The 56,604-nt window shown below is 74.1% G+C and carries 56 protein-coding genes (2 of these 56 only partly in view); 30 read left to right on the top strand and 26 right to left on the bottom strand.

What is annotated here, in order from left to right:
- From PT931_RS18960 to PT931_RS18945, 4 genes are all read left to right on the top strand, one after another.
- On the top strand, positions 1-228 hold the final stretch of the coding sequence (locus tag PT931_RS18960) for an HAD family hydrolase (RefSeq protein ID WP_456247060.1). The gene continues 534 nt to the left of window position 1, outside the view; 228 of the gene's 762 nt are visible here — the last part of the coding sequence; its start codon lies beyond the left edge, outside the window; the stop codon is at positions 226-228.
- A complete protein-coding gene (locus tag PT931_RS18955) occupies positions 225-2,585 on the top strand; it encodes a glycoside hydrolase family 65 protein (RefSeq protein ID WP_456247059.1) in 2,361 nt (786 codons plus the stop codon). The genes PT931_RS18960 and PT931_RS18955 overlap by 4 nt, the downstream gene beginning before the upstream one ends.
- 204 nt (positions 2,586-2,789) lie before the next feature.
- Positions 2,790-3,062, top strand: coding sequence for a hypothetical protein (locus tag PT931_RS18950; RefSeq protein WP_456247058.1), 273 nt, complete (start codon positions 2,790-2,792; stop codon positions 3,060-3,062).
- 173 nt (positions 3,063-3,235) lie between these two features.
- Positions 3,236-4,468, top strand: coding sequence for a cytochrome P450 (locus PT931_RS18945; protein WP_456247057.1), 1,233 nt, complete (start codon positions 3,236-3,238; stop codon positions 4,466-4,468).
- A 94-nt stretch (positions 4,469-4,562) separates the two neighbouring features.
- On the opposite strand, the gene PT931_RS18940 is transcribed toward PT931_RS18945, so the two are convergent.
- Together PT931_RS18940 and PT931_RS18935 are read right to left on the bottom strand one after the other, a co-directional pair.
- A complete protein-coding gene (locus PT931_RS18940) occupies positions 4,563-5,072 on the bottom strand; it encodes a GNAT family N-acetyltransferase (RefSeq protein WP_456247056.1) in 510 nt (169 codons plus the stop codon).
- 68 nt (positions 5,073-5,140) lie between these two features.
- Entirely contained in the window at positions 5,141-6,358 is a 1,218-nt protein-coding gene (locus PT931_RS18935; protein ID WP_456247055.1) for an ROK family protein, read from the bottom strand.
- A 76-nt stretch (positions 6,359-6,434) separates the two neighbouring features.
- Here PT931_RS18935 and xylA point away from each other — a divergent pair, with 76 nt between their 5' ends.
- From xylA to PT931_RS18905, 6 genes are all read left to right on the top strand, one after another.
- Positions 6,435-7,634, top strand: a complete 1,200-nt coding sequence (xylA, locus tag PT931_RS18930; RefSeq protein ID WP_456247054.1) for a xylose isomerase — start codon at positions 6,435-6,437, stop codon at positions 7,632-7,634.
- Positions 7,631-9,193 (top strand): xylulokinase, encoded by a 1,563-nt coding sequence (locus PT931_RS18925; protein ID WP_456247053.1) that lies wholly within the window; start codon positions 7,631-7,633, stop codon positions 9,191-9,193. Before xylA ends, PT931_RS18925 begins: the two co-directional genes overlap by 4 nt.
- A 385-nt stretch (positions 9,194-9,578) precedes the next feature.
- Positions 9,579-9,851, top strand: coding sequence for a GlsB/YeaQ/YmgE family stress response membrane protein (locus PT931_RS18920; protein WP_456247052.1), 273 nt, complete (start codon positions 9,579-9,581; stop codon positions 9,849-9,851).
- Between the two features lie 408 nt (positions 9,852-10,259).
- Positions 10,260-10,460, top strand: a complete 201-nt coding sequence (locus PT931_RS18915) for a cold-shock protein (protein WP_456247051.1) — start codon at positions 10,260-10,262, stop codon at positions 10,458-10,460.
- 409 nt (positions 10,461-10,869) lie between these two features.
- A complete protein-coding gene (locus PT931_RS18910; protein WP_456247050.1) occupies positions 10,870-11,229 on the top strand; it encodes a PRC-barrel domain containing protein in 360 nt (119 codons plus the stop codon).
- A 63-nt stretch (positions 11,230-11,292) separates the two neighbouring features.
- Positions 11,293-11,628 (top strand): hypothetical protein, encoded by a 336-nt coding sequence (locus tag PT931_RS18905; RefSeq protein WP_456247049.1) that lies wholly within the window; start codon positions 11,293-11,295, stop codon positions 11,626-11,628.
- A gap of 369 nt (positions 11,629-11,997) precedes the next feature.
- Here the strand turns inward: PT931_RS18905 and PT931_RS18900 are convergent, their stop codons facing one another.
- Complete coding sequence (locus PT931_RS18900) at positions 11,998-13,479, bottom strand: hypothetical protein (protein ID WP_456247048.1); 1,482 nt, start codon at positions 13,477-13,479, stop codon at positions 11,998-12,000.
- 230 nt (positions 13,480-13,709) lie between these two features.
- Here PT931_RS18900 and PT931_RS18895 point away from each other — a divergent pair, with 230 nt between their 5' ends.
- The 5 genes from PT931_RS18895 to PT931_RS18875 all read left to right on the top strand — a co-directional run bounded on the left by PT931_RS18895 (position 13,710) and on the right by PT931_RS18875 (position 19,605).
- Positions 13,710-14,672, top strand: coding sequence for an alpha/beta hydrolase (locus PT931_RS18895; RefSeq protein WP_456247047.1), 963 nt, complete (start codon positions 13,710-13,712; stop codon positions 14,670-14,672).
- A gap of 215 nt (positions 14,673-14,887) precedes the next feature.
- Complete coding sequence (locus PT931_RS18890) at positions 14,888-16,042, top strand: acyltransferase family protein (protein WP_456247118.1); 1,155 nt, start codon at positions 14,888-14,890, stop codon at positions 16,040-16,042.
- Between the two features lie 10 nt (positions 16,043-16,052).
- Complete coding sequence (locus tag PT931_RS18885) at positions 16,053-17,366, top strand: sensor histidine kinase (RefSeq protein ID WP_456247046.1); 1,314 nt, start codon at positions 16,053-16,055, stop codon at positions 17,364-17,366.
- Entirely contained in the window at positions 17,363-18,034 is a 672-nt protein-coding gene (locus PT931_RS18880; protein WP_456247045.1) for a response regulator, read from the top strand. The genes PT931_RS18885 and PT931_RS18880 overlap by 4 nt, the downstream gene beginning before the upstream one ends.
- Positions 18,035-18,210: 176 nt before the next feature.
- Entirely contained in the window at positions 18,211-19,605 is a 1,395-nt protein-coding gene (locus tag PT931_RS18875; RefSeq protein WP_456247044.1) for a diguanylate cyclase domain-containing protein, read from the top strand.
- Here PT931_RS18875 and PT931_RS18870 read toward each other — a convergent pair.
- Both PT931_RS18870 and asnB read right to left on the bottom strand, forming a co-directional pair.
- A complete protein-coding gene (locus PT931_RS18870) occupies positions 19,602-19,904 on the bottom strand; it encodes a hypothetical protein (RefSeq protein WP_456247043.1) in 303 nt (100 codons plus the stop codon). The genes PT931_RS18875 and PT931_RS18870 overlap by 4 nt on opposite strands.
- 137 nt (positions 19,905-20,041) lie before the next feature.
- Positions 20,042-21,841: an asparagine synthase (glutamine-hydrolyzing) gene (asnB, locus tag PT931_RS18865; RefSeq protein WP_456247042.1), complete on the bottom strand. Its 1,800-nt coding sequence runs from the start codon at positions 21,839-21,841 to the stop codon at positions 20,042-20,044.
- Between the two features lie 76 nt (positions 21,842-21,917).
- Between asnB and PT931_RS18860 the strand changes: the two genes are divergently transcribed.
- Entirely contained in the window at positions 21,918-23,210 is a 1,293-nt protein-coding gene (locus PT931_RS18860) for a beta-ketoacyl [acyl carrier protein] synthase domain-containing protein (RefSeq protein WP_456247041.1), read from the top strand.
- Positions 23,211-23,214: 4 nt separating this feature from the next.
- Here the strand turns inward: PT931_RS18860 and PT931_RS18855 are convergent, their stop codons facing one another.
- Positions 23,215-24,093, bottom strand: a complete 879-nt coding sequence (locus PT931_RS18855; RefSeq protein ID WP_456247040.1) for an NmrA/HSCARG family protein — start codon at positions 24,091-24,093, stop codon at positions 23,215-23,217.
- Positions 24,094-24,145: 52 nt separating this feature from the next.
- Between PT931_RS18855 and PT931_RS18850 the strand changes: the two genes are divergently transcribed.
- Entirely contained in the window at positions 24,146-24,694 is a 549-nt protein-coding gene (locus PT931_RS18850) for a MarR family winged helix-turn-helix transcriptional regulator (protein WP_456247039.1), read from the top strand.
- Positions 24,695-24,843: 149 nt separating this feature from the next.
- Positions 24,844-25,218, top strand: coding sequence for a hypothetical protein (locus PT931_RS18845; protein ID WP_456247038.1), 375 nt, complete (start codon positions 24,844-24,846; stop codon positions 25,216-25,218).
- 95 nt (positions 25,219-25,313) lie between these two features.
- Here the strand turns inward: PT931_RS18845 and PT931_RS18840 are convergent, their stop codons facing one another.
- The 5 genes from PT931_RS18840 to PT931_RS18820 form a co-directional block, all read right to left on the bottom strand.
- Positions 25,314-25,820 carry an AMIN-like domain-containing (lipo)protein gene (locus PT931_RS18840; protein ID WP_456247037.1) on the bottom strand — a complete coding sequence of 169 codons (507 nt, stop codon included), beginning with the start codon at positions 25,818-25,820 and terminating at the stop codon, positions 25,314-25,316.
- A 160-nt stretch (positions 25,821-25,980) separates the two neighbouring features.
- Complete coding sequence (locus PT931_RS18835; protein ID WP_456247036.1) at positions 25,981-26,694, bottom strand: ABC transporter permease; 714 nt, start codon at positions 26,692-26,694, stop codon at positions 25,981-25,983.
- Positions 26,695-26,704: 10 nt separating this feature from the next.
- On the bottom strand, positions 26,705-27,625 hold the full coding sequence (locus PT931_RS18830) for an ABC transporter ATP-binding protein (protein ID WP_456247035.1): 921 nt from the start codon (positions 27,623-27,625) through the stop codon (positions 26,705-26,707).
- Entirely contained in the window at positions 27,622-28,491 is an 870-nt protein-coding gene (locus PT931_RS18825; protein WP_456247034.1) for an ABC transporter permease subunit, read from the bottom strand. The genes PT931_RS18830 and PT931_RS18825 overlap by 4 nt, the downstream gene beginning before the upstream one ends.
- Positions 28,484-29,419 carry an ABC transporter ATP-binding protein gene (locus tag PT931_RS18820; protein WP_456247033.1) on the bottom strand — a complete coding sequence of 312 codons (936 nt, stop codon included), beginning with the start codon at positions 29,417-29,419 and terminating at the stop codon, positions 28,484-28,486. Before PT931_RS18820 ends, PT931_RS18825 begins: the two co-directional genes overlap by 8 nt.
- 131 nt (positions 29,420-29,550) lie before the next feature.
- Between PT931_RS18820 and PT931_RS18815 the strand changes: the two genes are divergently transcribed.
- Positions 29,551-30,558: an alpha/beta hydrolase gene (locus PT931_RS18815; protein WP_456247032.1), complete on the top strand. Its 1,008-nt coding sequence runs from the start codon at positions 29,551-29,553 to the stop codon at positions 30,556-30,558.
- Positions 30,559-30,699: 141 nt separating this feature from the next.
- Complete coding sequence (locus tag PT931_RS18810) at positions 30,700-31,620, top strand: hypothetical protein (protein WP_456247031.1); 921 nt, start codon at positions 30,700-30,702, stop codon at positions 31,618-31,620.
- 108 nt (positions 31,621-31,728) lie between these two features.
- Here the strand turns inward: PT931_RS18810 and PT931_RS18805 are convergent, their stop codons facing one another.
- The 4 genes from PT931_RS18805 to PT931_RS18790 form a co-directional block, all read right to left on the bottom strand.
- Positions 31,729-34,713: a BTAD domain-containing putative transcriptional regulator gene (locus PT931_RS18805; RefSeq protein WP_456247030.1), complete on the bottom strand. Its 2,985-nt coding sequence runs from the start codon at positions 34,711-34,713 to the stop codon at positions 31,729-31,731.
- Between the two features lie 75 nt (positions 34,714-34,788).
- On the bottom strand, positions 34,789-35,157 hold the full coding sequence (locus tag PT931_RS18800; protein WP_456247029.1) for a DUF4259 domain-containing protein: 369 nt from the start codon (positions 35,155-35,157) through the stop codon (positions 34,789-34,791).
- Between the two features lie 59 nt (positions 35,158-35,216).
- Positions 35,217-36,911, bottom strand: coding sequence for an Hsp70 family protein (locus tag PT931_RS18795; protein WP_456247028.1), 1,695 nt, complete (start codon positions 36,909-36,911; stop codon positions 35,217-35,219).
- Positions 36,912-36,972: 61 nt separating this feature from the next.
- Positions 36,973-37,917, bottom strand: a complete 945-nt coding sequence (locus PT931_RS18790; protein WP_456247027.1) for a sporulation protein — start codon at positions 37,915-37,917, stop codon at positions 36,973-36,975.
- A gap of 75 nt (positions 37,918-37,992) precedes the next feature.
- On the opposite strand from PT931_RS18790, the gene PT931_RS18785 reads away from it, so the two are divergent.
- The 4 genes from PT931_RS18785 (at position 37,993) to PT931_RS18770 (ending at position 40,808) form a co-directional block, all read left to right on the top strand.
- On the top strand, positions 37,993-38,391 hold the full coding sequence (locus PT931_RS18785; RefSeq protein ID WP_456247026.1) for a MerR family transcriptional regulator: 399 nt from the start codon (positions 37,993-37,995) through the stop codon (positions 38,389-38,391).
- A 27-nt stretch (positions 38,392-38,418) separates the two neighbouring features.
- Positions 38,419-39,096, top strand: a complete 678-nt coding sequence (locus PT931_RS18780; RefSeq protein WP_456247025.1) for a GNAT family N-acetyltransferase — start codon at positions 38,419-38,421, stop codon at positions 39,094-39,096.
- 102 nt (positions 39,097-39,198) lie between these two features.
- Positions 39,199-40,305, top strand: a complete 1,107-nt coding sequence (locus PT931_RS18775; RefSeq protein WP_456247024.1) for a DNA glycosylase AlkZ-like family protein — start codon at positions 39,199-39,201, stop codon at positions 40,303-40,305.
- A 71-nt stretch (positions 40,306-40,376) separates the two neighbouring features.
- Complete coding sequence (locus PT931_RS18770) at positions 40,377-40,808, top strand: N-acetyltransferase family protein (RefSeq protein WP_456247023.1); 432 nt, start codon at positions 40,377-40,379, stop codon at positions 40,806-40,808.
- A gap of 225 nt (positions 40,809-41,033) precedes the next feature.
- Here the strand turns inward: PT931_RS18770 and PT931_RS18765 are convergent, their stop codons facing one another.
- From PT931_RS18765 to mptB, 4 genes are all read right to left on the bottom strand, one after another.
- The gene (locus tag PT931_RS18765; protein WP_456247022.1) at positions 41,034-41,498 is read right to left on the bottom strand and encodes a TM2 domain-containing protein; all 465 of its coding nucleotides are present in this window, start codon (positions 41,496-41,498) and stop codon (positions 41,034-41,036) included.
- Between the two features lie 95 nt (positions 41,499-41,593).
- The gene (locus PT931_RS18760; protein ID WP_456247021.1) at positions 41,594-42,739 is read right to left on the bottom strand and encodes a hypothetical protein; all 1,146 of its coding nucleotides are present in this window, start codon (positions 42,737-42,739) and stop codon (positions 41,594-41,596) included.
- A gap of 338 nt (positions 42,740-43,077) precedes the next feature.
- Complete coding sequence (locus tag PT931_RS18755; protein ID WP_456247020.1) at positions 43,078-44,211, bottom strand: glycosyltransferase family 87 protein; 1,134 nt, start codon at positions 44,209-44,211, stop codon at positions 43,078-43,080.
- Positions 44,205-45,638, bottom strand: coding sequence for a polyprenol phosphomannose-dependent alpha 1,6 mannosyltransferase MptB (gene mptB / locus PT931_RS18750; RefSeq protein WP_456247019.1), 1,434 nt, complete (start codon positions 45,636-45,638; stop codon positions 44,205-44,207). The genes PT931_RS18755 and mptB overlap by 7 nt, the downstream gene beginning before the upstream one ends.
- A 153-nt stretch (positions 45,639-45,791) precedes the next feature.
- On the opposite strand from mptB, the gene PT931_RS18745 reads away from it, so the two are divergent.
- From PT931_RS18745 to PT931_RS18730, 4 genes are all read left to right on the top strand, one after another.
- Complete coding sequence (locus tag PT931_RS18745) at positions 45,792-46,943, top strand: glycosyltransferase family 4 protein (RefSeq protein WP_456247018.1); 1,152 nt, start codon at positions 45,792-45,794, stop codon at positions 46,941-46,943.
- A complete protein-coding gene (locus tag PT931_RS18740) occupies positions 46,940-48,022 on the top strand; it encodes a glycosyltransferase (protein WP_456247017.1) in 1,083 nt (360 codons plus the stop codon). Before PT931_RS18745 ends, PT931_RS18740 begins: the two co-directional genes overlap by 4 nt.
- A gap of 63 nt (positions 48,023-48,085) precedes the next feature.
- Positions 48,086-48,814 (top strand): nucleoside deaminase, encoded by a 729-nt coding sequence (locus PT931_RS18735; RefSeq protein WP_456247016.1) that lies wholly within the window; start codon positions 48,086-48,088, stop codon positions 48,812-48,814.
- A complete protein-coding gene (locus PT931_RS18730; RefSeq protein WP_456247015.1) occupies positions 48,814-49,020 on the top strand; it encodes a response regulator transcription factor in 207 nt (68 codons plus the stop codon). Before PT931_RS18735 ends, PT931_RS18730 begins: the two co-directional genes overlap by 1 nt.
- Here the strand turns inward: PT931_RS18730 and PT931_RS18725 are convergent.
- Positions 49,017-49,331 carry a hypothetical protein gene (locus tag PT931_RS18725; protein WP_456247014.1) on the bottom strand — a complete coding sequence of 105 codons (315 nt, stop codon included), beginning with the start codon at positions 49,329-49,331 and terminating at the stop codon, positions 49,017-49,019. The genes PT931_RS18730 and PT931_RS18725 overlap by 4 nt on opposite strands.
- A gap of 206 nt (positions 49,332-49,537) precedes the next feature.
- Between PT931_RS18725 and PT931_RS18720 the strand changes: the two genes are divergently transcribed.
- Positions 49,538-50,344, top strand: coding sequence for a DinB family protein (locus tag PT931_RS18720; protein WP_456247013.1), 807 nt, complete (start codon positions 49,538-49,540; stop codon positions 50,342-50,344).
- A 73-nt stretch (positions 50,345-50,417) separates the two neighbouring features.
- On the opposite strand, the gene PT931_RS18715 is transcribed toward PT931_RS18720, so the two are convergent.
- The gene (locus PT931_RS18715; protein WP_456247012.1) at positions 50,418-51,308 is read right to left on the bottom strand and encodes an RNA polymerase sigma-70 factor; all 891 of its coding nucleotides are present in this window, start codon (positions 51,306-51,308) and stop codon (positions 50,418-50,420) included.
- A gap of 173 nt (positions 51,309-51,481) precedes the next feature.
- Here PT931_RS18715 and PT931_RS18710 point away from each other — a divergent pair, with 173 nt between their 5' ends.
- On the top strand, positions 51,482-51,967 hold the full coding sequence (locus PT931_RS18710; RefSeq protein WP_456247011.1) for a carboxymuconolactone decarboxylase family protein: 486 nt from the start codon (positions 51,482-51,484) through the stop codon (positions 51,965-51,967).
- Between the two features lie 202 nt (positions 51,968-52,169).
- Here PT931_RS18710 and PT931_RS18705 read toward each other — a convergent pair whose 3' ends face one another.
- The 5 genes from PT931_RS18705 to PT931_RS18685 all read right to left on the bottom strand — a co-directional run.
- Positions 52,170-52,790, bottom strand: a complete 621-nt coding sequence (locus PT931_RS18705) for an L-threonylcarbamoyladenylate synthase (protein WP_456247010.1) — start codon at positions 52,788-52,790, stop codon at positions 52,170-52,172.
- A gap of 47 nt (positions 52,791-52,837) precedes the next feature.
- On the bottom strand, positions 52,838-54,418 hold the full coding sequence (locus tag PT931_RS18700; RefSeq protein WP_456247009.1) for a hypothetical protein: 1,581 nt from the start codon (positions 54,416-54,418) through the stop codon (positions 52,838-52,840).
- 52 nt (positions 54,419-54,470) lie between these two features.
- The gene (locus tag PT931_RS18695; protein WP_456247008.1) at positions 54,471-55,841 is read right to left on the bottom strand and encodes a hypothetical protein; all 1,371 of its coding nucleotides are present in this window, start codon (positions 55,839-55,841) and stop codon (positions 54,471-54,473) included.
- Positions 55,838-56,347: a SigE family RNA polymerase sigma factor gene (locus PT931_RS18690; RefSeq protein ID WP_456247007.1), complete on the bottom strand. Its 510-nt coding sequence runs from the start codon at positions 56,345-56,347 to the stop codon at positions 55,838-55,840. Before PT931_RS18690 ends, PT931_RS18695 begins: the two co-directional genes overlap by 4 nt.
- A gap of 67 nt (positions 56,348-56,414) precedes the next feature.
- Positions 56,415-56,604 carry the 3' portion of an ABC transporter ATP-binding protein gene (locus PT931_RS18685; RefSeq protein ID WP_456247006.1) on the bottom strand. Its footprint extends 608 nt past the window's final position, so the window shows 190 of its 798 coding nt (coding positions 609-798); its start codon lies beyond the right edge, outside the window; it ends in the stop codon at positions 56,415-56,417.

The following is a 56,604-nucleotide window of genomic DNA, read 5'->3' as shown; positions in this document are numbered from 1 at the left end:
CTGGCCGGCAAGCCCGCGCCGGACACGTACCTGGAGGGCGCGCGGGAGCTGGGCGTGGCCCCGGACGCGGCGGCCGTGTTCGAGGACGCCCTCGCCGGGGTCCGGGCGGGCCGGGCCGGCGCGTTCGGCTGGGTCGTCGGGGTGGACCGGGTCGGGCAGGCCGCCGACCTGCGCGCCGCCGGGGCCGACACCGTCGTGACCGACCTCGCCGGGCTGCTGCCGTCATGATCGAGCAACCCGGCTACCAGGTCGAACCGTGGCGGCTGCGCGAGACGGGCCTGGACCTGAACGTCCTCGCCCAGTCCGAGTCCGTGTTCGCCCTGGCCAACGGGCACATCGGCTGGCGGGCGAACCTGGAGGAGGGCGAGCCGCACGCGCTGCCCGGCAGCTACCTCAACGGCGTGCACGAGTCCCGGCCGCTGCCGTACGCGGAGGCCGGCTACGGCTACCCCGAGGCGGGCGACACCGTCCTCAACGTCACCAACGGCAAGCTGATCCGGCTGCTCGTCGACGACGAACCCTTCGACATCCGGTACGGCGAACTGCGCGACCACGAACGCTGCCTCGACTTCCGGGCCGGCACCCTGACCAGGACCGCCGAGTGGACGTCGCCCGCCGGCCGCACCGTCCGGGTCCGCGCGACCCGGGTGGTCTCGTTCACCCAGCGCGCCGTGGCGGCCGTCCGCTACGAGGTCGAGGCGCTCGGCGGGCCGGCCCGGATCGTCGTGCAGTCCGAACTGGTCGCCAACGAGGAGATGCCCGCCGCCGTGGCCGACCCCCGGGCCGCCGCCGTGCTGCGCGACCCGCTGCGGCCGGAGGAGCACACCCACGACGGCGCGCGGGCGGTCCTGGCACACCGGACCCGCAACACGGAACTGCTCGTCGTCGCGGGCATGGACCACGTGGTCGAGGAGCCGGCCGACCTGGCGACCAGCACCGACAGCCGCCCCGATCTGGGCCGGTGGACCGCGACCGCCCTGCTCCAGCCGGGGGAGCGCCTGACGTTCACCAAGTTCGTCGCGTACGGCTGGTCCCGGGTCCGGTCGCTGCCCGGGGTCCGGGGCCAGGTGGAGGCGGCGCTGGTGGCGGCCACCCGGATCGGCTGGGACCGGATGCTGGCCGAGCAGCGCGGGTACCTCGACGACTTCTGGGAGCGGGCCGACGTCGAGGTGCACGGGGACGACGAGATCCAGCAGGCCGTGCGGTTCGCGCTGTTCCACCTCCTACAGGCCGGCGCGCGCGGGGAGGGCCGGGCCATCGCGGCCAAGGGCCTGACCGGTCCCGGCTACGACGGGCACGCCTTCTGGGACACCGAGATGTTCGTGCTGCCCGTCCTCGACTACGCGGTGCCGCACGCCGCCCGGCACGCCCTGCAGTGGCGGCACGACACCCTGCACCTGGCCGAGGAACGCGCCGCCCAGCTCGGCCTGCGCGGCGCGGTGTTCCCGTGGCGCACCATCGCCGGCCGGGAGTGCTCCGCGTACTGGCCCGCCGGCACCGCCGCCTTCCACCTGGGCGCCGACATCGCCGCCGCCGTGATCCGGTACTGCGACGTGACCGGCGACCGGGAGTTCGCGCACGGCGCCGGGTTCGACCTGCTGGTGGCCACCGCCCGGATGTGGCGCTCGCTGGGCTGCCACGACGCGCGCGGCCGGTTCCGGATCGACGGGGTGACCGGCCCGGACGAGTACAGCGCGGTGGCCGACAACAACGTGTACACCAACCTGATGGCCCGGCAGAACCTGCTCGCCGCCGCCGACGGTGTCGTCGACCACCCGTCGCGCGCCGCCGAACTGGGCGTGGACGCGGCGGAGGCCGACGCCTGGCGCGCGGCGGCCGAGACGATGACCGTGCCGTACGACGAGGCGCTGGGCGTGCACCCGCAGTCCGACGGCTTCACCGGGCACCAGGCGTTCGACTTCGCCGCGTTCAGCACGGAGCGCTACCCGTTGCTGCTGCACGTGCCGTACTTCGACCTGTACCGCAAACAGGTCGTCAAACAGGCCGATCTGGTACTGGCCATGCAGCTGTTCCCCGCGGAGTTCACCGCCGCCCAGAAGGCCCGCAACTTCGCCTACTACGAGGCCCTGACCGTGCGCGACTCCTCCCTGTCGGCGTGCACCCAGGCCGTGCTGGCCGCCGAGACCGGCCACCTGGACCTCGCCTACGACTACCTGGGCGAGGCCGCGCTGATGGACCTCGACGACCTGGAGCACAACACCCGCGACGGCCTGCACATGGCGTCCCTGGCCGGCAGTTGGATCGCGCTGGTCGCCGGGTTCGGCGGGCTCCGCCAGGTCGGCCCCGTCCCGAGCTTCGCGCCCCGGCTGCCCGCCGCCCTGACCCGCCTGGCGTTCACGATCTCGCTGGGGAAGCGCCGGCTGCACGTCGACATCGGACCCGACGCGGCGACGTACACCCTGCGCGCCGGGGAGTCCGTGGAACTGCGCCACCACGGCGAGACCGTGGACCTGCGCGCGGGGGAGCCGCGAACCCTGCCCGTACCGGGGATCCCGACGCCGGAGCCGGTGCGTCAGCCCGCTGGCCGCACCCCGGCCGCCCGGCACGCCCGGAGTGACGTGTAGGAGGTTTGTCCTATTGGCGACATGGCTGGGTGGACATTCTCGTATAGGTGCTATCGGCATTTAAGTGCTTCGTTGCACATTTATTGTCGAGTACACGAAGAATGGCTTTTTTCCATAAAGGATCCCGATACGTCATGGCTGTGTAAAGCTGTTTCGGTAACACCCACCTGTTATTCCAACGTGATCGTGGAAGGTGTAACTGTCATGAAGCGGTGGATCAGCAAGGGTATCGGCGTCGCGATGTTGTCAGCGGCCATTGTGGGCGCTGGCGCGGTCCCGGCCCACGCGGCGGACCACAGCCCGGAGGCGGGCGTGTGGCAGATCTCGATCGGCAACCACGGCGTCGGCAACGGCAACCAGTTCTACTTCGTCGTGCAGGCGCCGATCAACGTGTGCGGGATCGGCGTGGGCATCCTCGGCCTGGGCCTCGGCGCGGGCGCGTGCAGCAACGGAGCCTGGAACAACGTCGACTTCTAGGACGGCCGGCGGGCGGGTCTCACAAGAGGCTCACCTTCCGGGGTTCCGCCACACGGGCATCCCGCGCGTGGACGGATCCGGATAACCTGGAACTCGCTCCGGCGGAATGTCGGAAACGAGAGCCCCGGTGCGCTCAGGCGCACCGGGGCTCCCTCTTCACATGGGGGTCCACTATGGACATTGACGACGCGGTACGGGAACTCCTCTCACCGGCCGGCTGCGACAACCCTTTTCCCCTGTACGCCGCCCTGCACGCGCACGGCCCCGTCGTCGCGGTCGGCCCCGACGCGCACCCGTGGGCCCGCGCGCTCGTGCACGGCCACGCGGCCGTCAACGAGGTGCTCCGCGACCCCCGGTTCCGCAACTCCGACGCGGCCCGGCTCGACCGGCTCCAGGCCGGCTGGCGCGACCACGACCTGCTCACGACCCTGACCGGCTCGATGATGTTCGCCAACGGTCCGGAGCACACCCGGTTCCGCAAGCTCTTCCAGTCGGTGTTCACCCCCCGGCGGGTCGCCGAACTCGGACCGGCGATCGCCGACCTGGTCGACACCGTCTGCGACCGGATGGCCAAGAACGCCGCCGACGGTGCCCCATTGGACTTCATGACCGAGTTCGCCTACCGGGTACCGGCCGGCGTCGTCGGCCGGCTGTTCGGCATCCCGGAACGGCACTGGGACTGGATCCCGCCCCGCGCCAACCTGATCAACGACGCGCTCAGCCCGCGCGGCCACGACCCGCTGGTCTTCTCCGCCGCCAACACCGCGGCCCGCGAACTCGTCGGCTACTACCTGGACCTCATCGAACAGCTCCGGAACGCACCCGACGGCGGGATCATCAGCGGCATCCTCGAACAGGGCGCCGCCGGTGGCCACGACGTCACCGACCTCGAACTCGCCCACAACCTGGTGGTCACCTACAACGCGGCGTTCGCCACCACCACGCCGATGATCGCGCACGGGCTGGTCCAGCTCCTGGCCCGCCCCGCGCACGCCGCCCGGCTCCGCGAGGATCCGGCCACCGCGCCGGCGTACGTGGAGGAGATCCTGCGGTTCGTCAGCCCCGTGCAGTTCGTCAGCAGGTGCGTGGCCGAGGACACGGAGTTCCACGGGGTGACGGTGCCCGCCGGGTACACGGCGCTGGTGCTGCTGGGCGCCGCGAACCGGGACCCGGCGCGGTTCGCCGACCCGGACGTGTTCGACCCCGACCGGCCCGACAACCACCCGATCAGCTTCGGGGTCGGCCCGCACTACTGCCTGGGCGCGGCGCTGGCGCGCAGCGAGGGGGTGCTCGCGCTGCCCCGGCTCCTGCGGCGGTTCCCGGACCTCGCGATCGGACCGGACCCGGTGCTCGACAACTCCCTCCTGATCCCCAGCTACCGCTCGCTACCGGTCACGCTGGGCTGACCCGGGGCGGGCCGTGGGGACGGGCCGCCCCGCGACGGCGACCTGTGCGCCGGGCGCGGTCCGGATGTCGCCGGGCCGTAGGCGGCGCGGTCGCCTACTCGACCGGGCCGCCCGTCCCGCCGGGTACCAGCTGCCGCGCGTAGCCGATCCCGGGACGGCCGTCCACGACCAGCTCACCCGTGGGGACGAACCCGTTGCGGGCCAGGACGGACCGGGAGCCCGCGTTGTCGAGCGTGGTGACGGCCCGCAGCTCCGTCAGCCCGTACCCGGCGGCGGCCAGGGCGCACACCTCGCGGACGGCCGTCGTGGCCAGCCCCCGCCCGGCGGCCCGTTCGGCGATCCGGTAGCCGAGCTCGGCCGCGCCGTCGGCGATGTCGACCAGGTTGACCCGGCCCAGGACGGCGCCCGACCCGTCCACCAGCACGTGGAAGGCGATCAGCCCGGTGGCCTGCTCGGCGAGGAGCGCGGCGTGCCGGTCGTCGAACCGGGCGAAGTACCCGTCGCCCCGGTCGGGGACCGACGCGGCGAAGTACGCCCGGTTCTCGCGCTCGAAGGCGAGCAGTGCGGGGGCGTGGTCGGGGCGGAGCCGCTCGAGTTGGATCATGGGCGCACCGTACCCATCGAATGATCTTCGGATCTGCGATTTTCCGCCCGCCCGGGATTCGGTGCCGGTCAGGCCGGGTCGAGCAGCGGGATGCGGCCCGCGTCGACCAGGTCGAGGACCCGGGCCGCGCCGCCGAGCGCCGCCGCGCTGTGCCCGAGTGTGGAGGCGGTCAGCACCGCCCCGCCCGCGTCGGGCGCGACCACCCCCGACCCGAGTTCCGTGCGGGCGGCGGGGAGCAGCCAGGGGGCGAGGGGCACGTAGTACCCGCCGAGCACGACGATCTCGGGGTTGAGGAGGTTCGCCAGCACCGACAGGCCGAGGCCCAGCCGGGTGCCGGCCAGCTCCAGGGCCGCCAGGACCTGCCGGTCACCCGCCCCGGCCCGGGTCACCAGGTCGGCCACGGCCGTCGTGAGGTGCTCCGGCGTCGGCGGCGGCCCGTCGCCCGCGGCCCCGATCAGCGCCGCCAGTCCCACCACGGACTCCAGGCAACCGCGCCGCCCGCACCCGCACCGGGGACCGTCCGGCACCACCGGCACGTGGCCGATCTCCCCCGAGTAGCCCCGGAAGCCGCGCAGCGGCCTGCCCCCGGCGATGATGCCCGCGCCGATGCCGACCTCGCCCGTCAGGTACACCAGGTCCGGGGTGCCGGCGTGCGGCCCGTAGCGGTGCTCGGCGGCCACGCCCAGGTTCGCGTCGTTGTCGACCAGCACGTCGACCGTGCCGCCGAGCGCCCGGTGCAGGTCGGCGCGCAGGTCCACGTCGCGCCAGCCGAGGTTCGGCGCGAGGTGCACGACGCCGGCAGCGTCGATCAGCCCCGGCACCCCGACCGTCACGCCCAGGACCCGCCGCCCGTCGGCGGTCATCCGCGCGATCACCCGCCGGGCCAGCGCGGCCAGCGCGGCCGTGCCCCGGGCCGGCCCGCCGGTGCCGTCGAAGGTCCGGCGCCAGGACAGCAGCCGGTGGCCGCCCACGTCGACCGCGACGGCCGCCAGGTAGTCGGCGTTGATCTCCATCCCGACCGCCGCGTACGGGCTGCCGTCGACGACCAGCATCGTCGCCGGCCGGCCGATCCGGTTCTCCGTCACCCCGGTCTCGCGGAGCAGCCTGCGGTCGAGCAGATCGGTGACGAGACTGGAGACGGTGGCCTTGTTCAGCCCGGTCGCGGCGGCGATGTCGGCCCGGGAACAGGGGGAGTGCGCGCGCACGAACCGCAGGACCACCACCAGGTTGGTCGTCCGGACATCGGCGACGTCGGCCGGCCGGGGCACGGACTGGTGGGTGATCACGGGCCCACTCTAGCGGCCGTTGACACCGGCGCGCGCCCGACTTAAGTTGGGAGTCTAAACTAATTCGGAGGTCGTCATGGCACTGGAACCGACACCGGGGGACAAGTTCTCGTTCGGCCTGTGGACCGTCGGCTGGCAGGCCCGCGACCCGTTCGGCGACGCCACCCGCCCGGCCCTCGACCCCGTCGAGTCCGTGCACCGCCTCGCCGACCTCGGCGCCTACGGGATCACGTTCCACGACGACGACCTCATCCCGTTCGGCTGCTCCGACGGAGACCGCTTCGGGCACATCGCCCGGTTCCGCAAGGCCCTCGACGAGACCGGCCTCGTCGTGCCGATGGCCACCACGAACCTGTTCACCCACCCGGTGTTCAAGGACGGCGCGCTGACCAGCAACGACCGGAGCGTCCGGCGGTACGCGCTCCGCAAGGTCATGCGCAACCTCGACCTCGCCGCCGAACTGGGCGCGCACACCTACGTGTTCTGGGGCGGCCGGGAGGGCTCGGAGACCGACGCGGCCAAGGACGTCGGGGCGGCCCTCGACCGGTACCGCGAGGCCCTCGACACCCTCGCCGCCTACACCGTCGAACGCGGCTACGACATGCGGTTCGCCCTGGAACCCAAGCCCAACGAGCCGCGCGGCGACATCCTGCTGCCCACCATCGGGCACGCCCTGGCCTTCGCGTCGACCCTGGAACACCACGCGATGGTCGGCGTGAACCCGGAGGTCGGCCACGAGCAGATGGCCGGGCTGAACTTCGTGCACGGCGTGGCGCAGGCCCTCTGGCAGGGGAAACTGTTCCACATCGACCTCAACGGGCAGCGGGGGATCCGGTTCGACCAGGACCTGGTGTTCGGGCACGGGGACGTGCTGAGCGCGTTCTTCCTGGTGGATCTGCTGGAGCACGGGGGGCTGGGCGGGGTGGCCGCGCCCGGCCCGGTCTACGACGGCCCCCGGCACTTCGACTACAAGCCGGGCCGCACGGAGGACACCGCCGGCGTCTGGGCCTCCGCCGCCGCCAACATGCGCACCTACCTCCTGCTCCGCGAACGCGCCCGCGCCTTCCGGGCCGACCCGGAGGTCCGCGCCGCCCTCGCCGCCAGCCGCGTCCCCGAACTGGCCGTCCCCACCCTCGACCCCGGCGAGACCCATGCCGACCTGCTCGCCGACCGCACCGCCTGGGAGGACTTCGACCCCGACAAGACCGCACTCGCGGGGTACGCCTACACCCAGCTCGAACAACTCGCCGTCGAACACCTGCTCGGCGCGCGATGACCCTCGTCGCCGGGGTCGACTCCTCCACCCAGTCCTGCAAGGTCCTCGTCGTGGACGCCGACACGGGGGCGGTGGTCCGGTCGGGCCGGGCGCCGCACCCGGACGGCACCGAGGTGCACCCGGACGCCTGGTGGGCGGCCCTGGACCGGGCGGTCCGCGCCGCCGGCGGCCTCGACGACTGCGCGGCGGTGGCCGTCGCCGCGCAGCAGCACGGCATGGTGTGCCTGGACGACTCCGGCGACGTCGTCCGCCCGGCGCTGCTGTGGAACGACACCCGGTCCGCCGGCGCCGCCCGCGACCTGGTGGCCGAACTCGGCGGACCGGCCGCCTGGGCCGACGCCGTCGGCAGTGTGCCGGTCGCCTCGTTCACCGTCACGAAACTCCGCTGGCTCGCCGAACACGAACCTCTCGCGGCCCGGCGCACCGCGGCCGTCTGCCTGCCGCACGACTGGCTCACCTGGCGGCTCGGCGGCCGGGCGGAGCTCACCACGGACCGGGGCGACGCGAGCGGTACCGGGTACTACGCCGCGGCCACCGGCGGCTACCGGCCCGACCTCGCGGCCCTGGCTCTGGGGCATGCCCCGGGGCTGCCCCGGGTGCTGGGGCCGGCGGAGTCCCCGGGATGCACCGGATCCGGGGGGCGGCACGGTTCCGGCGGCCCGGGCGGTTCCGGGGCCACGGGCGGTTCCGGCGGCCCGGGTGGCTTCGAGGCGCGGCGCGGTTCCGGCGGCCAGGGTGGCTCAGGTGGCCCCCGGGCGCGGCGCGGTTCCGGCGGCCCGCTCGATTCCGGGCCGCCCCCTCCCGGACTCCTGCTCCGTCCGGGGATCCCGCTCGGCCCCGGCACAGGCGACAACGCGGCGGCGGCCCTCGGCCTGGGCGCCCGCCCCGGCGACGTCATCGTCTCCATCGGCACGTCCGGCACCGCGTTCGCCGTCTCCGACACCCCCACCGCCGACCCGACCGGGGCCGTCGCCGGATTCGCCGACGCCACCGGCCGGCACCTGCCCCTGGTCTGCACCCTCAACGCCGCCCGGGTCCTGGACGCCGCCGGCACCCTCCTCGGCGTCGACCACGCCACACTCTCCGACCTGGCGCTGTCCGCCCCGCCCGGGGCCGGCGGCCTGGTCCTCGTCCCGTACCTCGAAGGCGAACGCACCCCCGACCGCCCGCACGCCACCGGCACCGTGCACGGCCTGACCCTGGCCACCGCCACCCCGGCGCACCTGGCCCGCGCCGCCATCGAGGGCATGTTGTGCGGACTGGCCGACGCGCTCGACGCCCTGGTCGCGTGCGGGGTCCGCGTGGACCGGGTACTGCTGACCGGCGGCGGGGCGGCCTCGGAGGCGGTACGCCGGATCGCCCCCGCCGTCCTCGGCCGGCCGGTGATCGTGCCGACCCCGGGGGAGTACGTGGCGGTCGGCGCGGCCCGGCAGGCGGCATGGACCCTGTCCGGGGCCCCGACCGCACCGTCCTGGCCGGACCACGGCTCCCGACGCTACGAGGCGGACGCCACCGCGGACGTCCGGCACCGGTACGCGGAGGTCCGCGACCTCGGGTAGTCCGCCGGTCCGGCCCCGGACGCGGGCGACGTGCGGAGGCCCACGCGCACGGCCCCCGAGGATCCCGGCCCCAGACGCCGCGCGGAGTCACAGGTGCGCGGGGGCCGTGCACTCGAACCGCCTGCGGGGACCTCGACCACACATCCGGGTGACGGGCGAAGTCGACGTCGCGCGGACGTCCGCGGACGTGGGTGGCCCGCGCGGATTCCCGGCTCCGGCGGCGCGGGCGCTGAAGGCCAGGCTGGATGCCCGACGCAGGTGGCGCGGAGGGCGGGGCCGGGTCCGGCCCGTTTGAGCGGCAACCCGGACGGGTACCGGGGCCCCGGGCCTCCGAACGCCGCACCGGCGAAGGGCCCCCTGTGCTCCGTGTCGGAAAGGCGGACCCGTGACCCTGGCCGCAGTCCTGTCCGCACTGCTCGTCGGCATCGTCGTCGGGGTGGTGGAGCGCCTGGCGCTGCCGGGCCACCGGTACGTCCCGACCTGGGTCACCATGCTGATCGGGGCCCTCGCGGCGGTGATCGGAACGGTGATCGTCCGGGGCCTGGGCCTCGCGGAGACCCGGGGCGTGGCGACCGTGGAGGTCGTCGTCCAGCTGGTGCTCGCCGCCGGCTGCGTCGCCCTCGCGGTGGCGGTCTCCAGCAGACGCGCCGGCCGCTGACAACCCTGCGGAGCCGGTCCAAGGTCGTCGGAGCCGGAGCCGGAGCCGGAGCCGGAGCCGGAGCCCGAGCCCGAGCCCGAGCCGCGTTCGCGATGCGCGCCCTGCGGACGTCGCTCGCCACCCACGGCGAGGCGGCAGCCGCCGGCGGATACGCCGGGCGTCAACGCCCGTTCGGATACCGGGCCCAGTCGCCTGATGCCAAGCCACAGTCGCTACCGAGCCTCCGGGCCGGCCGGAACGTGCCTACCGAGCGGAGTGCGCCTACCGAGGCCGGCGGGCCGGCCGGAGTGCGCCTACCGAGGCCGGCGGGCCGGGCCTACTCGCCAGTTTCGACACTCTCCGTCACTATTCCATGGCACAGTGTTCCGGGAGCCCCGTGCCGTGCGGGGGAGAGTGCCAGGGGGCGCCATGACGACCGGGACGGTGCGTTGGTTCAACGCCGAACGGGGCTTCGGTTTCATCCGCCCCGACGAGGGGCCGGACGTGTTCGCCTACTCCACGGCGATCACCGACGAGGATCTGCCGACCCTGCGCGAGGACCAGCGGGTGGAGTTCCGGGTCGTGCGCGGCCCGACGGGCCTCCTCGCCGACCGGGTCCGACTCCTCTGACCGGGCTCTCCCGGGTCTGACCCGCGCCCCGCACGTCCGGCCGGCACCCGCACAGCGCCCTCCGAAACCCGATGATCAAGCCCAAACCACTCATCCGAGTACGCCCGGCACCGCACGGCACGGCCCGCCCCGGCCCGCCCCGGCACGGCGCGGCCCGCCCCGCCCCGGCACGGCGCGGCGTGGCACGGCGCGGCGCGGCGTGGCACGGCGCGGCCCTGTCCAGGTCGCGGGAGGGGGCGACGACCCGGCGGCCCCAGGGCGCGGTTCTGGAGGTCGCGGGCGCGGGAGGAGGAGGTCCCGGGGCGGGACGAGGGCGTCCCGGGAGCGGGAACCCGGCGGCGCGGGTGTGAGAACCGGTCGGGCCGGGTAGCTGATGAGGGCACCGGACAGCCTAGGAGGCGCAACGCACATGACGAACCCATCAGTGAACGCCTGGAACTACGGTCCCGACTCCGGCTATCCCGGCTCGCAGGCCACCCTGGTCGGCTACCACGTGGAGGCCACCGACGGCTCCATCGGCAAGATCGACGAGGCCACCACGGAGGCCGACTCCAGCTTCATCGTCGTGGACACCGGCCCCTGGATCTTCGGCCACCGCGTCCTCCTCCCGGCCGGCATCATCGAGCGCGTCGACCCGACGGACGAGAAGGTCTACGTCAGCCGCAGCCGCGACGAGATCAAGGCCGCCCCCGACTACGACCCGACCCACCGCGACCACCCCGAGTACCGCCACAACACCACCCGGCACTACTACGGCGAGGGCCGCTAGGCCCGTCGCCGGGTCCCGGATGGCGAGGGCCGCGAGCCGGCCCCCGAAGTGGAGGAGAGCACCATGACCACCGACAACGCGCTGGACCTGACCACACTCGCCGGTTACGAGGCCCTCGGCCGGGACGCCAAACTCGGCCAGGTGAGCACCCGCACCGGATCCGTGGGCCCGGACCTGCTGGTAGTCGACATGGAAGTGGAGGCGGCGGGCTCGGAGGTCGCCTTCCCGCGCACCGCGATCCTCGACGTCGACGACGAGGCCGGCACCGTGTCGCTGGACGCGACGAGCGGCTCGGTGCGCGACCTGCCCGGGTACGACGCGCTCCGCCCGCAGGACGTCCCCGCCGTCGTGGTGACGGGCCCGTTCGACGGGATGGATCCCCGCCGGGGCAGCGCCTGACCGACGGCCGGTCGGCCCTACCAAGCCCGCCTCCAAGCCCGCCTCGGCCGAGCAGGGATCCCGCCGAGCCCGCCCCGGTCAAGCCCGCGCCGATCAAGCAGCCCAGGTCAATCCCGGTCCGGTCAAGCCGGGTCCTGCCAAGCCCGCCTCGGCCAAGCAGGGTCCGGCCACGCCCGGTCCGGCCAAGCCCGCCTCGGCCAACATGCCCGCCTCGGCCAAGCAGGGTCCGGCCACGCCCACCCTGATCAAGCCCGGTCCGATCAAGCCCGGTCTGGCCACCGCCCGCGCGTCACGGCCCGCGCGTTTCAGACCGCGCGCCGCTGCCCGGGCTGACCGCAGGTCCACCGGACCACGTCACTATTCACCACGTCACTTCTCGCGGAGTCTGCGCGACACCTCCTCCGCGACCCGTCGTTGCAGGTCCGCCAGCTCCTCGTTGGTGAGCGTCCTCGGGTCGCCGACCGGCGGGGGCGCCTGCGCGGCGGGCTTCGTGCCGCACCGGATGGGCCGGCCGTCGGCGGTCTTCAGACAGGTGGCCTCGGGACCCTGGAGCTGGCCGTTGCCCACCACCCGGTACCGCAGGGCCTGCTCGCTGCCCGTCGTCGCCACCCAGCTGTCGCCGCCCGTCGGGATGACCTCGAACACGGTGTCCTGGTTGTAGCAGCACACGTCGGGGTAGTCGGCCTTGATCCGCGCGATGATGGCCTGGGGTGAGGCCCAGGTGGGGTCCAGCCGGTACACCGTCATGGGGGCCAGGCCCGGTCCGGAGTGCTGGGCGGGCACCGAGGACACGGCGACGACGGAGCTGGCCGAGCCGGGCGGGGTCAGCGGGGTCACGTACACCGGGCCGCTGTGGTCGGCGCGGTTGAGGGTGAACTCCGAGGCGTTGTCGTCGTTGGCCCCGTCGTCGGAGGCGTCCCAGCCGGCCCGTTCGAACCACCAGTCCGCGAAGCCGTGCAGGCCGTGGGTGGCCTCGCGCTGGCGTTTGGCGAGACTGATCGGGTACGTCGGCCCGGGGATGCCCTTCGTGTCCGTGGTGACCGTGACGGTGCCGGTCCGTCCGTCGTACACCGCGACGCCGGCCGGGCGTTCGGTGACGACGAGGATGCCGACCTGCCGTTTGAGGGGGACGACGACCTTGGGGACGTCGCCGTCGCAGTACACGTAGGCGTCGGAGTCCTCGAAGGTGACCCAGCGCTGGTGTCCGGAGATCAGCCGGCCGAGATTGTGGCCGAACGCGCCGCCGATCCGCGCGTCGGCCGCCGGGTCGAACCGGCACTTCTGCGCGTCGTGGCCCCGGCCCTCGACGGCGATCACCTGGGTGACGCCCACCTCGTACCCCGCGAGCCAGCCGCGCCGCTCCACGAGGGTGGCGAACCGGTTGACGTCCGGCAGGTAGGTCACGTCGGAGATGTCGCCGGGCACGTCCCCGAGGGTGGGGCCGGCCTGAGCCTTGCCGACCAGGTACGGAGCGCGGGGCTCCAGGTCCGGCAGGCGGGTGCCGGTGACGACGGTGGCCGAGGCCGCGTACGTCCGGTCCTGGTCGTAGTCGGTGTGCGTGATCCACCAGGCGGCCACGCCGAGCCCGACGAGCAGGCCGAGCAGGCCGACGGTGCGGACCGCGCCGGGGCGGCCGGCCTCCGAACGGCGGGCGGCGACGGAGCGCACGAGCCAGGCGGGCAGCCCGGCGCACGCCGCGACCACCAGCGCGGCGGCCAGGAACGGCACGAACTTGCGCACCTCCCAGACCACGAGGGTCGAGTAGTAGGTGCTCAGCCAGCAGACGAGGGCGACGAGGAGCGCGGACGGGATCCCCAGCCAGAGCAGGGGCGGGGCGGGACGGGAGGCCACAGCGGTCCTTTCTGGACGAAGGTGTCTCTTCGAGTATGCCGAGGGGCCGGCCGCCCCGACAGGGGGCCAGTTTCGCGGCGACCGCGCGGACGCGTACCCGGAAAAGGGGTCTGAGACCCGTAGTACTTCTGAGCTACGCCACAGGTGAGCTCCGCGGTGGGACGCGGACCACGGGTCATGATCCATAGCTTCGTTCCGGAACACTCCGGTACGGAAGGACCTACCCACCCATGGCGTCCCGCCCCCTGCGCGTCCTGCTCGCCGCGCTCGTCACCGCCGCCGTCGCGGTGCCCACCTCGGCCGCCGCGAGCCCGTCCGCCGTCCCCGCGCCGACCCCGACCGCCCTCGCCCCGGTGCCGGCGGCGACCCGCGACGCCCTGCAGGCCCGCTACGCCGCCACCCGCGCGGACATCCTCGCCGCCGCCGTCATGGCGGAGCAGCACGGGGACCGGCGGCGCGCCACCTCGCTGCGGGCCCTGGCCGACCCGGCGCGGCAGCTGCTGTCCTTCGACGGACGCGACGGCGGCCGCTCGGTCGAGGTGTTCGGCGACCTGGCCGGCGCGGAGCGGATCGCGGTCCTGGTCCCGGGCTCCGACACCACCCTCGACCTGTACGGCCGGTTCCGGGGCGGCGCGACCCGGCTCGCCGCGGAACTGGGCGAGGGGTCCGCCGTCGTCGCCTGGCTCGGCTACCGCACCCCGGCGACGGTCAGCCTCCAGGCGGTGACCACCGACCGGGCGGACGCGGCGGCCCCCGACCTGCGCGCCTTCGTCCAGGAGCTGGCGGCGGCCCGACCCGGCGCGACGATCTCCCTGCTCTGCCACTCCTACGGCTCCGTCGTCTGCGCCCGGGCCGCGGCGGACCTGCCGGTCGAGGACATCGTCCTGTACGGCAGCCCCGGCACCGGCTTCCCCGACGCCGCCGCCCTGCGGACCCCGGCCACGATCTGGGCGGGCCGGGGCTCCGACGACTGGATCGACCGGGTGCCGCACCTCGCGATCGGACTGCCGTTCGTGACCGTCGGGTTCGGCGCCGACCCGGTCTCCCCGGCCTTCGGGGCCCGGATCTTCGACGCGGGCGACGCCGGCCACAGCGGGTATCTGCGCGCGGGCTCGGTGTCGCTGCGCGCAATGGCCCGGATCGTCGCGGGCGGTTCCATGAGCCCGGGGCTGCCGGCGGGAGCGGCCCGATGACCTCGACCGCCCGGATCCGCCGGCACCCGGATGCGCCGGCAACCCCAGCTTCGGCAGCACCAGCACCAGCACCAGCCCGACCAGCACCAGCCCGACCAGCGCCGGCATGCCCAGCACAGGCACGCCGCGCCCCGGCAGCACCGCCCCCGGCAGGCCCAGCCCCGGCCCGATCTGCCCTGGCAGGAACAGCCCCGGCCCGCCCCACACCGGCAGGCATATCCCAGACCGGACCACCGCCCTCCGGAGGTCGCGGCTGGCGCGCCCTCGCCCGCCGGATCGACGCCGCCACCCCACCCACCCGCGACCGCGCCACCGACGCCCTCCGGGCCCTCGCCATCCTCGGCGTCGTCCTCGGCCACTGGCTGGTCACGGCCCTGGTCACCGACAGCGGCACCGTGCACGCCTCCAGCCCCCTGTGGCACATGCCCCAGCTGGCCCCCGCCTCGTGGCTGTTCCAGACCCTGGCCGTGTTCTTCCTGGTCGGCGGCCACGTCGGCTCCCGCAGCCTCGCCGCGGCCCGGGCCCGGGGCACCACCTACCACCGCTGGCTCGGCGTCCGGATGGCGCGCCTGTTCCGCCCGGTGGCCGCCGTGCTGGCCGTCTGGGCCGTGGTGGTCGTGGTGCTCCTCGGCTCCGGGGTCGACCAGAAGTCCGTGTACGCCCTGGGCAAGCTGGTGCTCTCGCCCCTCTGGTTCCTGCTGGTCCTCGCCGGCCTGACCGCGCTCACCCCGCTGGTCGCCCGGCTGCACCCGGCCTGGCCGCTGGCCGTCGTGGCCGGAGTGGACCTGGTCCGGTTCGGCCTCGACGGGCCCGCCTGGCTCGGCTGGGCCAACGTGGCGGCCGCCTGGCTGGTCCCGTACTGCCTGGGCGCCGCCTGGGCCCGGGGTCTGCCACGGGCCACCGGCAGGGAACTGCTGTTCGGCGGGGCGGCGGCCACCGCGGCACTCGTGCTGTGGGCCGGCTACCCGGCGGCCATGGTCGGCGTGCCCGGCGCGGAGATCTCGAACCTGCACCCGCCGACCCTGGCGGCCGTCACGTTCGGCCTCGCCCAGTGCGGCGCGGCCCTCCTGCTCCTCGGACCCCTCCGACGGGTACTGCGCCGCCCCGCCGCCTGGGCCGCCGTCGCGCTGGTCAACCTGTCCGCGATGACGATCTTCCTCTGGCACCAGACGGCCATGATCGCGGTCACCGCCACCGGCCTGTTGACGGGCGCGGCGCTGCCCGGCCTGCACACTGTTCCCGACGGCCCCGGCTGGGTGTTCGCCCGGCTGGCCTGGCTGCCCGTGTTCGCCGCGGTGCTGGTCGTGTGCTGGGCGGCGTTCCGTACCCAGGAGAGGGGTGCCCGTGGCCCCGCCTCCGGCCGAGCCTAGGGTGGATCTTGTGACGTGGGGGGTGCGACGACTGGTGGCGGCCGCGCTGACCCCGTTCCGTGCCCTGCGCGAGGACCTGTGGACCACGGCCCTCGACCCGCTCCCACGGAGGGCCGGCACCCGGTTCCTGGCCCGGCTGCCGCACGTCCTCGTCGTCCTGTTCGGGGTGGGCGCCCTCATCGGCGAGGCCCTGGAGATCGCCTCCCATCGGGCGGGGCGCGAGATGGACACGGGCATGGCGCTCGCCGGGGGCATGGCCATCGCCCTCATGGTCGCGATGTTCCGGCCGGTCCTCGCCTGGTGGGCGGTGACCCTGCTGATGGTCGTCGGTGCCCGGTACATGGAGGCGTCCGCCGGGGTGGTCTCCTTCCCGATCCCGTTCCCGGGCGGCTCGGCGAACCCGCCGTTCCCGTGGACCTACGCGGGCCTCGTCACGCACGCCGGGGTGATGTTCCTGCTGGCGTTGCGGGTCCGCCTCCGGGCCGCGATCACGGCGCTGGTGATCAGCGTGCTGGCCGGGCAGGCGTGCGTCACCTTCGGCCTCGGCGGGCACAAGACCGACGTCGGGCTGGCCGCCGTGGTCCTGGGCACGGCCGTCCTGGTCGGCACGGCGCTGCGCGGCCGGCGGGTGGCCCGCGCCGAACTCGTCGCGCAGGCCGAACTCACCGCCGGGGAACGCGCCCGGCGCACCCTGCTGGAGGAACGCGGCCGGATCGCCCGCGAACTGCACGACGTCGTCGCCCACCACATGTCCGTCATCTCCATCCAGGCCCAGGTCGCCCCGCACCTGGTCGAGAACCCGTCGGACGAGCTGCGCGCCAACCTCGCCGGCATCCGGGAGAACGCCGTGGCGGCCCTCAACGAACTGCGCCGCGTGCTGGGGGTGCTGCGCTCGGAGGACACGCCCGCCGAGGACGCCCCGCAGCCCGACCTCGCCCGGCTCGACGAGCTCCTCGACAACGTCCGCACCGCCGGGCTCACGGTCACCGCCGCCACCACCGGCGAGCCGCGCCCGTTGCCGCCGGGCGTGGAGCTGTCGGCGTACCGGATCGTGCAGGAGGCGCTCAGCAACGTCCTCCGGCACGCCCCCGGAGCGACCGCCCACGTGCTCGTCTACCACGATCCCTCGGGGCTGATCGTCCGCGTCACCAACACCCCGCCGGCCCGGCCCGGACCGCCGCCGGACGGCGAGAGCCACGGGCTGCTCGGGATGCGGGAACGCACCGCGATGCTGGGCGGCGAGCTCGCCACCGGACCGACCCCCGACGGCGGTTACCAGGTGACCGCGAACCTGCCCACGACTGCCCCCGAGGACGCCCCGTGACGACCATCCGCGTGCTGATCGCCGACGACCAGATGATGGTCCGCCAGGGCTTCACGGTCCTCCTCAACGCGGAACCCGGCATCGAGGTCGTCGGCCAGGCCGTGGACGGGCTCGACGCCGTCGCCCAGGTCGCCGAACTCGCCCCGGACGTCGTCCTGATGGACATCCGGATGCCCGTGCTCGGCGGCATCGAGGCCACCCGCCGGATCACCGCGCCCGCCGACTCGACGGTCAAGGTCCTCGTGCTGACGACCTTCGACCTCGACGAGTACGTGTACGAGGCGCTGCGCGCGGGCGCCTCCGGGTTCCTCCTCAAGGACGCCTCCGCCGCCGAACTCGCCCAGGCCGTCCGGGTCGTGGCCGCCGGGGACGCCCTGCTCGCGCCGAACATCACCAAGCGCCTGATCGCCGAGTTCTCCCGGATCGCGGGCGCGCCGCGGGTCCCGCTCAAGGACCGGGTCGGCGACCTCACCGAACGCGAGACGGAGGTGCTGTCGTTGATCGCGCAGGGCCTGTCGAACGCGGAGATCGCCGCGAGCCTGGTGGTGGCGGAGCAGACCGTGAAGACGCACGTCAGCCGGATCCTCGTCAAGCTCGGGCTGCGGGACCGGACCCAGGCGGCGGTGTTCGCGTACGAGACGGGCCTGGTCCGCCCCACCGGCTACTGACCGACCGGCCCCCGGCCACCGTCACCGGCGCGCCCGGTCGCCGTCCGGGGGAGTCGCCGGCCGTTTCGCCGAATCCCCCTCCCGCCCGGTGACGGACGGTTAGGCTCCGTACCCGTGGAGGCACTGCTGACGGGCAGCCGGCCGACGGTGGACGACCGCGCCCCGGACGGCTAGACGTGCGGCGGGCGTACCTGCTGGTGTCCGTCGGCCTGATCGCCGCGTACCCCCTGCTGCCCCGCGACGGCCGGACCGCCGCGCTCCTCCTCGTGACCTGCTCCGCGATCCTGCCGGTCACGGTCGGCCTGCTGCGGGCCCGTCCCGTCGACCGCCGGCCGTGGCGGCTGCTGCTCGCGGCGCTCGTGGTGCTCAACCTCGGCAACCTGACCCGGCAGCTCACCGACGAGGTCCTCGCCGGCCGGGTGTTCGACGCGGTCGGCAACGCGCTGATGCTGGCCGCCGCCGTCGCCGTGGTGATCCGGCGCGGCCGCAACGACGTCGGCGGCATGATCGACACGATCATCGTGTCCGCGACGCTCGGCGGCCTGCTGTGGGACGTGGTGCTGCTGCCCCGGATCGCCGGTCGGCACCCGGCGGCGGAGGCCTCGACGTTCGCGACCGTGTTCATCCTCGCCGGGGTACTCGGCGCCCTGGTCCGGCTGCTCCAGACGGCCGGCGAACCGATCCCCGCGCTGTGGATGCTGGTGGCGGCCCTGGGCCTGTCCCTCACCGGCAACGTCGTCCTGGAGCTGCACGACACCGGCTGGGTCGCGGTCGGCGCGGAGCTGATGTTCATGGCCGCGTACGTCGCCCTCGGGCTCTTCGGCCTCGACGGTTCCGCGCACCGGCTGGCCCGGCTCGGCCAGGCCCCCGACGACACGCTCACCCCGGGCCGGCTGGCGTTCCTCGGCGGAGCGCTGGCCGCGTTGCCCCTGGTCGGCGGCGGCCGGCAACTGCTGGGCGAGCCGGTGGACGGCCTGCTGCTCGTCGCGGGCGCGGCGTCGATCACCCCGCTGGTGATGTGGCGGATCGGCCGGCTGTCCGCCCAGCGGGCCCGGGCCGAACAGGCGTTGCGCTACCAGGCCGCCCACGACCCCCTGACCGGCCTGCCGAACCGCCGCGAGTTCGTCGCCCAGCTCCGGGCCGAACTGCGCCGGCCCGGCGGCTGCGTGGTGCTGTTCTGCGACCTCGACGGTTTCAAGGACGTCAACGACCGGCTCGGCCACCCGATCGGGGACCGGCTGCTCGTGGAGGTCGCCCGCCGGCTGGGCTCGTGCGTGCGGGCCGGCGACCTGGTCAGCCGGTTCGGCGGCGACGAGTTCCTCGTGCTGTTCCGCGACGCCGGCCGGGCGGACGTGGAACGGCTCAGCGCGCGGATCGTCCGGGCCCTGGCGGCGCCGGTGGACCTGGGCGTGGAGCACGTACCGGTCCGGGCGAGCATCGGCGCGGTGATCCGGACGGGTGCCGAGTCCGACGTGGCCGCCGAGGACCTGATCCGCCGCGCCGACGACGCGATGTACACGGCCAAACTGCACCGCGACACCGAACCCGGCGTGCGCGTGGTCTCGCTCTAGAACTCGTCGGGCGTCGTGAGCTTGCGGAAGATGGAGACCTCCGGCTTGCCCTGCGCGCCGGCGCCCTTCATGATCTCGGGGATCTCGCTCTGGCTGGCGAAGAACTCCCGGAACGACTCCTCGGTGGGCCACTCGTCGATGACGACGATCTCCCCGTCGCCGGCGGCGAAGTAGTGGTGGATGGCACCCTTGGTCCTGCCCTCCTCGGCGACCCTGCGCATCTGGTCGGCGTGGCTGCTCGCGTACTGCTCGAGCGCGGCGGGATCGGCTTTCTGGCGCATCATCATGATCACGGACATGGTGAACCTCCCGGAAAAGGTGGTGTCGACCTCAGGGTAGGACCGGAACCGCGAATATTTCGGGCGTATCGTGATATGGGCGAGCGGGCCGCCGGCGGCACGGATGTGAGTGCCGCCGGGCGAGGGTCACGCGGCGCTCACGGCCGCGACGCCAGCCACAGGTCCAGGTTCAGCGCGAAGTCCAGGCCCGCCCGGGTCGCCGGATCCGCGCCGGGCCGGGCCAGCCGTTCCCGCAGCGCGTCGGCGTCCAGGTACGTCCACACCGGAGCGCCCGGCGACGCCAGCAGGTCGGACACCAGGCCCCGCAGCCCCTCGTGGTACCCCGGATCCTGGGTCGTCGGGTACGGCGCCTTCACCCTGCTGACCACGCTCCCCGGCAACAGGTCCGCGACCGCCGCCCGGAGCAGCGACTTCTCCCGTCCGTCGTGGACGTGCTGCGCCCACGGCGCGTTGAACGCGTACTCGACCAGCCGGTGGTCGCAGAACGGCACCCGCACCTCCAGCCCCACCGCCATGCTGAGCCGGTCCTTGCGGTCCAGCAGGTCGGGCAGCCACCGGGTCAGGTGCAGGTGGAACACCTCCCGCATCCGACGCTGGAGCCCGGTCTCGCCCGGTAGCCGGGGCGTCTCGGCGAGGGCCTGCCGGTAGTGGGCGGCCCGGTGGCCGGGGACGTCGAGTTCGGCGGCGACGTCGGGGCGGAGCAGGGCGCGGTACACGCCGCTGTGGCCGGTGAGGTAGCGCCACGGGTAGTCGTCGGCGGCGACGGAGAGGGGCCGGTGGAACCACGGGTACCCGCCGAACACCTCGTCCGCGCTCTCCCCGGACAGCGCGACCGTCACGTGGTCCCGGACGGACCGGAACAGCAGGTACAGCGAGGTATCCATGTCCCCGGTGCCGGGCGCGTCCCGGGCGGCGACGACGGCCCGGCGGTGCCCGGGGTCGGCCAGCGCGGCCGGGTCCAGGACGAGGTCGCGGTGCTCGACGCCGCAGTGCGCCACCACGTCGCGGACGTAGGGGGCGTCGGGCGTGGCCCGCAGCGCGCCGGGAACGAACGCGCCGGTGAAGTCGACGGAGAACGTGCGTAAGGGCTCGGATGCTCCGAGCTGGGCCAACGCGACCAGGGCGCTGGAGTCCAGACCACCGGACAGCAGCGCGCCGAGCGGCACGTCCGCCCCGAGGTGCCGGCGGGTGGTGTCGGCCAGCAGGTCGCGGACGTGGCCGACGGCGGTCGGGGTGTCGTGGGGGTGCGGCCGGGCGCCGAGCCGCCAGTAGGGCCGTTCGCGCGGGCCCGCCCCGTCGACGACCAGCAGGTGGCCGGGCCGCACCTCGCGGACGCCCCGGAACAGCCCGCCGCCGGGGGTGCGCACGGAGGCGAACAGGTCGCGCAGCCCGTCCGGGTCCGGGGTCGGGCGGAGGAGTCCGCTGGCGAACAGGGCCTTGGGCTCGGAGCCGAACAGCACGCCGGTGCCGTGCCGGGCGTAGCTCAGCGGCTTCACGCCGAGCCGGTCGCGGACCAGGGTGAGCCGGCGGCGGGCCGGTTCCCAGACCGCGAAGGCGAACATGCCGTTGAGGCGGGCCGGGGTGTCCTCGCCCCACTCCCGCCAGGCGCGCAGGACGACCTCGGTGTCGGTCGCGGTGCGGAACTTGTGGCCGAGCAGTTCCAGTTCGGCGCGGAGTTCGGTGTGGTTGAACACCTCGCCGTTGTAGCTGAGGGCCAGCAGGGGCTCGTCGCCGTCGTCGGTGACCAGCATGGGCTGGTGGCCCTGTGCCGGGTCGATGACGGCCAGCCGGCGGTGCCCGAGGGCGCAGTGCGGGCCGGACCACACCCCCTCGCCGTCCGGGCCGCGCGCCACCAGGGCGCGGGTCATCGCGGCGACGGTCCGGGCCGCCGCGTCGAGGGGGTGCTCGGGATCGGCCCAGCCCGCGATTCCACACATGACAGGGGTAACCAGATTAAGAACTTTGAGTTATTGGTACCAAATAAATATTTTTGTCTGAAAAGAGAGGTTTACTGTGCGCACCTCCGAACCGGTCGCTATCGTCGGCATGGGATGCCGTTTCCCGGGCGCGTCGAGCCCCGACGAGCTGTGGCGGCTCCTCCTCGACGGCCGCGACGCCGTCACCCCGACCGGCCCCGCCGACCGTGTCGACACCTCGGCGCTCCTGGACCGACGCCCCCGCCAGCCCGGTCGGCTGGTCAGCACCGCGGGCGGATTCCTGGCCGAGCAGCCCTTCGACGCGGCCCGGCACCACGTCACCGAGCGCGAGGCGGCCGCCCTCGACCCGCAGCACAAGGTCCTGCTGGCCACCGCCGCCGACGCGCTCACGGACGCGGGCCTGACCGAGGGCGCGGTCGCCGGCCGGGAGGTCGGGGTGTTCATGGGGCAGAGCACCGGCGAACACTGGGACGCCCACGAGGGCCCCGCCGACATGTACGCCCTCGCCGGCGCCGCCGCCCGCAGCATGGCCTCCGGCCGGATCAGCTACGCCCTCGACCTGCGCGGCCCGTGCGCCACCGTCGACGCGGCCTGTTCCTCGGGCACCCTCGCCGTGCACCTGGCCTGCCAGAGCCTGCGCACCGGCGAGTGCGACACGGTGCTGGCCGGCGGGGTCAGCCTCGTCGGCGGCGTCGACCACACCCTCGGGTACTCCGCCGCCGGCCTGCTCTCGCCCTCCGGCCGGTGCCGGTTCGGCGCGGAGGACGCCGACGGGTTCGTCCGGTCCGACGGGGCGGCCGTGTTCGTCCTCAAACGCCTCGGGCAGGCCGTCCTCGACGGGGACCGGGTGCACGCCGTGATCCTCGGCTCCGCCCAGGCCAGCAAGGGTCGCACCGCCAAGGCGGTCATCGCCCCCTCCGTCGAGGGTTACCTCCAGGTGATCGGCCGCGCCGCCGCCAACGCGGGCGTCACCCCGGACCGGATCGGCTACGTCGAGGCGCACGGCAACGCGGCCCCGGCCGGCGACGCGGTCGAGCTGCAGGCGATCGGGGCGGCGATCGGCGCGCACCGGCCGGTGGGTCAGCCGTGTCTGGTGGGTTCGGTGAAGACGAACCTGGGGCACGCCGAGGCGGCCGGCGGGCTCGCGGGGCTGGTCAAGACGGCCCTGGCGCTGCGGCACCGGACCCTGCCGGCCAGCCTGCACGCCGACCCGCCCACGTCCGCCGTGGACTGGGCGGGGCTGCGGATCGCCCCCGTCACGGAACGGACGCCGTGGCCGCGACCGGGGCCGGCGATCGCGGGCGTGAACACCTACGGCCTGTCCGGCATCTTCGTGCACCTGCTGCTGGGGGAGCCGCCGGCGCGGTGACCGGTCAGGCGGCCCCGCGGACGTGCGACCAGTCCTGGGCGGCCACCCAGTCGTCGAACGTGTGCCAGCCGACCTCGGGGTAGGCGGTGCGGAGCGCCGCCGGGTCGACGTCGAGCCCGACCGTGTCGAAGTAGGCGAACATGGCCGCCAGGTCCTCGCCGTAGCCGCGCGCGATCTCGTCGGGGACCCGCTCGAAGGTGACCGGGCGGCCGACGGCGCGCGCGAAGGTGCCGGCCTGTTCGAGGGGCGTGCGCTCGTCGCCGGCGATGTCGACCCGGACCCGGGCGAGCCGGTCGGGCTCGGCGAAGGCGAGCGCGGCCATGCCGGCGATGTCGGCCGCGCACACCAGCGCCACGGACCGGTCGGCGGACAGCGGCAGGGCGAGGCGGCCATGGCGGAGCAGCCCGGCGGACCAGCCGCCGGCGTAGTTGTCCATGAACTTGCCGGGGCCGAGCACGGTCCAGTTCAGGTCGGTGCCGGCCAGATGCCGCTCCACCTGGTACTTGCTGTCGAAGTGCGGCACGCCGGTCGCCCGGTCGGCGTGCGCGACGGAGCTGAACACGAGCTGGCCGACCCCGGCGCGCACGGCGGCGTCGACCGCGGCGCGACCCTGCCGGACCTCGGTGGCCGGGTCGGTGCCGAACGGGGTGCTCATCAGGAACAGGGCCCGGCTGCCGCGCAGGGCGGCGTCGAGCGAGCCGGCGTCGTCGAAGTCGGCGGGCACGACCTCGGCACCCCGGCGGCGCAGCTCCCGGGCGGCGGGCGATTCCGGGGTACGGGTCAGCGCGCGGACCGGCTGGCCACGGTCGAGGAGGAGGCGGGCGAGCGCGCCGCCCTGGACGCCGGTGGCACCGGTCACGGCGATGGGGGATGTCATTTGCATGTGCAAAGCTTGCAGCTGAAAACGTATCGCTGTCAAGTGTAGGGTGGAGCACGTGAGCCCAGACCTGAACGACGCGCCCTGGCCCGACGTCGACGTCGCCGACAACCACGCGGAGGTGCTCGCCGCGTGGCTGACCGTCCAGCGGGCCGTGGAGGCCGTCGCCACGGCGATGACCGCCCGGATGCAGGAGGAGGGCGACTGCACCCTGCTGGAGCACCAGGCCCTCTACCGGCTGGCGACCGCGCCCGGCCGGCGGCTGTCGATGCTGCGGCTCGCCGACGCCCTCGCCACCAGCCCCAGCGGGGCCACCCGGGTCGTGGAGCGGCTGTTCCGGCGCGGCTGGGTCGCCCGCGAGCAGCCGCCGGACAACCGGCGGCAGACGGAGGCGGTGCTGACGGCCGAGGGGTACACGGCGCTGACCGAACGCACGCGGCCGGCGTACCACCGGGCGCTCGCCGAGTGTTTCGGCGACCTGCTGTCCACGGCGGACCTGGCGGAGCTGCGCGGGGTGGGCCGCGCCCTGCTGGCCGGCCACGACCTGCCCGACCAGCACCGCTACCCGGACTTCCAGCAGCCGGAGCCCCGTCCGGACGACGCGTAGGGCCGGTCGTCGGCGCCGGGCAACTCCGACCGTGCGGAGTGCGTGAAAGTGATGTGGAACACACCGATTGGGGAAGACGCTCCTCTATCCACTGGATACGTTCGAAGTGTCCACAGAAGAGCGCAAGGCTTGCTCAATGAGGAGGAACCATGCTGAAACTCGCATCCCGAGTGGCCATCATGGTCGCAGTCACCGGCGGCGTCGCCCTGGCCATGGGCGGCGTCGCCCAGGCCGACCCGGGCCGGTCCGTCAACCCGCCGCAGCCCGGCACGGCGTCGGCTGCCACGGGCTCCCTCGCCTCGATCCGGGCCTACTGTGAGGACGGCACCCGGATCCGGTCCAGCGCGCCGAGCGGCACGGTGCTCGGCCTCTGTTACAACTCGCACAACGTGAGCGCGCACTGCAAGCCGAGCCCCGCGCACGGCTACTGGGTGCGGATCACCGACAACACCACGCGCGTGAGCGGCTGGGTCAACGGCAGCCTGGTCAAGGCCGTCGGGTGGGAGACCCTGCCCAACTGCTGACACCGGGTGTCCGTCCACGGGGACGGCACGGCACGACCGGGGCCCGACCTCCGTACACCGGAGGTCGGGCCCCGCCCCCGTTCTCCCGCGACCTGCTACCGGTGCACGTCCACGGCGATCCGCGACGGTCCGGTCAGCGTGGACGTGGTGACGGAGTGGGCGCCCCGGATGCCCACGCCCACCCGGAGGTCGCCCTCGAAGTCGCAGGTGATCGCGTACCCGGTGACGTACGGCAGGCTCAGCACCTTCTGCCACGCGCCGGGGAAGGTCGTGTTGCCGTTCTCGTCGTGCGCGCTGGCGTCGATGTCCAGCTCGACGAACGAGGTGCCGGGGAGGTTGACCGGCTTGCCTGAGCCGCAGTGGGTCAGCTCGGACACGGGGGTGACCCCGAACCCCGGGACCGGACCGTCGAAGTCGAGCACCACCCGGTCGAAGTCGGGGTGCGAGCCCCAGCGGATGTTCGTCAGGTGGTTGGCCGTCGTGTCGGTGCCCCCGCCGACCGCGTGCGCGGCGGGGGAGGCGGCGGTGAAGGCCAGGAGCGCGGTGCCGAGCACGGCGGCGGCACGGACGGCGGTGGCCTTGCGGACGGAGCGTACGGACATGGGTCCCCCCGGGATCTGTTGGTCGCCTGCGTTGCGTACCCCCTAAGGACGCTCTTAGCGCTCCAAAGGTTGCAATAGAGGTATTGCCGACCTCACCCGGGGCGCGCGAAGGCCGCTCCACCAGGCGATCCGGTGGAGCGGCCCGTGTCCGCCCAGGGTCTCAGCTGGTCTCGCCGGCCACCGAGAACGAGCGCAGCCGGACGGAGGCGTAGTACGTGGCGAGCACGGCGAGGACGACGGACATCGCGACCGCGACGGCCACCGACAACGGGCGCTCCATCAACGGGGTCCCGCTGAGGCTCTGCGCGAAGGTGGCCACGTACTTCTGCACCGACAGCACCTTCGCCCCGGACACCAGGTTCGTCAGCAGGCCCTCCCAGACCAGCACGTAGACCAGGCCGAGTAGCACCGGCCGGCGGCTGACGACGCTGAGCGCGAGGAACAGCGCGCTGTAGACGGTCGCGCCGATCGCCGCGCCGCCCGCCAGGCCCGCCCCGAGCCGGGGACCGTCGATGACCGCCCCGACGACGAACATCGGCACCGCCGTCACCAGCGCGCTGACGCCGCTGGCCACCACGAGCTTGGACAGGATGATCCGCCAGCGCGGGATGGGCTTGGTCAGGATGTGGATCACGGTGCCGTCGTCGATCTCGGAGCCGAGCACGCTCGCCCCGATGATCAGCGACATCAGCGGGACGACCGCGGTCATGCCGAGGCCGACCACGACCGCGGTCACCAGGTCCTGGTCGCTCGCGCCGAGCGAGACGGCGAGCCAGGTCAGGCCCATGAGGATCAGGGGGGCGGGGAGGAGCAGCAGGAACCGGCGCCGGCCGAACAACGCCCGGAGGGTCAACGCGCAGATGGTCAGGTTCATCGGGGGCTCCTCAGGCCGAGACCAGGTAGGCGAAGACGCTCTCGAGCGACTCGTCGGACGGTACGAGCTGGCGGACCCGGATGCCCTCGGCGAGCGCCACCTTCGGGAGCTGGCGGGTGAAGGTGCCGTAGTCGCCGGCGTGCACCGTGAGTTCGTCGGTGCCGAGCGACACCCCCGTCACCGCAGGGGAGGCGATCAGCGCCGTGGCCAGGCGGCGGTCGTCGGTGGAGCGGATCACGAACACGTGCGGGCGGTGCGTCATCAGCCGCCGGATCTTCCGGAAGTCGCCCGAGGCCGCGAGCCGGCCGTTGACGATCACCTGGACGGTGCCGGACACCTGCTCGACCTCCTCCAGGATGTGCGAGCTGAACAGGATCGTGCGGCCCTCGTCGCCGAGGGAGTGCAGCAGCTGCATCATGTGTGCCCGCTGGCGCGGGTCCATGCCGTTGAACGGCTCGTCGAGCAGCAGTACCGCTGGGTCGTGCACGAGCGACGCGGCGACCCGGGCGCGTTGGCGCATGCCCTTGGAGTACGTGCCCAGCCGGCGGCCGGCCGCCTCGGTCATCTCCACCAGGTCCAGCGCGCGCCGCGCCGCGCCCGCCGGGTCGGCGAGTTTGTGCAGCTTGGCGCTGGCGTGCACGAACTCCCAGCCGGTGAGGTGCGCGGGCACCGACTCGCGCTCGGCCACGAGGCCCAGGTCGCGGTACACGTCGGGGTTGCGCCAGGTCGGGTTGTCGCCGAGCAGCACCTCGCCCTTGGAGGGCGCCAGGAAGCCGGCCATCATGTGCAGCAGCGTCGTCTTGCCGGCGCCGTTCGGGCCGAGCAGGCCGGTGACGCCCGCGCCGAGGCTCATGGTGATGTCGTTGACGGCCACCACGTTGCCGTACCAGCGGGACACGCCCCGCAGGTCGACGGTCAGAGGGGTGGTCATAGCGACACCTTCCGGTAGCGGGTGATCAGCGCGGTGACGAGGGCGGCGACCAGCGCGACCGCGCCGATGCCGTAGTAGATCCGGTAGCCGGGGTCCACGTTGGCGTCCCCCTTGCCGAACAGGAGCTCCTGGAGGCCGTCGACCAGGCCGTCCGGGCTGATCATCAGGGAGAGCTGGCCGATGGCACCCTGGGCGAGCTCGTGCGGGATCTGCGCGATCGGCACCAGGACCAGGAACACGGCCGCGATGGCGCCGGCCGCGAACGCCCGCTTGCTGGCCAGGGAGGCGATCAGCAGCGCGATGCTGCCGTGGATGACGGCGACGACCGCGATCATCGTGTACCCGCCGAGCAGGCCCCGGACCTCGGCCCACACGCCGGACACGTCGGGGACGGAGAACGCGGCGGCGATGCCGACGATCGTCAGCGGCCCGGCGACCAGGAGGAACACGGCGGAGATCACGGCTGCCAGCTTCGCCAGCGCGTAGTCCGTGCGGCGCAGGGGACGGGAGAAGTACAGCGGCAGGGTCTTGTTGCGCAGGTCCCGGGACACCAGCTCGGGGGCGACGACGGCGAGGAAGATGATGACGATGACGCGGGCCACCTGCTGGAACTCCTGGTACCCGACGATCATCTCCCCGGTCTGCGCGCGGACCGCGGCCACGACCACCGCGAACGCGCCCAGCAGCCCGACCATGATCCAGGGGAAGATCTTCGCCTTCGCCGACCGGCCCAGGCCGAACGCGGACCGCAGCCCGTGGGTGTAGAGCGACCTCGCCACGTACAGGCGGCCGAGGTTCGCCCCCTCGTAGCGCCGGTAGCCGATGTCGTGGATCCGGCTGCCGCCGGTGTCGACCGCCTCAGACATGGTGGGCCTCCGGCCGGGGGGTGGTGGTCGAGCTGTCGGCGAACAGTTCCGCCACCCGGTGCCGGCGCTGGTCGAGCCGGTGCAGGGGCAGGTCGAGGTCCGCGACGGTCCGCAGGATCGTGTCGTAGGTGTCCTCGGTGTCCAGGCGCACGAGCAGCACGTGGCCGTCCACCGTCAGGGACAGGTTCCGGGCGGTCAGCGCGGCGATCAGCTCGTCCGTGCCCTCGGTGACCTCGACGACGAGGACGTCGTAACCCGTGGTCATGGCGTCGACCCGGTCGGCGCGCAGCAGGTGCCCGCGCTCGATCGCGATCAGGGTGTCGCAGATCCGCTCCACCTCGCCGAGCAGGTGGGTGCACACGACGACCGAGATCCCGAACTCCGTACCGATCTTGGTGATCAGGGTCAGCATCGCGTCCCGGCCGGCCGGGTCGAGCCCGTTGGTCGGCTCGTCGAGCAGCAGCAGGTCCGGGTCGTGCACGAGCGCTTGGGCGAGCTTGACCCGCTGCTTCATGCCCGTGGAGTAGCCGCCGATCGGACGGTAGCGCTCCTCGTAGAGGCCGACGTGCCGGAGCGCCTCGGACGCGCGCTCGCGGGCGGCGGTCGGCGGCAGGCCGCTCATCCGCGCCATGTGCGTCACGAACTCGGCCGCGATCATGTCCGGCGGCAGGCAGTCGTGTTCGGGCATGTAGCCGACCCGCGCGCGGACCTGGTCGGCCGCCACGGTCGGGTCGAGGCCCAGGACGCGCACCGACCCCTCGGTGGGCTCGAGCAGGCCGAGCAGGATCTTGATCATCGTGGACTTGCCGGCGCCGTTCGCGCCGACCAGTCCGATCACTCCGGGCTCGACCGCGAGCGTCAGGTCCCGCAGCGCGGTCACCCCGCCCGGGTACGCCTTGGTCAGGCTTGTCGTCTCAATGAGTGGCACACCGGCACGGTACGCGGCCGGGAGCGTTCCCGTCCTCCGGTGGAACCCTGATTTTCACCCTGTGTCACCGGCCGGGCGGAGGCGGGCCCTCGAAGGGTACAAAGAAAGTCATGGTTATGTATATTCGGACAATGGCCACCAGTCATGCTTTGTCTACTGTCCACGCGCGCCTCCGCCGTCGCGCCCTGACCGTCGCCCGCCTCCTGGTCGCGAGCCTGAGCGCCTCGCTCGCCACCTCCACCGCGCCCGCCCAGGCGGCGCCGCCCGACTTCGTCTCCGGGCACGGCATCGAGGTCCGCAACGTCTGGCACAGCACGCCCCGGACCTACGTCGTCAACATCCACACCAACTCGGTCGACACCCGCGCGATCTCCTGGACCCACCACGACGTGATCGTCACCCTGCCGGAGAACTACGACCCGAACCTCGCCTACCCCGTGCTGTACCTGTACCACGGCCGGGCGCAGGGGCCCGGCAACTGGCACAACGAGGCCAACATCGAGGCCGTCACCCGGGGGTACCCGATCATCACGGTCGCCGCCGAGGCCGGCTGGGCCGGCTGGGGGACCAACTGGGTCAACCAGTCCGCCGGCGTCCAGCAGTGGGACCGGTTCCACCTGGACGAGCTCATCCCGTGGGTCGACCAGAACCTCAACACCATCCGGGCCCGGGAGGGGCGCGCAGTGGCCGGCTTCTCGATGGGCGGGTTCGTCGCCCTCCGGCACGCGACCCACCGCCCGGGGTTGTTCCGGATGGCCGTCGGCATGTCCGGCGGATACCACCTCGAGGACCAGCGGATGCGGACCGCCGTCACCGCCCCGCTGCCGGAGAAGGGACTGCCGCTCGACGGCCCGTTCGGCGCGCCCTGGGACGGGTCGTGGGGCTTCAACAACCCGTGGCACCGGGTCTCCGCGCTCAGCGGCGTGCACACCGTGCTGTACGCCGGCACGCGGCACGACGACCTGCTGGAGGCGCAGGCCCACCGGCTGACGTACGAGTTCCACCAGCACCTGCTGGCCAACGGGATCGGCAACAGCTGGATGGTCGAGTACGACTGCGGGCACTGGATCGAGTGCGCCGCCCGCAACGGGCTCGGCCGGGAGCTGCCGGTGATGATGGACGTGCTCTGGCACCCCTGACCAGCGGTTGACGTGTCCGGGGTGGGCGGTCGGTGGCCGCCCGCCCCGGTTGTTAGCGATCTGTGAGCGCCCCCGGCGAGGATCCGGGCGGGGAAGCGATCAGCTCCCCGCCCACCCCACCCGTGAGGGAGCGCACCACCGATGAGACGACGACGCACGACCTCGCTGTTCGCCGCCGCCGCGACGACCATCAGCCTGGTACTGGTCAGCGCGCCGCAGGCCGGCGCCGCGCCAGCGTCCGAGACCGAGATCCAGGCCCAGCTCTACCTGGCGTACGCGCCCATGATCTACCTCGCCCAGGACGAGACGAAGCGGCCGACCAACCCGCAGGCCTTCATCGACCACTCCGCCCTCGGCTGGTCGCACGACGCCTGCCCGGACCACCAGATCGCCGGACTCGGCGCGGTCAGCTCCTACGCGCTGGGGCCGGGCGTCTACGAGCACACGACGTCCAACTCCGTGTGCCAGCACAGCAACACCACCTACCGCAGCAACCAGGACGTCCGGCCGCACGACTCGCCGGAGGGGATGTACCTCGACCTCGACAACGCCCAGCGCGGCATGGGCAGCGTCCGCGCGGAGCTGTACTACGACTACCAGAAGGGCGACCACATCACCTACTGGTTCTTCTACGCCTACAACGACGGCCCGGCGGTGCAGAACCACGAGGGCGACTGGGAGCGGATCTCGATCAAGCTCAGCGCCACCAACCAGCCGGTGACGGTCGCCTTCTTCGGCCACGGCGGCTCGTGCGTCCTGAGCTACCCGTCCGTGACGAGGATCGGCACCCACCCCGTCGGGTACTCGGCGCTCGGCACCCACGCCACCTATCCGAGGGTCGGCACCCACCCGACCAAGTACGGCTTCAAGGACACCACGAGCAAGGGTGAGGCCTGGGCGACCTACACCCGGCCGATCCACAACGTCAAGGACATGCCGTGGTACGGCTACGGTGGCGCCTGGGGCGAGGTCGGCCAGTTCAGCGACACCACCGGTCCGCGCGGTCCGAGCGCGTTCAAGAGTCCCACCCCGTCGAGCTGGACCTCCCCGGCCTGCTTCTGACGGCCCGGGCCCGGCGACGCGGGTCAGCGGCCCCCGGTGGGGGGGCCGCGCCGAACGGGGGATCCGCGTCGCCCCGGTCGCCTCCCGCCCGGGGGTGGAGGCTACCGGTCAGGCCGGCTGGTCGGGGGTGAGGAACACCGGGAGGCGGAGGCACGCCTCGTCGAGGTCCAGTCCCTCCACGGTGTCCCGCCACCGCCGCCGGTGCTCCCGCGCGGCGTCCGCGTCGCCGAGCCGCTCCGCCGCGAGTTCGAGGCGGGCGTGGGTGCGGGCGCTCTCCAGGTGCGCGCCGGTGGAGTCCCAGCTGTCCAGCGCGAGACGCAGGTGCCCGGCCGCCGCGCCGGGGTTCCCGCGCAGCAGTTCGAGGTCGCCGAAGGCACGGTGGATGTCCGCGGTGGTCCCGAGGTCGCCGGCGGCCGCGAACACCTCCAGCGCCGCGCGGAGCAGGGGCTCGGCCGCGTCCGCCCGGCGCAGGTGCAGGTCGACGTAGGCCAGCCGGAAGCGGGCGTAGGCGGCGACGATCGCGTCGTCGAGGTCCACGGCGGTCGCCAGCGCCCCGGACAGCACCGTCCGGGCCTCGGCGTGCCGGCCCGCGCCGGTCAACAACGTGCCGTAGGTGAGCGCGTGCATCGCCGCGATCCGGGGAATGCCGCCCGCGCGTTCCAGGTCGAGGGCCTCGCGGGCCGGTGGCAGCCCCTCCGCGTACCGGCCGAGTTCGCCGTAGCTGGCCGCGAGCCCCGCCAGCGCGGACGTGCGCCCGAGGAGCGGCACCCGGTCGTCGCAGGCCGCGACCGCCCGGTGCTGCCAGTCGAGCGCGGCCCGGAGGTGCCCCAGGCGGCGGGAGACCATCCCGGCCCGGTTCAGCGCCCGCTGGAACAGGACCACGTCGCCCGTGCGCTCGGCGACGGCCAGCTCCTCCCGGGTGAGTTCGGCCAGCTCGTCGAACCGGTCGTGGCGGGCCGCCGTGGAGATGACCGCGCCCAGCATCCACCCGAGCAGCTCGTCGGTACCGTGCGCGCGGACGCAGTCCAGGGCCGTCCGCAGCACCCGCTCCCAGTCCTCGTAGCCGCGCGCGTCGAAGTAGCCGCACAGCCGCAGGGCGAGCCGGCCGGCCTCGTCGGCCAGGCCCAGCGCGACCGCCTCGTCCACCGCCGCCACCAGCTGGGTCCGTTCCCGGTCGAACCAGTCCGCGGGCGACGCCTCCACCGCCTCGTGCGCGGCTTTGGGCGCGGCGGGCGCCGGGGAGCCGAGGCCGCTGAAGTGGCCGGACTGCAGGAGGTCGTCCGCGCGACTGGCCAGGTCGAGCCACGCGGCCACCAGCGCGGACCGGACCTCCCGGTGTCCGGGCCCGTCGGCCAGGGCCCGCTCGTGCGCGTAGTCGGCGACCAGGTCGTGCATCCGGAACCGGGTCTGGCCGACGATGTCGCGGTCCAGGCGCTCGATCAGGTGCACGTCCACGAGCCGGTCGACCAGCTGCGGACGGTCACCGGAGAGCTGGTCCAGGACCCAGGCCGGATGTTCGGTACCGGGGAGCGCGCCCAGCCGGGCGAACAGCCGCCGCTCGTCGGGTTCGAGGGACTCGTCACTCAGCGCGATGGTCGCCCGCACGTCGAGGTCGCCGACCGCGAGTTCGTCCAGCCGCCCGCGGGCCGTGGACAGCCGCGCCCGCAGCTCGGCGAGCGGCCGGTCGGGGCGGGCTGCGGCCCGGGCGGCGCTGATCGCGACGGCCAGCGGCAGGTTCCCGCAGGCGGCGACGATGGCGGCGGCGTCGGCGCGGTCGGCGGGCGACCGGTCGGGGCCCGCGATCGAGGCGAACAGCGCCAGGGCGTCCTCAGCGGACAGCTCCGGCACGGTCCACCGGGCGGCCCCGATCAGGCCGGCCAGCCGGGCCCGGGACGTCACCAGCACGGCACTGCTCGCCGAGCCGGGCAGCAACGCCCTGACCTGCTGCTCGGTGCCGGCGTCGTCGAGGAGCACCAGCACCCGGCGGTCGGCCAGGTGGCTGCGGTACAGGCCGGCCCGCTCCTCGGGATCCGTCGGCACGTCCTGGGACACCCCGAGCGCGCGCAGCCACCCGGTCAGCACGTCCGCCGGGTCGACGGGGGAGCGGGTGCTGCCCCGCAGGTTCGCGTACAGCTGCCCGTCCGGGTACGCCTCGCCCAGCTCGTGGGCCACCGCCACCGCCAGGGAGGTCTTGCCGATCCCGCCGGGCCCCACCAGCAGGCTCACCGGCACCGCCACGCCCGGCCTGCCGACCGCCCCGGCGATCCCGGCGGAGAGCGCGCGCCGGCCCACGATCTCCAGGGGCAGTGGCGGGAGCTGGCGGGGGATCAGCCGGGTCACGGCCGAACTCTCCGGGTCCCGCCCGACCAGGATCCGCTGGTGCAACGCCCGCAGCGCCGCCCCGGGCTGCACCCCGAGGTCCGCGGCGAACCGGCGGTAGACCTCGCGGTAGACCCCGAGCGCCTCGGCGCGCCGCCCGGCCGAGACCAGGGCGAGCATCCGGATCTCGTGCAGGCGCTCCTTGTACGGGTGCTCGGCCACCAGGGCCGGCAGCGCCGTGAGCACCTCGTCCGGCCGGCCCAGCGCGAGCCGGCTCTGCAGCAGCAGCTCGTAGGCCCCGAGCCGCTCCTCGTTGACGGCCAGGCGCGTGGTGGCGGCCCACTCCCCGGCCACGTCGGCCAGCGTCGGACCCCGCCACAGCCCGAGCGCCCCGGTCAGCAGCGTGACCGCCCGCTCGTGGTCGGCGCCGCTGGCCGCCGAGCGGGCGCGCTCCAGCCCCATCCGGAACTCGGACAGGTCGAACGGGTGGCAGCCGAGCCGCAGCTCGTAGCCCAGCGGGCGGGTGTGCAGCACGTCCTCGCCGGGCGTGGCCCGCAGCCGCCTGCGCAGCGCGCTCACCGCGTTGTGCAGCTGCGCCTTCGCGGTCGGCGGCGAACCCGTGCCCCACAGTACGTCGATCAGGCGGTCGGTGCTGACCATCCGGTCCGCGTTGAACAGCAGGACGGACAGGATCAGGCGCTCGCGCCCGCTGCCCGCGCCGAGGTCCCGGTCGTGCGCGTGCGCCCGGACCGGGCCGAGCACTCCGAACCACATGAAATCGACGATAGCCGACTGGGCACGCGCGGGGCCGGGCGGCCACTCGCGCCCGCCCCGGTGGGGCACCCGTGACTACTGGTCGGCGGCGAGCGCGGCCAGCCGGTCGAAGGTGTCCACCAGTACCCGTCGGCGGTCGGTTCTGTAGTCGGGTTTCGGGTCCAGGCCGTCGATCGTCGCGTCCCACACGGCCACGAACGTGTCGCGCCACCCGGTGATCTTCTCCGGCTCGGGCAGCGTGACCCCGACGTGGTTCTGCTCGGCGAGGACGCGGAGCAGCTCCAGGTTGCAGGGGACGGCCACGCCCCAGTACTCGTCGGGTTCGAGGCCCACCGGGTCCCCGGCCATCGCGGCCTCCACCTCGTCGAGCAGGCGCCCGGCCAGCTCCGACAGGTGGTCGGCCGCCGTGTCGCTGTCGAAGTTGCCACTGCCCCAGGTACCCATCGAACCTCCGTGTGCCGGTCGTCGAGCGTGAGTGTGCCGCAGGGGTCCGACAGTTTCCGCTAGGCGACCCGCCGCCACTGCGAGGAGCGCTGCTTGCTGGTGAAGTTCAGGACGTCGCCGGAGCAGCTGATCTGGCTGCCGCCCGCGGCGACCTCCATGGCGATCTGACTCTGCCGCCGATCGTCGATGTACAGCGTGACCGTGCCGTCCACCTTCGGGTTGGCGGTGTACAGGTCCTTGCCGTCCACCCGGTACGTGAACTCGATCGTCCCGTGCGCGACCACCTTGTACTGCTGACTGTTGGCCACCCCGGTCTCCGCCCGGTTGGTGTAGACGTGCACGCCCGTACCATCGGCGCGGAACTGCTGGGTCGTGTTCGTGTCGCCCCGCATCACCATCTTCACGCCGTTGATCTCCCAGTCGGCCTGCTCGGACTCGACCTGCCAGGTGCCGACCAGACAGTCCTGCATGCCGGGCGGGGTGGGGGAGGGCGTCGGCGAGGGGGCCGGAGAGGACGTCCGCCCGGTCGGCGTCGACTTCGTCCCCACCGGCGTCTTCGGCCGGGTGAGCGCGTAGGCGGTTCCGGCGACCAGCAACAACCCGGCCACGCTCCCGGCGACCAGACCCCAGCGTCTCCGCCGCGACGGCGGCGGCGCGGATGCGGCCGGCAGCTCCAGCGACACCGGCTCGGGATGATGCGGTTCGGTGCGCACCGCCCCCTCGGCCACGGCGAGTTCCGGCTGGTCGATGGCGCTGGGGGCGAGCCCGAGCGCGCGGTGCAGCAGGGTGGCCGCGAGCGGGATCCGGCTGGAGCCGCCGACCAGGAAGACCCCGTGCAGGTCGGCGGTGCCCACACCGGAGTCGGCCAGGGTCCGCCGGGTGGTGTCGACGGTGCGGAGCAGCAGCGGGCCGGCGACCCGTTCGAAGGCCTCCCGGTCCAGGACGAACTCCTCGTCGACCAGCGGCACGTGCACCAGCGCGCTCGACGCCCGCGACAGCATCTCCTTCGCGGTGCGGGTGTCGTCCCACAGCACCCGGCTCGCGCGCCGGTCGGCGTCCGTGGCCGGTCGCAGGAGCCGCTGCCAGAGCTCCGGATGCGTCCGGCCGTACCGCTCGCCGAGGTGCGCGATCAGCGCCGCGTCCACGTCCAGCCCACCGACGTCCGGCAACCCGCCGGCGGCGAGCACGTCGAACCCGTCGAGGGTGCGCCGGACGATCGCGGCGTCGAAGGTGCCGGCGCCCAGGTCGTACACCATGGCGGGTGCGCCCAGCGGCACACCGCTGCCGGCGGCGGCGAAGTGACAGGCCGCGGCGACGGGCTCGGGCACCAGCCGGGGGTACTGGAACACCTGCCGGGCCGCCGCGAGCAGCACCTGCTGACGCGGCTCGGCCCACCCGGCCGGGTACGTGAGCACCGCGTGCCGGACAGGCTGCTCCGCGATCCGGTCGGCCTCGGCCCGGACCCGGGCGAGCACCGCGGCGACCAGGTCGGACGTGCGGTACTCGGCCGCGCCGAGCAGGACCACGCCGTCGTCGATCCGGCGTTTGGGATGGGGCTCGAAGCAGTCGGGCCGGGCCCGCGCGGCGTGCTGCGCGTCCCGGCCGACGACGAGTCCACCGGGCGCCGCGAACACGGCCGAGGGCAGCAGCGGCGAGCCGTCGAACAGCACGGGCCGGGTGCGGCCGTCGGGCCAGCGGAGAACGGAGACGGTGTTGGTCGAGCCGAAGTCGAGCCCGAGCAGGAAGACGCGCACGCGTTCATTAGAACGGCGGCGGTCCCGGCTGGGATCTCAGAAGAGTGTCAGGTTGCCGGGGCTAGAAGTCCTCGCCGCCCCCGTCGAACATGTCCTCCATGATCTCCCCGGCCACGTACCCGCCGACGAGGCCGGCCGCCACACCGCCGACGACGGCCCCGGCCCCGCCGCCCCGGTGGCCGCGGCCGTGGTGGCGGTAGCCGTGCCCGCCCTGACCGTAGGCGCCGCGCGCGGGGACGCGGGTCAGGATCGTGCTCTGCAGCCAGCCGTCGATGTGCGCGGCCCAGTCGGTGCCCGCGGTGTCGGCGTGCGGGACGTGGAAGGAGAAGTACACGTCGTGGCCGCCGGTGAACAGGCCGCCGCGCTTGTCGACCTCGACCACCACGTCCACGCCCGCCGGGCTGGTGATGAAGGTGACCTCGGCCTCGTTGAGGGCGTGGGCGTAGGCGGGCCCGGCGTAGTACTCGATCTCCTGGTAGAACGGCAGGGTCTGCCGGCTGCCCCGGATGTGTCCGGCCTCCAGGTCGGCCTTCTTGAACCGGAACCCGAGCCGGCCGAACGCGGCGAGGACCGCCTCGTGCGCGGGCAGCGGGTGCACGCTCACCTCGTCGAGGTCGCCCTTGTCGATGGCGGCGGCGATCGCCAGCTCAGTGCGCACGCCCATCACCATCCCGCGCAGGCGCTGCCCGTCGTGGACGTGGGTGATCGGGGTCTCCCACGGCACGGGCATCGTGAACGGCACGGACTGCCGCTCGCCGGCCCTCAGGGTGAACCGACCGGTCACGGGCAGGCGGTGGAACTCCACTGTGCCCGAGTGGTCGTCGCGGTCGACCCGGGTGACCAGACTCAGGGTGACGTGTTCGATGTCGACATCGACCGTGCCACCGGTGATGTTCACCTGACCTGCCAGGTCCAGGCCCGGGCGGGTGTTGGGATTGGTCAGCACGGTGTCGACCGTCGGTGCTCCGACGCCGATCTTGCTGAGCATCTTCTTGAAGACAGCCATGATCACTAGACTAACACCTGCGACTGTATGGTTGACGGGACGTGTCCGCCCGACTGCGGAGAGGAGGTGAGGGTGGTGAACACCCTTCTCAAGATCGGCGAACTGGCCGCCCAGGCCGGGGTGTCGAACCGCACCGTCGACTTCTACACCACCTCCGGCCTCCTCGCGCCGGCCGGACGCAGTCCGGGCGGCTTCCGGCTGTACGAGGCCGCGGCCGCCGACCGGATCGCCACGATCCGCCAACTCGAGGCCCACGGGCTGACCATCGACCAGATCGCGACCGCGCTCAGGGCCCCCGCGGCGCCGGTCCTGACCGCCTCCCTCGGCGACCTCGACCGGGACCTGCAGACCCTGCGCACCGTCGCGGGGGACACCGGGGACGAGGTCGGCAACCTGGTGTCGGCGCTCACCGCGCGCGCCCACGCCCTGATCACCACCGCACTCGAGATCGCCGGAGCACTCCCGCCCCCGTGACCGGTAGTCGACGCGTGAGGATCCGCCATGCCTACTGACGATCCGCTCCTGCGGTGGGCCACCCGCCCCACCGCCCGCACCTTCACCTACCGCGACGCCACGGCGGTCGCCGTGCCCGCGCTCCTCGGCCGCGACCGCCTGGTGCTGGCCGGACCCGCCGAGCGGCTGGCCGTCCTCGTCCCCGGGGTGCTCGCCGACGTCGGGTCCGGGTTCCGTCCCATCGGCGACGCGGCGACCCTCACCGCCCTCTGCCGGGACAACGCCCGGCTGCGGCTGGTGGAACTGGTCAACTGGATGCACACGACCACCCCGCCCCGGGTCGTCGGCGCCGCGACCTGGTTGGACGGCGGCGGCAACGCCGTGGCCCGGCTCCTGGACGCCGCGTGGCCGTCGTCCCGGGCGCGACCGGGCGGGCCCGGCGTACGCCGGTGGGCCGGGGCCCGCGACCGGACGGGCCGGCTCCTGGCGGTCGCGGCGGACGCGTGGAGCTCCGAACAGGTCGGGTTCCTCGCGGGCCTGGCCACCCATCCCGACGGCCGGTCCCGGGGCTTCGGCCGGGCGGTGTGCTCGTTCGTGCTGCACGAACTCGTCACCGGGCACGGGGCCGCGGCCCTGGTCGTGAACCGGTCGTACGTCCCGGCGATCCGGCTGTTCGGCAGCCTCGGCATGAGCACCCGCCTGCTGGCCACGGCCCGCCTCCTCTGACCGGCCACTGAGGAACGTGTCCCGGCGAACGGGCCAGCTTGCTAGGATGCTCTAGGTGTTGTGACACAGGCCCCGCCCGGCGGGCTGTCGTGAGGAGCGACCATGGTGACCCTCGACGTCCCGCGCGCCCAGGTCCTTGCGTACCGGGTGGCCGCGCACCAGTTCGACCGCTCGATCCCAGCACCCCGGGACCTCGACGTGCTGGACCTCGGCGTGCAGGACACCCCGTACGGCTCGGCCCGGATCGCGCTGTCCGCCCGCACCGGCGGAGCGCCCCGGACCGACGGGGCGCCCGACGCCCTCACCCTGCTCTGGGCCGCCCGGGGCGCGCCGACCCTGCACCGCACGGCGGACCTGCCCCGCCTCGCCGCCGCGCTCTGGCCGCTCAGCGACGCCGACGCGACGACCCGGATCGCCAGTACCGCGATCAGGGACGGGGCGAAGCTGGGGGTCGCGGCGTTCCGGGCCGCGGCCGAGGCCATGCACGACGTGGTGCGGGCGAGCTTGCCGAAGGGCGAGGTGAGTACCGCGGTCAGTGCCCGGATCCCGGCGTCCCTGACGTTCTGGTGCGCCACCTGCGGCGCGCAACACATCTCCGGCGCGCTGTTCCAGCAGGTCGGGCTGTTCGCCGGGGTCCGCCTCGACCTCACCGACGGCACGGCGCTCGCCCCGGTGCCGGGCTGGCCGGGCGTGCCGTCCGAGGCGCGCGGCACGGCCGACGTCCTGGCCACCTACCTGCGGCTCCTCGGCCCTGCGACACCGACGGAGGCCGCGAAGTTCCTCGGCACGACGGCGGCCCGGATCAAGGGCGCCTGGCCGGGGGACCTCACCGAGGTGCGGGTCGACGGCAGGAGCGCCTGGCTTCCCGGGGACGCGGTGGCCGCGCTGCGCGACGCGCCGAAGCCCCGGGTGGTGCGGCTGCTCCCGCCGCTGGACCCGTATCTCCAGGCCCGCGACCGGGATCTCCTCGTGCCCGACAAGGCCCGGCAGTCGGCGGTGTGGAAGGCGATCGGCGGCCCGGGCGTGGTGCTGGTGGACGGGGAGGTCGCCGGCACGTGGCGCGGCAGGCTCGCCGGGCGCAAACGCCTCGACGTCGAGGTGGTGCCGTTCGCGCCGTGGCCGGCCCGGGTCACCAAAGAGGTCGGGGCCGAGGCCGTCCGGGTGGCCGAGGTCCGGGGCGTCCCCGACCTTCGGGTCACCGGCCACTGAGGCGCGATCTCAGCGGTGTCCGACGCCGGCGCCCCTGGTCCGACCGGGTGCGGCCGACGACGATCAAACCCATGATCATTCGACGGGTACTGCCGGAGGACCTGCCCGCCCTCGCCACCCTGTGCGCGGCCCACGCGGACTTCGAACGCGCCGGCCCCGTCGCACCGGACCTCGCCGACCGGCTGGCGGGCGCGCTGTTCGGCACGGGCCGGCTCGGCTGCCTGGTGCTCGCCGGGGACGGCGCCCTCGGCGGGTACGCCACGTTCAGCCGGGAGTACTCGACGTGGGCGGGGGCGGAGTACACCCATCTGGACTGTCTGTTCGTGGTGGCCGGGCACCGGGGCGGCGGGTGGGGGCGCCGGCTGTTCGACGAGGTCGCGGCGCTCGCGGACGGGGAGTTGCAGTGGCAGACCCCGGAGTGGAACACCGACGCCCAACGCTTCTACGCCCGCCTGGGCGCCCGCTCCGCACCCAAGGTCCGCTACACCCTGCCCCGGCCCTGACGGCATGCAGCGCCGACCCTCCGCCGCACCACCCCGACGCCCGACGCGATCCGCCACGGGACCCGTCCGACCGGAGCCGACAGTGAACGGCGCGTCGCGGCCGGGTCGGACGCCATGGGACCCGCGCCCGATCGGAGCCGACGCACGCGACCCGCTGCCGCGAACGGCGACGGGCCGGTCCGCGCCTCCTCGGAGACGCGTGCCGGCCCGTCGGGCGTTCGCGGACTAGTTGTCGCGGAGCTTGCGCCCCTGGGCGTCGGTGCCGCCGTTGACGAGGATCAGGATGCCGTCGATCAGCGGCCACAGCCCGCCGAGCCCACAGGTCAGCCAGGTCACGGCGATCTGCGCGATCGCGATGTTGACGTGTCCGGTGTAGAACCGGCCGACCCCGAACCCGCCCAGGAAGATCTGGAGGAGGCCGGCGACGAGCTTGCTCTTGTCGGACAGGATCTCCCCGGTCATCGGGTCGACCGGGTAGCCGTACTGCGGGCCGCCGGGGTAGCCGGGCTGCGGCTGGGGCGGCGGGGTCTGGCCGTAGGGCTGTCCGGGGGGCGGCGTGCCGTACGCGGGCGGCACCGAGCTCACCGGAGGCACCGGGCCCGCTGTGCCGTAGGACGGCGGCACGGAGGTCGGCGCGGCGGGATACTGCTCCGGCTTGGGCGCGGAGTCGTCAGAGGATGGGAACGTCACGGGATCAGCCTAACCGAGGAACGGTGCGCGGACATCGGGTAAAACCCCTGGTGCCCGTACGGGCAACGGGCGATGCCCGCGGGCGGGCCCCCGGGTCAGTGGCCGAACTGGGCCTCCAGCGCGGCCCGCCGGGCGGTGACCTCGTCGGGTTCGTTGCCGTACACCAGGATCTGCAGGGTGCACGCGGTGACGGGGGCGTCGGTGCGCAGGCTGTCGTGGCCGGCGACGACGAGCAGGCCGCCCCGGCGGAGCGCCGGCTTCAGCGCGGTCAGCAGGTCGGCGATGGGTCCGGTACCGGACAGTTTCGCGGACTCGGCTGGCAGGTCCAGCGCGTGCGGCCGGATCGAGTTGAGCGCGAGCAGCGGGATGGAGCCGCTGGTGATCCGGAAGTTCAGGTCGAGGACCACGAGCTGGCCGTCCTCGGACTGGGCGCAGTCGAGGCTGCACAGGCCCCGGTAGCCGACGTCGGCGGCGCGCTGGGCGATGGCCAGGCACTCGGTGAGCAGTTCGAACGGCGGGGCGTTGACGAGGCCGAACTTGCCGCCCGCGTAGATGCCGGCGTCGTCGATGCGCTGTTCGGTGACGGCGAGCAGCCGGGCGCGGCCGTCGGGGCCGGTGTGCAGCTGGATGCCCCAGTTGCGCTTGATCCGCAGGTACTCCTCGATGACGAACTCGGGGAGGACGGTGGCGAAGGCGGGCAGGGCGACGGGGGTGCCGGCCTCGTGCAGGTACACGTCGAGGCTGCCGCCGTGCGCGGCGTTCGTGGCGGCCTTGAGCACCCAGGACTTCTCGGCCGGGGCGGCGTCGAGCAGCTCGGCGCGGGTGACGACGCTGCGCCGGGCCTGGAACCGGGGGTCGACCAGGGTACTGATGCTGGCCTTGTTGTTGAGGTAGCCGACGAGGAGCGCGGTCTTCACCGTCCGCGCGTCGGGGCACAGGTCGGTGGGCTGCGGGTACTCCATCGAGATCAGCAGGCCGTCGGACATCGCCTCGGTGACCCGGGTGGCGAACTCGGCCTCGGTGCGGAACTCGCGCAGGTCGGTGCCGACGGGCAGGCCGCCGTCGCGCATGGCCGCGAGGAGTTCCGGGTCCGTGCCGCCGGCGCTGCAGATCACGGCGGTGTCGTCGGCGACGGCGAGCGGGCGGGCCGACAGCGCGTCGCGGGTGTGCCGGTGCGCGCTGGCGAGCACGCCGGACTCGACCACGGGGCGGGCGCAGACGGCGACGCCGGGGCCGTACACGTCGGTGAGGGTGCGGGGGGAGTCCAGGGCGTGCGACCGGGGCGGGGAAAGGGTGATGGCGTGTCTCCTGTGGGGTCGGCACGTCCCGGCCGGTGGGCTGGTGCGTGGGCGCGGCGGCCGCGGTGGCGGAAACCGGGGAAAACGGGTGCGTCGTGCGCCCCCGTCGCGGCGCGCGGGGCGGGACGACGGGGAGAGCGCCCGCGGTGAGCGGACCCGAACGATGGCGGTGCGGAACGCGGGCGACCAGGGCGTCCGTTCTGTGGACGACAACCCGGTGCGAGCCGTGTTCACCAAGAGTCTCACGAATCGGCCGACTCGCCCAATGTGCCGGGAAAGGATCAGACCCCAGAGGGCAAAAGCACCTTTTCGGGGGTACGGTCGCGCGCGTCGCGCAGCGGGAGGCCCACCAGCAGGGCGAGGGCGATCCAGACGAACGCGTTGCTCCCGAGCACCCCGAGCGGGCTGCGGCCGTCGTCCCACCACAGCCAGACCATGCTGCTGGACAGCAGCAGGTAGCCGGCGGCGGCCAGTCTGTACCGGCCCGCGTCGGCGAGCACCACCAGCGCCGGGAGCAGCCAGACCAGGTGGTGCACCCAGGTGACCGGGCTGACCAGGCACGCGGCCAGGCCGGTCAGCGCGAAGCCGGGGAGCGGGTCGGCGCGCCGGATCCGGTACGCCCAGACGGCGAGCACCGCCAGGACGGCGAGCACCCAGGGCAGCCGGTCGGTGGCGCCGAACCGGGCGAGCGCGCCCTGCACCGACTGGTTCGACACGTACGCGAGGTTCCCGACCCGGGACGTGTCCCACAGGGTCGCGGTCCAGAACTCCCGGGACGCCCCCGGCAGCAGCGCGAACGCGGCCAGGGTCGCACCCGCGCAGGTCGCCACCGCCGTGGCCGCGGCCCGCCAGCGCCCGGTGAGCACCAGGTACCCGACGAACAGGGCCGGGGTGAGCTTGACCGCGGCGGCCAGCCCGATCCCGATCCCCGCGTACCGGGCCCACCGGCCGGACAGCAGCCGCCAGTCGGCGAGCACGAGGACGAGGAGCAGCAGGTTGACCTGGCCGAAGCTGACGGTGTCGCGGGCCGGGCCGTAGAAGGCGAGCAGGCAGCCGGCGAGCGCGAACGCGTACCACCGGCTCCAGCCCCGGCGGCGGGCCACGGGGTCGACCAGCCACCACAGGAGCACGGCCGACGCCGCGACGTTCAGGGCCACGCTGACGGCCACGGTCGCGTGCCAGCCGAGCAGGGCCATCGGCAGCATGCACAGCAGCGCGAACGGGGGATAGGTGAAGCCGTACAGGTCGGTGGGCGGGCGCAGGTACTCGTACGGGTCGCCGCCGGCCAGCCAGTGGTGCACGGTGCCGTGGTAGACGCCGACGTCGAACCAGCCCCGGTGCCCGGGCGCGAGGGCGATGAACACGGCCACGGCCAGGGCCAGTCCCGACACGAGGAGGATCCGGCGGGTCACCACAGCCGGTAGCCGACCGCGTCGAGCCGGGGCCCGACGGCCAGGTCCGTGCCGGTCGCCCACCACCACACGGCCACCAGGGCGACCACGCCGCCCGCGAGCGACACGGCGAGGCGTTGCGGGTCCGGGCCGAACCCGTCGGGCAGCACCGCCAGGGCGAGCAGTCCGCTGGCCGCCGCCGCCCACCGGCGAACGGCGCCCGCCGGGGCCGCCGCCGCGATCGGGACCAGCCCCCAGAGCAGGTACCAGGTCCGCAGCGCCGGCCCGAGCACCGCCGTCGCGGCCAGGCACAGGCCGAGGGCGTGCACGACGCCGAGCTGTTCGCGCCGTAGCCACACGACGACGCCGATCGCGCCGACCGCCCCGAGTCCGATCCACCGCCACGCGGAGACCCCGAGGTGGGTGTCGAGCACGAGTCCGGTGAGCCGGCCGAGCGCGCTGGTCACCGACCAGTTGGTGGCCGAGATGGGCGTGCTCAGGGCCCCGATCCAGCCGTATCCGGTGCCCGCGATCCCGGTGGCCAGCACCGTGGTCGCCAGCCCGGTCGCGCCGGCCGCCCCGATGGCCCGGGGCCAGCGCCACCGGCCCGCGAACTGCCCGGCCCAGATGGCGGCCACCACGAGCAGGCCCAGCGCGGCCGGCGCCTTGACCAGGGCGGCGAGTGTGACCAGCACGGCGCCGAGCAGGGGCCGGCGGTCCAGGGCGAGCACCAGGCCGGCGACGAGCAGGCCGAGCATCACCGCGTCGTTGTGCGCGCCGGCGACGAGGTGCAGCAGGACCAGCGGGTTGAGCAGGCCCAGCCAGACGGCGGGGGACGGGTCGACCCCGCAGGCCCGGGCGAGCCGGGGCAGGCAGGCGGCCAGCAGGACGACGCCGAGGAGGGCGACCGCGCGCATGCCGAGGACGCCGCCGGCGACGTGCCCGTCGGCGAGCCGGGCGACCCGGGTGGCCAGCGCGAGGAACACCGGCCCGTACGGGGTGGGGGTCGTCTGCCAGATCGCCGGGACCTGCGCGGCCAGGTTGCCGCCGAGCGCGGCCGGGCCGTACTGGTACACGTCGATGTGCGCGCCGACCATCTGGCCCTGGGCGAGGTAGCTGTACACGTCCCGGCTGAACAGGGGCGGCCCGAGGACCAGCGGCCCGGCCCACACCGCGAACGTGACCAGCAGGCCCTTGGCGGGCGGCCGGATCGTGCCCAGCCACCACCAGGCCAGGACGAGGAGCGCGAGTCCGAAGTAGGTGCAGGCCAGGCCGAGGGTGGCGTACCCGCGCAGGTCGCCCAGGTCGCGCACCGGGGTGAGCGTGTCGCGCACCGGCAGCGCGCCGGCCGCCAACCCGCCGAGGGCCACCACTGACGAACCGACGAACCCGAGCGCGCGGCAGCGTCGGTGTTCGGCGGCCGGGACCGCGGCGACGACCAGGCTCAACACCCAGGCACCTTGTCAGTGGCGCGTGACGCGGAGACGGGATCGGGTGGACGTCCGGGTGACGTCCAGGTGTCAGGGAAGGTGTTCGATATCTCTTCGTCTGCTCGTCAACCGCGCGACGCCCGGCGCACCCGTGACATTGCCTACGGTGCGGACATGCGAGTCGCGATCATCACAGAGTCGTACTCGCCGGACGTCAACGGCGTGGCCAACTCGGTGGCCCGGGTGGCAGACCATCTGGTCGCCCGGGGCCACAGTCCCTTGGTCATCGCCCCGAGGCCGGCGTCCGCCCTGCTGCCCGCCAAGGACCCGGAGCCCTATCCGGTACTGCGGGTCGGCTCCGTGCCCATGATGGGCTACCCGAGTGTGCGCCTGGGCCTGCCGAGCCGGCGGATCCTGGAGGCGCTCCGGGCGCACCGCCCCGACGTGGTGCACCTGGCCAGCCCGTTCGTGCTGGGCGCGTGGGGGGCCAGGGCGGCGGTCGAGCTGGGGGTGCCGATCGTGGCCGTGTACCAGACGGATGTGCCGGGCTTCGCCCGCGCGTACCGGGTCGGCCTCGCCGAGTCGATGGCCTGGGGCTGGGTCCGCCGGGTGCACGCGCAGGCGGCCCTGACGCTGGCGCCGTCCTCCTCGACGGCCGACGAACTGACCGGGCGGGGCGTGCTCCGCGTGCGACGCTGGGGGCGTGGCGTGGACACCGAACTCTTCCATCCCGGACACCGCGACGAGACCCTGCGCCGCGAACTGGCCCCGCGTGGCGAGATCATCGTCGGGTACGTGGGCCGCCTCGCCCGGGAGAAGCGCGTCGACCTGCTCGCCGGCGCGTCCCGGCTGCCCGGGGTGAAGGTCGTGGTCGTGGGCGACGGGCCGACCCGGGAGTCCGTGCGCCGGGCGATGCCGGACGCGGTGTTCCTCGGCACCCGGCGCGGCGCCGACCTGGCCCGGATCTACGCCAGCCTCGACGTGTCCGTGCACACCGGACCGCACGAGACGTTCTGCCAGACCGTGCAGGAGGCCCTGGCCAGCGGCCTGCCCGTCGTGGCCCCGGCGGCCGGCGGACCCCTCGACCTCGTCGAGCCGGGAGTGACGGGCACCCTGGTCGCGCCGTCCGACGAGGAGGCCGTCACCGCCGCCGTCGCCGACCTGGTGGCCGACCCGGCCCGCCGGCGCGCGTACGGCCTGGCCGCGCGGGAGGCCGTCGCCCGCCGGACCTGGGGCGCGCTGACCGACGAGCTGATCGCGCACTACGCGGCGGTCGGCGCGGCCCGCACGCTGCCCGCCGCGCCCCTCCCGGTGACCGCCGCGTGAGGATCGTCCGGCTCGCCAACTTCGTCACGCCCACCTCCGGCGGCCTGCGCACCGCCCTGTACTCCCTCGGCCAGGGCTACGCCGACGCCGGCCACGAACCGGTCCTGGTGATCCCGGGCGAACGCGCCGCCGACGAGCACACCCCCCAGGGCCGGGTCATCACCCTGCCCGGCGTGCACGTACCCGGCCTCGGCGGCTACCGGGTGATGCTCCGCCGCCGGCCGCTCCTCGACGTCCTGGACCGGCTCGACCCCGACCGGCTCGAGGTGTCCGACCGCACCACCCTGCGCTGGACGGGCGCGTGGGCCCGCGCGCACGGCGTACCGGCCGTGATGGTGTCGCACGAGAGCCTCGACGGGCTGCTCGGCGTCGCCCGGCTGCCCGGGCCGGCCCTGCGCTGGCTGGCCGGCCGCCTGAACCGCTCGACCGCCCGGGACTACGACCGGGTCATCTGCACCACGGACTGGGCGACCCGCGAGTTCGACCGGATCGGTGCGGACAACGTGGCCCGCGTACCCCTCGGCGTCGATCTCGATCTGTTCCGCCCCGACCGCCGGCAAACGCGCGAGCCCGGCGAGGTGCTGCTCGTCTGCTGCGTCCGGCTGTCCCTGGAGAAGCGGCCGCACCGGGCCCTGACCACGCTGCGGGCACTGCGGGCCCGGGGCGTGCCGGCCCGCCTCGTCATCGCCGGAGACGGGCCGCTGCGCGAACGGCTGGAGGCCGAGGCCGCCGGGCTGCCCGTCACGTTCACCGGCTGGGTCGCCGACCGCGACACCCTCGCCGACCTGCTCGCCTCCGCCGACGTCGTGCTCGCCCCCGGGCCGGTGGAGACGTTCGGCCTCGCCGCCCTGGAGGCCCTGGCCTGCGGGTCCCCGGTCGTGGTGAGCGCGTCGAGCGCGCTGCCCGGGGTGGTCGGCGACGCCGGGGTGGCCGTGGCCGGGGACGACATGTCCGCCGGCGTCGTGGAGCTGCTCGCCCGGCCCGAGGGGGAGCGGCGGGCGGCGGCGCGGGCCCGGGCGGAGCTGTTCGGGTGGGACGCGGCCGTGCGCGGGTTCCTCGCGGTGCACACGGAGATCTGACCGGGGTCGCACCCCGACGGCCGGGACGGCGCGCGCACCCCCTGATGTGTCAGGCTGGCCGGCATGCCGACGAACGCCATCGATGCCTGGGCGGACCTGGAACCGGCGTGGCGGGCCTGCTTCGACCTGGCCTGGGAGTCCTTCCGGGCCGGAAGCCTGCCGGTCGGCGCGGTGCTCGTCGACGCGGCCGGCACGGTCGTGCGGACCGGGCGCAACCACTGGAACGAGAACTCCGCCGGCCCGGGACTCGTCGCCGGCAGCCGGATCGCGCACGCCGAGATCAACGCGCTGGCGACCCTGCCGGCCGCCGACTACACCGACCACGTGCTGTACACGACGCTGGAACCCTGCCTGCTGTGTACGGTGGCGCTGCGGTTCTGCCACGTGGGCACCGTGCGGTTCGCGGCCACCGACCCCATGTGGTACGCGATGGACGAGGTCCCCGGGCTCAACCACCACGTCGCCCGGCGCTGGACGGTCCGCGAGGGCCCGCTGCCGGGGCCTGTCGGCACCTGGGCGGCGGTCCTGCACCTGATCGCGGCCGTGGAACGGGACATGCGGCTCGTCCAGGCCTGCCACGAGGAGGCCGCGCCGGACGTGTTGCGGGTGGCCCGCCGGCTGGCGCCCACCGCCGACCGGCTGCGGACACTGTCGGCGCCCGAGGCCCTGGAGGCCGTGTGGGCGGAACTCCGCGACGTCCCGGCGGGGGCACCCGCCCAGCCGGACTCCTCCGAGGACAGTGGCACACCGGCGCCGCACCGGGACCGGCCGAGGCGCTGCCCGTCGCCCTGATGAGCTACGGGCTCACCGGCAGGGAACAGGCGGTGGCGCTGCACGTCGCGCGGGGCCGCACCACCCGCGACATCGCGGCCCGGCTCACCCTCAGCCCGCTGACCGTCCAGGACCACCTCAAAGCCGTCTTCACCAAGACGGGGGTCCGCAGCCGCCGCGAACTCCTCGCCCTCCTGATGGCCGGCGCCCTCGCGACGGCGCCCTAACCCGTGGCCACCCCGACCAGGAGCACCACGGCGCACAGGATGCCGAGGACGTAGGCGAGGATCCATTCGCGCTGCCGGCTGATGATCGCCGTCACGAGCCCCAGCGCCGGCACGAGCACCCCGAACTCGTGAGCCGTCTCGTACCGGTCCGGATGCTCGAACCCGCTGACCAGGGAGCCCTCCAGGTACAGCACGGGCGTGCCGACCAGCCACGCGATCAGCAGCAGCCCGAGCAGCACCGACACCGCCCGCACCGGCTGCCGCTCCACCGGCTCCGGCTCGAACTCGGCGTCGTCCACCTCACCCGTCATCGCCCGGACCTCGTTCCTCCCGCCCTCGTGGCTGGTGAGAGTACGCCCGCGGCGGGGCCGGTACCAGAGGCCGCACAGCCCCTTGCCCACCCCTGACGTGCGACGATCCGCCGCAACCGGCCGAACTCGGTCACCCCGCCGGGTGCGGCGGAAGCCGCCGGTCATTCGACCCGCCGGGCGACGGCGGGGTGGGTTATCGTCGCCGGGTGGCTGACTTCATCGGCGAGGACCTGCGCGGCGCGCGGTTCGAACGGAGCACCCTGGCCGGCGCGACCTTCGAGCGGGTCGACCTGACCGGCGCGCGGCTGCGTTCCGTCGACCTGGCGGACGCCCAGCTCCGGAACGTCGCGGTGCGTGACGTCGTGATGCGCGGCGTCGAGCTGGTCAACGTCGACATCCACGGCGAGATCGTCAACCTGACGATCAACGGCGTCGACGTCGGCCCCCTGATCGACGCCGAGCTGAACCGGCGCGACCCGCTGCGGGCCGCGATGCGACCGACCGACCCGGCCGGTTTCCGGGCGGCGTGGGACATCGTCGAGCGGCTCTGGGACGGTACCGTCGAACGGGCCCGCGCCCTGCCGCCCGAACTCCTGCACGAGTCCGTCGGCGGCGAGTGGTCGTTCACCGAGACCCTGCGGCACCTGGCGTTCGCCACCGACTGCTGGATCGGGCGGGCCGTGCTCGGTGACCCGGCGCCGTGGCATCCGCTGGACCTGCCGTGGGACGAGATGCCCGACACGCCGGGCGTACCGCGCGACCGCGCCGTCCGGCCGCCGCTCGACGTCGTGCTCGACCTGCGGCGGGACCGGATGGGCACCGTGCGCCGGTACATCGGGGGCCTGACCGCCGAGTCGCTCGACGGCCGCACCGTACCGGTGGAGGGTCCCGGGTGGCCGGAGCCGCGCAGCTACCCGGTGCGGGAGTGCCTGCTGGTCGTCCTCAACGAGGAGTGGGAGCACCGGCTCTACGCCGAACGGGACCTGGACGCCCTGGCCCTCCGGCAGCGGTAGCCGCCACCCGTCCGGCGGCGGCACCGGGCCGCTCGGTGGTCGTGGACGCACCGGCGCCGGGCCGGGGCGGTCCTCACCGGCTCAGCGTCGTCTCCTGCTCGACCCGCGACAGCTTCTGCGGATTGCGCACGACGTAGAGCCCGCTGACCAGCCCGTCGTCGATCCGCACCGCCACGACGTCGTCGACCTCCCCGTTGCGCCGGATGATCAGCCCCGGACCACCGTTGACCCAGACCGCCTCGACCGACACCACGCCGTCGAGCCGGGGCAGACCCGCCGCCATCAGACGGGCCACCTTGTCGGCGCCCTGGATGGGCCGCAGCACGGCCTTGACGACGCCGCCACCGTCGCCGAGCAGCACGACGTCCGGCGCGAGCAGGTCGAGCAGGCCCTGCAGGTCACCGGTCTCGATCGCCCGCTGGAACGCCGCGAGCGCGTCCCTGGTCTCGGCCCGGGAGGCGACCCCGCGCGGTCGGCGCGCGGCGACGTGCGCCCGGGCCCGGTGCGCGATCTGGCGGACCGCCGCCGGGGACTTGTCGACGGCCCCGGCGATCTCGTCGTAGTCCAGGTCGAACACCTCGCGGAGGACGAACACCGCGCGCTCCGTCGGCGTGAGCGTCTCCAGGACCAGCAGCATCGCCATCGACATGCTCTCGGCCAGCTCGACGTCCTCGGCGACGTCGGGCGCGGTCAGCAGGGGTTCGGGCAGCCACGTGCCGACGTAGGACTCCTTGCGCCGGCCCACCGTGCGCAGCCGGGTGAGCGCCTGGCGGGTGGTGATCCGGACCAGGTACGCCCGCGGTTCGCGCACCTCGTCGAGGTCGACGCCCACCCACCGCAGCCACGTCTCCTGCAGGACGTCCTCGGCGTCGGCGGCCGAGCCGAGCATCTCGTAGGCGACCGTGAACAGCAGATTGCGGTGGGCGATGAACGCCTCGGTGGCGGTGTCCATCTGCTCGCTCATCGCTGGCTCCCGTCTGTTCGATCATGACTCTGTCACGCACGAGACGCCGGCCGCCACCGCCCTGTGACACCGGCGGCCGGTGTCGTGCGTCACGTGGCCGCGCTGTCACAGGCGCGGCCCCGCCGGCATCTTGTGTTCGTTCGGTACGCGACACCACGAGTGAGGACGAAGTCATGGAAGCCCGGTTCAACCTGTTCGACAGCCCGACCGCCACGAAGGTCGCCCAGCGGCTCCACAACGCCGGCATGCTCATCGGACTGTCGACGCTGCCGAAGGCCACCCAGGAACTGGTGAACCTGCGGGCCAGCCAGATCAACGGCTGCGCGTTCTGCGTCGACATGCACACCAAGGAGGCCGACGCCGCCGGCGAGACCCCGCAACGCCTCCACATGGTGGCGGTGTGGCGCGAGGCCACCGTGTTCACCCCGGCCGAGCGGGCCGCGCTGGCCCTGACCGAGGAGGGCACCCGGCTCGCCGACGCCCACGACGGCGTGTCCGACGCGACCTGGGCCGAGGCGCGCGAACACTACGACGACGAGCAGCTCGGCGCGCTGATCTGCCTGATCGCCTTCATCAACGCGGCCAACCGGTTCAACGTGATCGTGCGCAACCCGGGCGGCTCCTACCAGCCCGGCATGCTCGCCGCCGCGCTGAACTGACGGCGCCCCGGCCCGGCCCGCGGTCCACCGACCGGGGCCGGGCCCCGCCGTGTCCGCCGCGCCTGCGGCTCCGCGCCGCCGGTACCCCTCAGATCAAGATCTTGAGAGGGTTACGAGTGGCCACCGGCCCGGTCCCGGACGACCACTGCCCAGCCCAGGTCACCCGCGAAGATGTCACCGGCCCCGCCTGACCCCGACCGCCCTACTCGAACGGTGTCGGATCTCCCGCGCCCACCCGGAGGATCTCCGGCTCGTCCCCGGACAGGTCCACGACGGTCGTCGGCTCGACCCCGCAGTCCCCGGAGTCGATCACCGCGTCGATCTGGTGGTCGAGCCGCTCCTTGATGTCCCAGCCGTTCGTCATCGGCTCGTCGTCGCCCGGCAGCAGCAGCGTGCTCGACAGCAGGGGCTCGCCGAGCTCGGCGAGCAGCGCCTGGACGACCTTGTGGTCGGGGATCCGGACGCCGACGGTCTGCTTCTTCGGGTGCAGCAGCCGGCGGGGCACCTCGCGGGTCGCGGGCAGGATGAACGTGTAGCTGCCCGGGGTCGCGGCCTTGATCAGGCGGAACACCGCGTTGCTGATCTTCACGAACTGGCCGAGCTGCGCGAAGTCGCTGCACACCAGGGTGAAGTGGTGCCGGTCGTCGAGCTTGCGGATCTCGCGGATCCGGTCCAGCCCGGCCTTGTTCCCCATCTGGCAGCCGAAGGCGAAGCAGGAGTCGGTCGGGTAGGCGACCAGCCCACCGCCCCGGATCAGGTCCACGACCTGACTGATCGAGCGCGCCTGCGGGTTGTCGGGGTGCACGTCCAGGTACCTAGCCACGGGGTGAGCCTAGTCCCTCGCCCCGGGGGCGTGGTCGGAACGCGCCGTCACCGGGTCCGGTACACGGTGGCCAGTGGGGTGCGGCACACGACGGGGCCGGCCATCAGCGCGCCCGTGCCGGGGCCGTACTGGTCCTGGTGGATGTAGTAGTCCACCTCGGCCGGTGCGCCGTTCGGGACCCAGATCACCTGGCCGGGCCAGCCGGGGCGGCGGAGCCGGGTCAGCTCGGTGAGCCGGGGGGCGCCTTCCTGGCGGTTGTAGCCGACCACGGGCCCGCCGGGCATGCCGAGTACGCAGGCCTCCAGCTGGGCGGTGTTGGCGACGTTGCGGTAGACGTACCGGGCGCCGATGCCGGTGAGGAGGAGGGCCGCGAGGGCGGCGGCGAGCAGGGCGGCGCGGCGCGGGGCCCGGGTCGGCGTCACCGACAGGACGACGGCCGCCATGAGCAGGTAGACGAACGGGCCGGCGTAGTGCTCGTCGGTCTTCCAGGGCAGCAGGTTCGCCAGGTACAGCGCGCCGCCGCCGAGCACCGCCCACGCGACGTTCTCCGCGTCCCGGCCAGCCGGACGCGGGCGCGCGCCCGCCCCGGACCCGGGTGCGGCGATCTCCGGCGACGCGGACCCGGCGGTGACCACCGGGGAGCCCGTCCCGGCGGTGACCGCGGGGGAGTCCGTCCCGCCGGTGGCGCACCGGACAACCGATCCGCCGGCGTCACGGGACCGGCTGGTCACCCGGAGCTCCGACCCGGACGCGGCCCGCTGGCCGAACGGCCAGGACGTGGTCCGCCGCCCGAGAGGCGCGGACGCGGTCCGTTGGCGGAGCGGCCAGCCGGCGGACCGCAGCGCCTCCCCGCGCCGGAAGCCGTACCGCAGGCCGAACGCCAGCACGCCCAGTGCGACCACCAGCACCGGCGGCCCCACCTGCCGGGCGGCGTCCAGCGCGGAGCCGAACAGCTTCCCGGCCCCGAATTCCAGGGAACTCGTGTAGTCCCCGGCCCGGCTGTAGGAGTAGGCGGTCACGATCGTGCCCGCCCCGGCGACCAGTGCGACCGCCCCGTGCAGCCGGTCGCTGACCCGGCGCTCCCCGGGCCGGACGAGGAGCAGCAGCCCGTAGCAGACCAGCAGCCACGAGAACGGGGACTTGAACCACGCGGCCGCCAGCCAGAACACGATCCGGGGCCAGGGTCGACGGTAGGGCAGCAGCCCCAGCGCGACGAGGGCCACGCCGGGCCCCTCCTGCAGCGACGGGTACGCCAGGTTGCGCAGCAGGCTCGGGTTCCCGGTCAGCAGCAGCGCGGCCCAGGCGGCGAGCCACCGGCTGCCGGTCCGGTGCCAGACCAGCCACGCCGGCACGGCGACGGCCACGGCGAGCATCAGCATCCGTACCGTGAAGGCGATCTTGACCGGGAGCAGGTAGAACGTGCCCATGTACAGCCAGAACATCGGCCGGAACAGGCCCCAGCTGGAGTCGGTGAACCGGTACAGCTCGGCGGTCTGCCGCACCCCGATCGTCCGGACGTGCCCGAGGGCCTGACCATCGTCGATCAGCGACCACTCCCAGGGCAGGAGCAGCCACCCGACGACGAGGAGGACGGCAGCCAGGATCAGCAGGCGCAGAGGGGTACGCACGGTGACCCAGCCTACGGACCGTTCCTGGGACCGCCGAGCCGAGCCGAACCTCTCACTCTGAGGAGTTCAGCCATGACGCATCGTCACCGAGGGCCCGTCTCCGGGCCCGCCGCCGGACGAACCCCAGGACCACCAGCGCCCCCACCCCGGCCAGCAGGACCGCCCCCACCACCGACAGCACCCCGAACCTGGGCGGGTCGGCCGGACGGACCAGCCCGCCCGCGATCACGTCGGCGGACACGTCGAGCGTCTCGATGCCGTCCGCGGCGGTGAGCAGGGTGCGGGACCGGCCGGAGGCGGACAGGGCGACGACCCGCACGGTACGCACCGCGTCGTAGGTGGACGGGGCACCGCGCCCGTTGGGCTCGTACCCGGCCTCGGCGACGTAGGCCACGAGCACCGGGTCGCCGTCCGGTCCCCAGCCCAGCAGCCGCGCGGCGGACAGCCCCGGCCCGGTCGTCCACCGCACCCCCGGGACCGACGCGCCGGTGGCCGGGTCGCGGCCGGTGAGGAGCCAGCTGCCGTCCGGCTGGCGGCGCTGGGTGAGCAGGGCGGAGCCGTCCGGCAGCCAGGCGCCCCGGCCGGCGAGGAACGTGTCCGCGGCGATCGGGAACCGGGACTGCTCCTTCAGGTCCGGGCCGACGACGATCAGCTGGTCGTCGGCCCGGTAGACGAACCGCCGCCCGTCCGGGTCGAACGCGAAGTCGAACGTCAGGGGATTGGAGTCGGGGGTGAGTGCGCCGACCGCGCGGTACGTGTCGGTGGCCACGTCCACCAGGCCCAGCTCGTCGTGCAGATCGTGGTAGGCCGAGACGGCCAGGGTGCGGCCGTCCGGCGACCAGGCGATCGGCGTCGCGGGCCCGGGGCCGCCCCAGTCGCCGAGGGATCTGGACCCGCCGGTGACCAGGTCGAGGATGATCAGCGAGATCCGGCGCCGGTCGATGCCGCCCGCGACGGCGAGCTTGGTGCCGTCCGGGGACAGGGCCACCGACCCGCCCGCGCTCGCCTCGTACGGGACCGGCCACACCCGGGTCACGTCGTCGTGCGCGCCGACCACGGCGAGGTCGCCTTCCTCGTTGAACTGTCGAGGCAGGTCGAAGCCCACGAACGGCTCGCCGCCGAAGATCACCGACGCCGCCCCGGGCGGGTTCCCGGCCAGCTTGGTGTGGAACGCGGGCGGCACCTCCAGCCGGTCCGGCAGGGACGGCACGCCGGGGCGGGGCGCGGCCGGCTCGCTGACCACCCGCACCGCGCCCGGCAGCCCGGTGACCAGCAGCACGGCGAGCACGGCCAGCCCCGCCACGGCCGCCGCCGCCCGGGCCCGGCCGCGTCGGCGCGAGGTGCGCAGCGCGCGCTCGTACACCGGATAGGTCTCCGCCTGTTGGGCCGTCTCGCGCAGCGAACGGCGCAGTTGCTCGGTCATGACGGCACCTCCGTGTGCTCGGCGAACGCCCCGGGCAGGTGCGCGCGCAGTCGGGCCAGCGCGTCGTGGCCGTGCCGCTTGACCGTGCCGACCGTGCAGCCGAGCACCCGGGCGGTCTCGGCCTCGGTCAGGTCGTCGTAGAACCGGAGCACCACCACGGCCCGCTGCCGGGCGGTGAGCACGGCGAGCGCCCCGGTCATCGTGAGCCGCAGGGCGGCCTGCTCGGCCAGGTCCCCGGGGGCGGCGTGGCCCGGGTCCGGCTCGCCCAGCAGGCGCTCGGGTGGACGTCTGCGTCTCCACCAGGAGATGTGTTCGCGGTGCATGGCCCGGCGGACGTAGCCGGCCGGGTTGTCGTGCCGGATCCGCCGCCAGTGCCGGTGGCAGTTGGCGAGCGCGGACTGCAACAGGTCCTCGGCGAGGTGGTGGTCGCCGGTGAGCAGGTAGGCGGTCCGGGACAGCGCCGGGGCACAGGAGGTCACGAACTCGCGGAAGCCCTCGTCGCGCACGCGTCCGCCTTCTTTCGTGGGTGGTCTCTCCCCAGGTAAACGCGAGCAGGGCGTCGGATGGTTGAGATCAGACCACGGTGCGCTGCCGGCGCAGGGGCACCACGAGCGGGGTACCCGTCTCCGGGTCCTCGATCACCCGGCACGGCAGGCCGAACACCTCCGCGACCAGCTCCGGGGTGATCACGTCGCGCGGGTCGCCCTGGGCCGCGATCGTCCCGCCCCGGCGCATCGCGACCAGGTGCGTGGCGTACCGGGCG

The organism is Longispora urticae, assembly GCF_053902585.1.
Note: the sequence above shows the minus strand (reverse complement) of the source record. Positions and strands in the feature narration are given on the sequence as shown.

Excerpts from the sequence above, each read along its gene's own strand:
- PT931_RS18780 (WP_456247025.1), top strand. The coding sequence starts at position 38,419 with ATGCCTACTGACGATCCGCTCCTGCGGTGGGCCACCCGCCCCACCGCC.
- PT931_RS18840 (WP_456247037.1), bottom strand. The coding sequence starts at position 25,820 with ATGTCCGTACGCTCCGTCCGCAAGGCCACCGCCGTCCGTGCCGCCGCC.
- PT931_RS18855 (WP_456247040.1), bottom strand. The coding sequence starts at position 24,093 with ATGCAAATGACATCCCCCATCGCCGTGACCGGTGCCACCGGCGTCCAG.
- PT931_RS18895 (WP_456247047.1), top strand. The coding sequence starts at position 13,710 with ATGGCGTCCCGCCCCCTGCGCGTCCTGCTCGCCGCGCTCGTCACCGCC.
- PT931_RS18945 (WP_456247057.1), top strand. The coding sequence starts at position 3,236 with ATGGACATTGACGACGCGGTACGGGAACTCCTCTCACCGGCCGGCTGC.
- asnB (WP_456247042.1), bottom strand. The coding sequence starts at position 21,841 with ATGTGTGGAATCGCGGGCTGGGCCGATCCCGAGCACCCCCTCGACGCG.
- PT931_RS18745 (WP_456247018.1), top strand. The coding sequence starts at position 45,792 with ATGCGAGTCGCGATCATCACAGAGTCGTACTCGCCGGACGTCAACGGC.
- PT931_RS18730 (WP_456247015.1), top strand. The coding sequence starts at position 48,814 with ATGAGCTACGGGCTCACCGGCAGGGAACAGGCGGTGGCGCTGCACGTC.
- PT931_RS18695 (WP_456247008.1), bottom strand. The coding sequence starts at position 55,841 with ATGACCGAGCAACTGCGCCGTTCGCTGCGCGAGACGGCCCAACAGGCG.
- PT931_RS18810 (WP_456247031.1), top strand. The coding sequence starts at position 30,700 with ATGAGACGACGACGCACGACCTCGCTGTTCGCCGCCGCCGCGACGACC.
- PT931_RS18710 (WP_456247011.1), top strand. The coding sequence starts at position 51,482 with ATGGAAGCCCGGTTCAACCTGTTCGACAGCCCGACCGCCACGAAGGTC.
- PT931_RS18910 (WP_456247050.1), top strand. The coding sequence starts at position 10,870 with ATGACGAACCCATCAGTGAACGCCTGGAACTACGGTCCCGACTCCGGC.
- PT931_RS18770 (WP_456247023.1), top strand. The coding sequence starts at position 40,377 with ATGATCATTCGACGGGTACTGCCGGAGGACCTGCCCGCCCTCGCCACC.
- PT931_RS18790 (WP_456247027.1), bottom strand. The coding sequence starts at position 37,917 with ATGGCTGTCTTCAAGAAGATGCTCAGCAAGATCGGCGTCGGAGCACCG.
- PT931_RS18725 (WP_456247014.1), bottom strand. The coding sequence starts at position 49,331 with ATGACGGGTGAGGTGGACGACGCCGAGTTCGAGCCGGAGCCGGTGGAG.
- PT931_RS18950 (WP_456247058.1), top strand. The coding sequence starts at position 2,790 with ATGAAGCGGTGGATCAGCAAGGGTATCGGCGTCGCGATGTTGTCAGCG.
- xylA (WP_456247054.1), top strand. The coding sequence starts at position 6,435 with ATGGCACTGGAACCGACACCGGGGGACAAGTTCTCGTTCGGCCTGTGG.
- PT931_RS18870 (WP_456247043.1), bottom strand. The coding sequence starts at position 19,904 with ATGTCCGTGATCATGATGATGCGCCAGAAAGCCGATCCCGCCGCGCTC.
- PT931_RS18955 (WP_456247059.1), top strand. The coding sequence starts at position 225 with ATGATCGAGCAACCCGGCTACCAGGTCGAACCGTGGCGGCTGCGCGAG.
- PT931_RS18940 (WP_456247056.1), bottom strand. The coding sequence starts at position 5,072 with ATGATCCAACTCGAGCGGCTCCGCCCCGACCACGCCCCCGCACTGCTC.
- PT931_RS18800 (WP_456247029.1), bottom strand. The coding sequence starts at position 35,157 with ATGGGTACCTGGGGCAGTGGCAACTTCGACAGCGACACGGCGGCCGAC.
- PT931_RS18905 (WP_456247049.1), top strand. The coding sequence starts at position 11,293 with ATGACCACCGACAACGCGCTGGACCTGACCACACTCGCCGGTTACGAG.
- PT931_RS18830 (WP_456247035.1), bottom strand. The coding sequence starts at position 27,625 with ATGACCACCCCTCTGACCGTCGACCTGCGGGGCGTGTCCCGCTGGTAC.
- PT931_RS18715 (WP_456247012.1), bottom strand. The coding sequence starts at position 51,308 with ATGAGCGAGCAGATGGACACCGCCACCGAGGCGTTCATCGCCCACCGC.
- PT931_RS18775 (WP_456247024.1), top strand. The coding sequence starts at position 39,199 with ATGGTGACCCTCGACGTCCCGCGCGCCCAGGTCCTTGCGTACCGGGTG.
- PT931_RS18845 (WP_456247038.1), top strand. The coding sequence starts at position 24,844 with ATGCTGAAACTCGCATCCCGAGTGGCCATCATGGTCGCAGTCACCGGC.
- PT931_RS18915 (WP_456247051.1), top strand. The coding sequence starts at position 10,260 with ATGACGACCGGGACGGTGCGTTGGTTCAACGCCGAACGGGGCTTCGGT.
- PT931_RS18815 (WP_456247032.1), top strand. The coding sequence starts at position 29,551 with ATGGCCACCAGTCATGCTTTGTCTACTGTCCACGCGCGCCTCCGCCGT.
- PT931_RS18825 (WP_456247034.1), bottom strand. The coding sequence starts at position 28,491 with ATGTCTGAGGCGGTCGACACCGGCGGCAGCCGGATCCACGACATCGGC.
- PT931_RS18735 (WP_456247016.1), top strand. The coding sequence starts at position 48,086 with ATGCCGACGAACGCCATCGATGCCTGGGCGGACCTGGAACCGGCGTGG.
- PT931_RS18835 (WP_456247036.1), bottom strand. The coding sequence starts at position 26,694 with ATGAACCTGACCATCTGCGCGTTGACCCTCCGGGCGTTGTTCGGCCGG.
- PT931_RS18925 (WP_456247053.1), top strand. The coding sequence starts at position 7,631 with ATGACCCTCGTCGCCGGGGTCGACTCCTCCACCCAGTCCTGCAAGGTC.
- PT931_RS18805 (WP_456247030.1), bottom strand. The coding sequence starts at position 34,713 with ATGTGGTTCGGAGTGCTCGGCCCGGTCCGGGCGCACGCGCACGACCGG.